The following is a 56,363-nucleotide window of genomic DNA, read 5'->3' as shown; positions in this document are numbered from 1 at the left end:
AGGAGGGCCGTGAACGCGGTCTGGACCGGGAAGCCGCCTATTACGACACCTTCGCCGGTGTCAGCAAGGTGGTCCTGGGCTCGGGTCTGACCATTGTTGGGGCGCTGGCCTGCTTGAAGTTCACCCGGCTGCCTTACTTCAGTTCGCTGGCGTTCCCGTGCGCGATCGGTCTGCTGGTGGTGGTGGCGGCCGGGGTCACGCTGACGCCCGCTCTCATCGCAGTCGCCAGTGGCTTCGGTCTTCTGGACCCCAAGCGCAAGTTCAACTACACCCGGTGGCGCCGCCTGGCGACGGCCATCGTGCGCTGGCCGGCGCCCATCCTCGCCATTTCCGTCATTCTTGCGATCGTTGGCGCCCTTGGTCTCGCCGGCTTCACCCCGCGCTACAACGACCTCTACTACCTGCCGCATAGCGCCGCCTCGGTCCAGGCCTACGACGCGGCCGACCGGCACTTCACCCAGGCCCGTCTCAACCCGGACCTGCTGATGATCGAATCGGACCACGATCTGCGCAATCCCCGAGACATGCTGGTGCTGGACAAGGTTGCCGGTGCCATCTTCCGGGTGCCGGGCATCGAACGGGTGCAGAGCATCACCCGACCGCTCGGCCCACCGATCGAAGACGGGTCAATTCCGTTCCAGCTCAGCGTGCAAACCGCGCCGATCCGTGACAACCTCAACTACCTGAGAGACCGCGTCGGCGACATCAAGAAGATCACGGGGTTCCTCGACACCCAGATCTCCCTGCTGGAACGCCAGTACGCGATCACCCAGAAGCTCGCCAACGCGACGGACGACAGCGCAAAAACCACGGCGGAGACCGCCGCCATCACCGACGAAATTCGCGACCACATCGCCGATTTCGACGACTTCTGGCGACCGATCCGCAGCTACTTCTACTGGGAGAGGCACTGCTACGACATCCCGATGTGCTGGTCGCTGCGTAGCCTGTTCGACGCCTTGGACGGGTTTGATCAGCTCGCCGAGAAGTTCCACGCCCTCACCGGCGATCTCACCAACACGGCCGCGGCCACGCGCGAATTGTTGGCGATCATTCCGGAGAACATCGCCGTGTCGAAGGCGATCCGGGATACGACGCTGACCATTTACAGCTCGTTCGACAGTCTGATCGACCAGTTCGACCGGCTCACCGACACCAATGCTGTGATGGGTAAGTCGTTCAACGACGCTCGGGTGGAGAGCCTGTTTTACCTGCCGCCGGAGATCTTCCAGAACTCCGATTTCCAGTTCGGGTTGAGCCTGATGGTGTCGCCCGACGGAAAGGCCGCGCGCTTCATCATCACTCACTCCCTGGACCCGGCAACCGCGGAAGGCATCAAGTCCGTCGAGCAAGAGCGCAACGCGGCCAAGGAGGCGCTGAAGCTCACCTCGCTGGAGAACGCCGACATCTACCTCGGCGGCACCGCCGCGACATTCAACGACATCGCCACCGGCGCCTGGTATGACCTGCTGATCGCCGCGGTGGCGTCGATCGTGCTGATCTTCATCATCATGGTGATCGTCACCCGCGCTCTGGTCGCGGCGGGCGTCATCGTCGGCACGATCGTGCTGTCGCTGGGAGCGGCGTTCGGATTCTCGACGCTGATCTGGCAGCATCTGGGCCACTTTCAGTTGCACTGGGTGGCAACGGAATTCGCGCTGATCGTGCTCTTGGCGGTGGGGTCTGATTACAACCTGATGCTGGTGTCGCGGATCGAGGAGGAGATCGGGGCCGGCCTGAACACCGGACTCATCCGCGGCGTCGGCGTGACGGGCCCGGTGGTGTCCGCGGCCGGTGTGGTGTTCGCCGTGACCATGGCCGCGATGCTCTCCAGCGATCTGCGGGCGATCGGTCAGTTCGGTACGACGATCGGTATCGGTCTGATGTTCGACACCTTCGTCGTTCGGACGCTGATCACGCCGTCGATCATGACGCTGATGGGCCGCTGGTTCTGGTGGCCGAAGCGGGTCCGGGTCCGCCCGGCCAGCCAGATGCTTCGGTCCGTCGGGCCGCGCCCGCTGGTTCGTGCGCTGCTGCACCAGCCGCGGCACGCGGCCGCGCCGGATCCGCAGACGTAACCGCCTAGCTTCCCGGGCATTTCGCGGCGGCCGCCTGCGGCCTGATTGTCACGCGCCGTTTACGACATTTGCTGGTACTCGACCGCCAGGCACGTTATTCTATCGCCGTTGAAAAATTATTCTATGGCTGTTGAAAATCGGGCCCACCCGCCGCGGAGAGGACTGCCGACATGGACTTTGCGTCGCTGCCTCCGGAGATCAACTCCGGGCTGATGTACTCCGGGCCCGGGGCGGGGCCGATGCTCGCGGCCGCGGCGGGTTGGGAAGCGTTGGCCGCGCAGCTGGAATCCACCGCGGCCGGCTACGCGACCGAGCTGGCGGGTCTGACCGGCCAGGCATGGTCCGGCCCGTCGTCGCTGCTGATGACGGCGGCGGCCACACCCTACGTGCAGTGGCTGTCCAGCGCCGCCGCGCAGGCCGCGCAGACCGGCGTGCAGGCCTACGCGGCGGCGGCCGCGTACGAGGCGGCGTTTGCGATGACCGTGCCGCCGCCGGTGATCGCTGCCAACCGGGCGCAATTGCTGGCGCTGATCGCGACCAACTTCTTCGGTCAGAACACCCCGGCGATCGCGGCCACCGAGGCTCAATACCTGCAGATGTGGGTCGAAGACGCCAGCGCGATGTACGGCTATTCCGCCGCCTGCGAGATCGCCAGCAGGCTGACCCCGTTCGACGAGCCGCCGCGGACCACGAACCCGGCCGGGCAGGGCGCCCAGGCCCAGACGCTGGCGGCGCAGGCCACCGGCAACGCCACCCGGCAGCTGGCTTCGGCCAATGCCACGATGCACACCGCCACCGCCGCCACGCCCGTCGCGCCAGGCGAAACGGTCACCGCCCCACCGGGCAGCACCATCGCCATCGGCACCAACACGGGCATGTACCTCAACAGCGGCTCGATCACCATCACGGGCTCCGGCACCAACCTCATCAGCTTCGGATCCGTTATCGTCAACCCCGGCAGCACAATTCACACGCTGATCGACTGTTCCGAGGGTGGTGTTCTGGTCCCTGGCGGCGTCGACGTCACCGCCGGGTCCAGCCCGCTCGTCCTGACCCCGGGATCGTTCCAGGAGGTCCTGGTCACCCTCGTCAACGGCTCCGCCACACTCCCCGTCGTCGGGGCGGAACAGGTCGCGGTCCAGACCATCGGCAACACGGCCACCGCCATCGCCGGCCCCGCGGGCGCGTCCATCACCAACGTCTTCGGCACCGTCAGCATCGCCACGGTCACGCCGATACCCAGCCCGACCGGCGCATTGGGGGCTCCGCTGGCCGCGCCGGGACTCGCGGGTACCGCCGGGATTGAGCCCCAGCTCGACGTGGATGGGCTATTGGATTGGGCCCAAACGCTTTCCGGCGCCGGATGAGGGACATGCCGACAGACCCAAACGCGCGGCCCGCATGGCCGTTTCACCCGGCGTGCGGGGTCGGTGCCCCGTCCGCCGGGATGGGTGACGCGGATTCACTCGGTCCGCTGTCGGTGCCCGCGGCCTGGACGACGAACGCCCCGGAGGCGAGGGCGGCTCCGCGTGCTCTACCGGACGCCCGCGTCGACGCCGCCCGGCCCGGGCGTACGTTTCGGCCGGCGTTGATGGCGACGATCACCGGGCACCCATCACCTCGTCGGCCACGCCCAGCGCCAGCGCCATGATCGACACCTGCGGGTTGACCTCCGGGCAGCTCGGCAGGATCGAGGCGTCGGCCACCCACACGCCGTCCACGCCGCGCAACCGCCCCGCCTCGTCGACCGGGCACAACTGATCGTCGGCGCCCGCGGCGGCCGTGCCGGTCGGGTGGAAGGCGGCCAGGTGCAGGCTTCGGGGATCGCTGCGCCGCAACGCATCCCGCAGGGCGGGCAGCGACGTCACCGTCATCGCGCCGGGCAGACCGGTGAGCACCTCGGTCGCGCCGGCGGCGAACAACAGCCGGCCCATCGCCTCGATCGCCACCACGAGCTTGCCGACGTCGGTGGGGGCGATGTTGTAGCGCACCAGCGTCTCACCGCGCACCGTGGACACCGACCCGACACCGCGGTCGGCCACCATGGCGCCGAACGTGGCCACCCGGGGCGCGGCGTCCAGCCAGCCGAGCAGCTCGGCGCCGTAGCCGGGATACACCATCGAGCCCATTCCGGGCGGGGTGGACGTGGCCTCGATCAGCACGCCGTGCGACTCGTGCAGCTCGTGTACCGCGGCGCTTTGCAGCACCCCGTGCCAGGCGACGACGTCGTCCTCGAAGCGCCCCGCGAGCATCGTCGCGGGATGCAGCGCCAGGTTGCGGCCGAGTCGCGGGTGCGAGCCGAAAGCGCTGCGCCGCAACAATCCCGGCGTCTCGGTGGCGCCGGCCGCCACGATGACGGTGTCGGCCAGGACGTCCAGTGCCGTGCCGTCGGGCCGGCGGGCCCGCACGCCGCGGGCGCGCCCGCGCCGGTGCAGCACCCGCTCGACGCGGGCCTCGGAGATGATCCGCGCGCCCGCCGCGCACGCCTGCGGCAGCGCGTTGAGGTGCACGCCGAACTTGGCGTTGCGCGGGCACCCGATCGCGCACTGGCAGCACCCTTCGCAGCCCGGTGCGTTGCGCGGAATGGGCGCCGCCCGCCAGCCCAGCGTGGCGGCGGCGTCCAGCAGCAGCCGGCCGTTGCGGCCCATGATCTCCAGCGGCACCGGGGCGACCTGCAGCGTGCGCTCGACGTCGTCGAGGCGCTCGCCCAGCCGGTCGGGATCGGCCAGGGTGAGCCCGAAGTCGTCGCGCCAGCGCCGCTGCACCGCCGGCGGCGGGCGGTAGCAGGTGCCGGAATTCACCACCGTGGTGCCGCCGACCGCCCGGCCGATGGGCAGCACCACCGACGGGCGCCCCAGGGCGACGGTGGCGCCGGCCCCGCGGTACAGCCCGGCATAGCGATCGATCGGATGGGTGGTCCGGAATTCCCCGACGGTCCAGCGGCGTCCCTCCTCGAGGACGACGACGTCCAGTCCGGCCCGCGCCAGGGAGCGGGCCACCATCGCGCCGCCGGCGCCGGACCCCACGATCACCGCGTCTGCGGTGACGACGGAGCGGCTCTCGGCCGACGAGGCGATGTTCAACGCCGAATCTGGCCGTGCCGTCCCGTGCTGGCTCGCGTGCGAAAGAAGCTCGGGCGCATAGGTTTCCGCGCCGTTGGCCAGCAACGCGATCGCCTTCAATGCCTCGACGGCCGCGCCGGCGTCCGGACTGAGCGCGGCGACCCGGCGCAGCACCTGCTCGCGTCGGTCGGGGCCGAGCCGCGACATCGACCGGCCGGTGGTGACGTAGCTGGCCGCGGCCAGCGTGAGCAGCCCGGCACGCGCCGCCACCCGTGACGTCGTCGGCAGCTGCCGCAGGTAGCGCTCGACGCGCTGCGTCAGCTCGGAGGCCGCCGGGCCGCCGAGTTCCTCGGGCAGCAGCGCGGTGCCGAACGAGCCGACCAGGCTCATATCAGCCGCGCGAGGCGGCGGCCCAGCTTGATGAAGAACGGGTAGGTGGCGAAGATGGCGCCCGCCGCAGCGTGCAGGGGCCACTCCGCCTTGGCGGTGTCCACGCGGAAAATGCCGCTGTTCCACATGAAGTCGCGGCCGTTGCGGGCGCGGAAGGGGCGCCACAGCACCCCGAGGCCGGGCACGTTGTTGTAGAGCCCGAATGACCCGCCGAAGAAGACGCCCAGGGTGGCGGCCTCCGCAACGTCGCGCTGGTCGGCGGGCAGCCGCCGCTCGATGAGCACGCCGGAGGCGAACAGCAGTGGTGGGTCGAGCAGAAAGCTCATGTCGGGATCCTTTCGTTGACATCCGGTGCCGCATCGCCGCGCAGGCCCACCTCGGCGTGCCCGGTGCCCAGTACCGACCATTGCCGGTCGTCGATCTCGATGTGGACGTCGGCTTGTTCGGTGTTCGTGCACACCGCCCTGCCGCCGTCGGGGTCGGTGTATTCCAGGCTCACGCACTTCTCCGCCGGCTGGTCGATCCGGATGAGCACCCGCCGACCGCCGATGCGTCCCTCCAGCTGCCAGTGCGCCACGCCGAGGGTGGTCCGCATCCGCAGTGACGGCAATGGACTTGCGGGCCAATCCCTTCCGTCGATGCGAAACCGGACGAACGCCAGCGGGGCCAGCCTGCGCAACCCCGGCTTGTGCGAGACGGCGCTGACCGCCTCCACCACATCGCCGTTGCCGAGGTCGGCGTGCACCCATCCCCAGCGCTTGGCGTTGCCGTGCCCGTAGATGTGGGCGACCCCGCCGCGCCACCCCTCGAGGCGCAAAGCGGTGTCGGCCACGGTGAGCGAGCCGGCGAAGTCGGCGGTGGGGGCGAGGACGACCTGGGCGCCCGGCAGCAGCTCGCGGTCCCAGGCCGCGCGGGGAAACGTCCACAGCGGTGCGCCCGTTTCGGCCCAGGACAGGTCCCAGGCGATTGAGCCGGCGCGCCCGGTCAGCTGTTTGTCGCCCACCCGCGCGCCCGCGGCGTCGAACCACCAGGGGCCGGACGGGGGCTGGGCGGGCGCGGGACCGAACCGCTCGGTGCGGGGCGGGCCGTCGGCGGGGAACCAGGTGGCCCAGCCGTGCGCGTAGGCGTCGCCCCGGAGCGGGGCGACCGTCTCGCAGTGCACCCACAGTCCGGCGCGGGTCCGGGGATCCGACAGCGTGGCGTACCAGACTTCCAGGCGGCCGGCCTTGCCGCGCCAGCGCGGCGCCGATGCCGATCGCGTGTCGTCGTCCATTGCTCACCTCCCGTGGGTTCGTCCACTATATTGGTTGAGCCAATGAACCAGTCAAGTCCGCTTCGTCCGGTGGATCGTCAGCGCGTCGACGAACAGGTCGCCGCGTCGATCGCCGATGCCATCCTCGACGGCGCGTTTCCGCCGGGCACGGCGTTGCCGCCCGAGCGCGAACTGGCCGAGCGGCTCGGCGTCAACCGCACGTCTCTGCGGCAGGGCCTGGCCAGGCTGCAACAGATGGGTCTGATCGAGGCCCGGCACGGCAGCGGCAACGTGGTCGCGGACCCGCAGGCGCTCACCCACCCCGCGGTGGTGGAGGCGCTGGTCCGCAAGCTAGGGCCCGAATTCCTGGTGGAGCTGTTCGAGATCCGGGCCGCCCTGGGCCCGCTGATCGGCCGCTCGGCCGCGCGGCACGGCGGCCCCGAGAACGCCGGGGCACTGCGCGACGCGCTGGCCGCGATGCGCGAGGCCGACGGTGCGCAGGCGCGCCAAGCCGCCGACCTGGCCTACTTCCGGGTGCTCATCCAGCAGAGCCGTAACCGGGCGCTGGTATTGCTGTATCGCTGGGTGGAGCACGCATTCGGCGGCCGGGAGCACGAGCTCACCGCCGCCTACGACGACGCCGCGCCCGTGGTGGCCGGGCTGAGCGCGATCACCGACGCGGTGCTGGCGGGCGACGAGGCGGGGGCCGCCGCGGCGGTCGAGGCGTACCTGCACGCCAGCGCGCAGCGAATGCTCTTGTCCTACAACAAGACTGGTGCTACTCGGCGAGCCGAGTCGCCGGATGCACCGCGATGAGCCCCAACTTGCCGCGGCGCTTGCACATCGCCGCCAGCTCCGCGTAGGCCTTGGCGCCGAGCAGCTCGGTGAGCTCGTCGGCCATGCTCTCCCACACCTGCTTGGCGCCGACGTGGGCGCCGGGGTCGCCGGTGCAGTACCAGTGCAGGTCGGCGCCGCCGGAACCCCAACCGCGGCGGTCGTATTCGGTGACCCAGGTCTTGAGTATCTCGGTCCCGTCGGGCCGGGTCACCCACTCCTGGCTGCGCCGGATCGGCAGCTGCCAGCAGACGTCGGGCTTCATGGTCAGCGGCGCGACGCCGAGCTTGAGGGCCTTGCTGTGCAGGGCGCATCCGACGCCGCCGGGGAAGCCGGGCCGGTTCAGGAAGATGCAGGCGTCCTTGTGTTTGCGCGTGCGGTACTGCGGCTGCCCGTCGTGCTCGTCGAGCTCCAGATACCCCTTGCGGCCCAAGCCCTTTTCGCGGAATTGCCAGTCCTCGTCGGTCAGCTGCTGCACGGCGTCGTCGAGCCGGGCGCGGTCGTCGTCGTCGGACAGGAACGCCCCGTGCGAGCAGCAGCCGTCGTCCGGGCGGCCCGCCACCGTGCCGTGGCAGGCGGGCGTGCCGAACACGCAAGTCCACCGCGACAGCAGCCAGGTGAGGTCGGCCGCGATCAGGTGCTCGGGGTTGTCCGGGTCATAGAACTCCACCCACTCACGGGCGAAGTCCAGTTCGACCTCGTGTCCCGGCTCAGGGTAGGAATTCGCCACGGCGTCCACGTTAGTCGACAAAACCGGCTCTTCGGCCCGCTGACACTCGGGGCCCGACGGATCAAGATCGGCAACGTCCCCAGCGGGCCGCAACGCGCGGCCCACCCGTATCCGACTAGGTTGTTTCCCGTGCGATTGGGCGTGCTCGACGTGGGCAGCAACACGGTTCACCTCTTGGTGGTTGATGCGCACCGTGGCGGGCATCCCACGCCCATGAGTTCGACGAAGGCCACGCTGCGATTGGCCGAGTCGATCGACAGCTCGGGCAAGATCACCAAGCGCGGCGCCGAGAAGCTGATCTCCACGATCGACGAGTTCGCCAAGATCGCGGACAGCTCCGGGTGCGCCGAGCTGATGGCGTTCGCCACCTCGGCGCTGCGCGACGCGGTGAACTCCGACGACGTGCTCGCCCGCGTCCGCAAGGAAACCGGCGTCGAGCTGGAGGCGCTCAGCGGGGTCGACGAGTCGCGGCTGACCTTCCTGGCGGTGCGCCGGTGGTACGGCTGGAGCGCGGGGCGGATCATCAACCTCGACATCGGCGGCGGCTCGCTCGAGATGTCCAGCGGCGTCGACGAGGAGCCCGAGGTGGCGCTGTCTTTGCCGCTGGGCGCCGGCCGGCTGACCCGCGAATGGCTACCCGACGACCCGCCCGGGCGGCGCAGGGTCGGGATGCTGCGGGACTGGCTGGACGCCGAGCTCGCCGAGGCCAGCGAGCAGGTGCTCGACGCCGGCGCGCCCGACCTGGCGGTGGCGACGTCGAAGACGTTTCGCTCGCTCGCGCGGCTGACGGGCGCGGCGCCGTCGGCTGCAGGACCGCGGGTGAAGAGGACGCTCACAGCAAACGGCCTCAGGCAACTCATATCTTTCATCTCTAGGATGACGACCGCTGACCGGGCAGAACTGGAAGGGGTGAGCGCCGAGCGCGCGCCACAGATCGTGGCGGGTGCGCTGGTGGCGGAGGCGAGTATGCGAGCGCTGTCGATCGAATCGGTGGATATCTGCCCGTGGGCGTTACGGGAAGGTCTCATCTTGCGCAAACTCGACAGCGAAGCCGACGGAACGCCCCTCATGAAGCGATCCGTGCGCGATGCTGGAGGGCAGGCAGGTGATCGGGACGGCAACCGATCGAGAGGCGACAAAGCATGACCGGACCACACTCCGAGACCGAGAGCCCCGGCACTCGGCCGATCTCGGTGGCCGAACTTCTGGCCAGGAACGGAACCATCGGCGCCCCCGCGGTCACGCGGCGCAGGCGCAGGCGGCGCGGCGATAGCGACGCGGTCACCGTCGCCGAGCTGACCGGTGAGATCCCGATCATCCGTGACGACGACGAGGACCCGCGCACGGCCGAACGGCCGGCCGCCGAGGAAACCGAGGCCGAGCAGCAAACCGAAGACAAGCCCGCGGCCGCGTACTGGTCGCAGCCCGAGCCGCGTTGGCCCAAGTCGCCGTCTCAGCCCAAGAAGGCCTCCGGCCCCGAGCGCAGCGCGTACCCGCGCCCGATGAGCCACGGCGAGGCGGGGGAGACCAACGGCATCGGGCAATCGGGCGCCGAGGACATGAATCCCGATCCGCTGGACCACTACACCGATCTGCCGGTGGACGTGATGGATTCGGAGGTCCGCGACGCCGAGCCCGCGCTGGAGGATTCCGCCTATGTGCGCTCCTACCTGCAGACCGAGGCCGACGAGGACGAAGAGGACGCGGAGGACCCGTTCGCCGCCGGTTTGTTGCCGCACGAGGAGCGCGACGAGGACCCCCCCGACGGCGCGACCGAGGGGGTGGCCACGGCGACCGACGCCCACGCGGGCCCGGGCAGGTTCGAGGCGTTGTGGCGCGGCAGCCTGGTCGTCTTCCAGTCGATCCTCGCCGTGGCCTTCGGCGCCGGCCTGTTCGTCGCCTTCGACGAGCTGTGGCGCTGGAACAGCATCGTGGCGCTGGTGCTCTCGGTGCTGGTGATCCTCGGCCTGGTCGTCGGCGTCCGGGTGGTGCGCAAGACCGAGGACATCGCGAGCACATTGATCGCGGTCGCGGTGGGGGCGCTGATCACCCTGGGCCCGTTGGCGCTGTCGTTGCAGTCGGGCTAGGCGGACCGGGGACCACACAGACCGTTGCGCCCAGCTATCAAAGTCGGACTCTCAACGGCTTCGGTGTACCCATTGCGGGCCGAGGCCGCGTTCGAGTACGCCGCGCGGCTCGGGTACGACGGCGTCGAGCTGATGGTGTGGGCCGAGTCGGTCAGCCAGGACATCGACGCCATCGAAAAGCTGTCCCGGCGCTATCGCGTCCCGGTGCTGTCCGTGCACGCGCCCTGCCTGCTGATCTCGCAGCGGGTCTGGGGCGCCAACCCGATCCCCAAGCTGGACCGCAGCGTGCGGGCCGCCGAACAACTCGGCGCGCAGACCGTCGTCGTGCATCCGCCTTTTCGCTGGCAGCGGCGCTACGCCGAGGGGTTCAGCGACCAGGTCGCCGAGCTGGAAGCCTCGAGTGACGTGCTGATCGCGGTGGAGAACATGTTCCCGTTCCGGGCGGACCGGTTCTTCGGCTCGGGCCAATCGCTGGAGCGGATGCGCAGGCGGGGCGGCGGCCCCGGCCCGGCGATCTCGGCGTTCGCACCCTCCTACGACCCGCTGGACGGCAACCACGCCCACTACACGCTGGACTTGTCCCACACCGCGACCGCGGGCAGCGACTCGCTGGACATGGCGCAGCGGATGGGCGGCGGATTGGTGCACCTGCACCTGTGCGACGGCAGCGGCCTGCCCGCCGACGAGCACCTGGTGCCCGGGCGCGGCACCCAGCCCACCGCCGAGGTGTGCCAGATGCTGGCCGGCAGCCACTTCGCCGGCCACGTCATCCTGGAAGTTTCCACGTCCAGCGCGCGTTCAGCCAATGAGCGCGAGAGCATGCTCGCCGAATCGCTGCAGTTCGCCCGCACGCACCTGCTGCGCTGACAGACCCAGGAGACCATGAACGCGTTATTCACCACCGCGATGGCATTGCGGGAGGTCGGCCCCGGCGTCTTCGAGGGCGAGCTCGACAAGCACTGGACCATCGGTCCCAAGGTGCACGGCGGCGCCATGCTGGCGCTCTGCGCCAATGCCGCCCGCACCGCCTGCGGTGGGCCGTCGAGCGAGTTCGAACCGGTTCAGCAGCCGGTCGCGGTGTCGGCGAGCTTCCTGTGGGCCCCGGATCCGGGGCCGATGCACCTGGTGACGTCGATCCGCAAGCGCGGCCGCCGCATCAGCGTCGTCGACGTCGAGCTCACCCAGGGTGATCGGACCGCCGTGCACGCCGTAGTCAACCTCGGCGAGCCCGAACACTTTCCGCCCGACGGTGACGCCAAGCCCCTGCTGTCGGCCAACCCGGTGGTGGACCTGATGGCGCCCGAGCCGCCCGACGACATCGCCCCGATCGGGCCGGGCCACCCGCTGGCCGGCCTGGTGCACCTCGGCGAGGGCTGCGACGTCCGACCGGTGCTGTCGACGCTGGGTCCGACGGCCGACGGGGGCCCGCCGGTGATCCAGATGTGGGCGCGCCCCCGCGACGTCGCCCCGGACGCCCTGTTCGCGCTGATGTGCGGGGATCTGTCGGCGCCGGTGACCTTCGCCGTGGAACGCACCGGCTGGGCGCCCACCGTCCAACTGACCGCCTTCCTGCGCGGGCTGCCCGCCGACGGGTGGCTGCGAATCATCGCGACCTGCACGGAGATCGGGCACGACTGGTTCGACGAGGACCACACCGTCGTCGACAGCCTGGGCCGCCTCGTGGTGCAAGCCCGTCAACTGGCGCTGGTCCCTGCCGCTGGTTAGACGCCGGTGTCTGCGATGCTGTCGGGCATGGCAAGAATCGCGATCATCGGTGGCGGCAGCATCGGGGAGGCACTGCTGTCGGGTCTGCTGCGCGCGGGCCGGCAGGTCAAAGACCTGGTGGTGGCCGAACGCGTGCCCGAGCGCGCCCAGTACCTGGCCGACACCTATTCGGTGTTGATCACCTCGGTGGCCGACGCGGCGGAGAACGCGTCCTTCGTGGTGGTCGCGGTGAAGCCCACCGACGTGGAGCCGGTGCTGGCGGAGCTGACCCGGGCGGCGGCGGCGTCCGAGAGCGACACCGCCGAGCAGGTGTTCGTCACCGTCGCGGCGGGCATCGGCATCTCGTATTTCGAATCGAAGCTGCCCGCCGGGACGCCGGTGGTCCGGGCGATGCCCAACGCGGCGGCGCTCGTCGGCGCGGGGGTGACCGCGCTGGCCACGGGCCGGTTCGTCACCGCCCCGCAACTCGAGGGGGTATCGGCCCTGTTCGACTCCGTCGGTGGCGTGCTGACCGTGCCCGAGGCCCAGATGGACGCCGTGACCGCGCTGTCGGGGTCAGGCCCGGCCTACTTCTTCTTGATGGTCGAGGCGCTGATCGACGCCGGGGTGGCCGCCGGGCTGAGCCGGGAGGTGGCCACCGACCTGACGGCGCAGACGATGGCCGGATCCGCGGCGATGCTGCTGGAACGGATGGACGCCGACAGGCGGCCGGGGGAGGGCGAGACCCCGGGGCTGCGCGTGGACGCCACGGCGACGCAGCTGCGGGCGACCATCACCTCACCCGGCGGCACGACCGCCGCGGGGCTGCGGGAACTGGAACGGGGCGGCCTGCGGACGGCCGTCGACGCGGCCGTTCAGGCCGCCAAAACGCGCTCTGAGCAGCTAAGAATTACATCGGAGTAATCCAAGAAATTTGAACTGATTGTCCCCCACCAGTACCAGTAACCCCATTAGTCCCGCTATTCTCCTCTTTGTATGCACGTGTGGGTGCCAGCGGAGGGGAAGCCGCTGGCATTGCGGGTGCCTGACACGATTGGGTTGCGATGACGTCTACGAACGGGCCATCGGCGCGCGATTCTGCTGGTAAGCGGGACACCGGTTCCGGCGAGGGCCAGCAGGGCAGGACACAATTCTTGACCGTCGCCGAAGTGGCCGCGTTGATGCGGGTCTCCAAGATGACGGTGTACCGGCTGGTGCACAACGGCGAGCTGCCCGCGGTCCGGGTCGGGCGGTCTTTCCGGGTACACGCCAAGGCGGTGCACGACATGCTGGAGACGTCTTACTTCGACGCGGGCTGACCCGAAACCGCACTTCGCTCTTCGCTCGGTGGTCGCCGACGCCGTTTGGTGTTCGGTGCGTCCCGCCGGGTAAAGTGTCCGGGTCAATCCTGCAAACAGGTCACGGGTCAGATAGCGGAGTTCATGGGTTCAGTAATCAAGAAGCGGCGCAAGCGCATGTCGAAGAAGAAGCACCGCAAGTTGTTGCGCCGCACTCGGGTGCAGCGCAGAAAACTCGGCAAGTAGGCCCGCCCGCGGCATCCGCTGCGGTCTCTGCCGAGTCGATAGGCTGTTTGGGTGGATCAGTCGAGTGGGGATGGCGCCGGAACCGGCGACACCGCGAGCAACACGGTGCACTACCCCAAGGTGGTGCTGGTCACCGGTGCGTGCCGGTTCCTGGGCGGCTACCTGACGGCCCGGCTCGCGCAGAACCCGATGATCAACGCGGTCATCGCCGTGGACGCGATCGCGCCCAGCAAGGACATGCTCCGCCGGATGGGGCGCGCGGAGTTCGTCCGCGCCGACATCCGTAACCCGTTCATCGCCAAAGTGATTCGCAACGGCGAGGTGGACACCGTGGTGCACGCGGCCGCGGCGTCGTACGCCCCGCGGTCCGGGGGCACCGCGGCGTTGAAGGAAATCAACGTGATGGGTGCGATGCAGCTGTTCGCCGCCTGTCAGAAGGCGCCCTCGGTGCGGCGCGTGGTGCTCAAGTCGACGTCTGAGGTGTATGGGTCCAGCGCGCACGATCCGGTGATGTTCACCGAGGACAGCACGAGCCGCCGGCCCTTGCGCGGCGGTTTCGCGAAGGACAGCCTGGACATCGAGGCCTATGCCCGCGGACTGGGCCGCCGTCGGCCCGATATCGCGGTGACGATCCTGCGGCTGGCCAACATGATCGGACCCGCTATGGACACCACGCTGTCGCGGTACCTGGCCGGGCCGTTGGTGCCGACGATGTTCGGCCGCGACGCGCGGCTGCAGTTGCTCCACGAGCAGGATGCGCTGGGCGCGCTGGATCGCGCGGCGATGGCCGGCAAGGCCGGCACGTTCAACATCGGCGCCGACGGCATCATCATGCTGTCGCAAGCGATCCGCCGGGCCGGCCGGATTCCGTTGCCAGTGCCCGGTTTTGGCGTGTGGGCGCTCGATTCGTTGAGACGGGCTAACCGTTACAACGAGATCAGCCGCGATCAGTTCGCCTACCTGAGTTACGGCCGCGTCATGGACACCACCCGGATGCGGACGGAGCTGGGCTATCAGCCGAAATGGACGACCGCCGAGGCCTTCGACGACTACGTTCGCGGCCGCGGCATGACTCCCATTATCGATCCGCATCGGGTACGCTCCTTGGAAGGTCGCGCCATATCCCTAGCTCAGCGCTGGGGCAGCCGAAATCCAATTCCGTGGGGTGGGGTCAGGTAGGAATCGTGGCGGGTGAAAGCAGAGCGAATGTTATTCCGCTGCATACGAATCGGGGTCGGGTAGCAGCACGCCGGAGAGCCGATCAGCGCGCGGAGTCCGCCCGCCAGCATCCCTCCTTGCTCTCGGATCCGAATGGTCGGGCGTCGGCCGAGCAGATCGCCGCCGTCGTTCGCGAGATCGATGAGCATCGGCGTGCGGCCGGCGCCGGCTCGTCGGAGGTGCCGCTCAACGACTTCGCCCAGCGCGTGGCCGCAGTGGCCGGGTTCATGCGCCAGCGGCTCACCGGCGACTACACCGTCGACGAGTTCGGTTTCGATCCGCACTTCAACAGCGCGATCGTGCGGCCGTTGCTGAGGTTCTTCTTCCGGTCGTGGTTCCGGGTGGAGGTCAGTGGTGTCGAAAACCTGCCCAGCGAGGGCGCCGCACTGGTGGTGGCCAATCACGCCGGGGTCTTGCCGTTCGACGGGTTGATGCTGTCGGTCGCCGTCCACGACGAGCACCCCGCGCAGCGCGACCTGCGGCTGCTCGCCGCCGACATGGTGTTCGACCTGCCCGTCGTGGGTGAAGCCGCCCGCAAGGCCGGCCACACCATGGCCTGCACCACGGACGCGCACCGGCTGCTCGCCGCCGGCGAACTGACCGCCGTGTTCCCCGAGGGCTACAAGGGGTTGGGTAAGCGCTTCGAGGACCGTTACCGGTTGCAGCGGTTCGGCCGCGGCGGATTCGTCACCGCGGCGCTGCGCACCAAGGCGCCGATCATCCCGTGCTCGATCATCGGCTCGGAAGAGATCTACCCGATGCTGACCGACGTGAAGCTGCTGGCGCGGCTCTTCGGGCTGCCCTACTTCCCGATCACGCCGCTGTTCCCGCTGGCCGGGCCGGCGGGCCTGGTGCCGCTGCCGTCGAAGTGGCGCATCGCGTTCGGCGAGCCGATCTACACCAACGACTACGCCGCGTCCGACGCCGAGGACCCGATGGTCACCTTCGAGTTGACCGATCAGGTGCGCGAGACCATCCAGCAGACGCTGTACCGGTTGCTCGCCGGCCGTCGCAACATCTTCTTCGGCTGACGCTTTTCGTTTACCGGCCCCGCCCGGTTCGCTATCCGGCTTGGTGCCGACGCGAAAACGCCCCGGAGCCAATGGCTTCCGGGGCGTTTTTCGGGCGAATTACTTGACCATCGTGAACTGGCAGACGTTGGTGTAGCCGTCGCGGAACAGGTCCGAGCAGCCGCGCAAGTACTTCAGGTAGATGTCGTAGGTCTCCTGCCCCTTCAGCGCGATCGCCTCTTCCTTGTGCGCCTCGAGCGCGTCGCCCCAGGCGGTCAGCGTCGGGACGTAGTTCTTGCCGATGAAGTGGTGGCGCTCGATCTTGAAACCGGCGTCGGTCGCGTACTTGTCGACCAGGTCGACCTGAGGCAGCTTCCCGCCCGGGTAGATCTCCTTGAGGATGAAGCTGATGAACCGCAGCAGGGTCATGTTCACCTGCAAGCCCATCTTCTTGCCCTCTTCGGCGGACGGCACCACGATCGAGTGCAGCAGCATGCGGCCGTCGTCGGGCAGCAGGTCGTAGTACTTCTTGAAGAAGGTGGCGTACCGCTCGTACCCGGCGTCACCGGCGCCGTCGGCGAAGTGCTCGAACGCACCCAGCGACACGATGCGGTCGATCGGTACGTCGCCAGGGAATTCCTCCCAGCCCTGGATCCGCACCTCTTTGCGGCGGGGGCTGTCCATCTTGTCGAACTCGGCCACGCAGTGGGCGTACTGGTTTTCGCTGAGCGTCAGGCCGATGACGTTGACGTCGTACTCGGCCACCGCGTGCCGCATCGTCGAACCCCACCCGGAGCCGATGTCGAGCAGTGTCATGCCTGGCTCGAGGTTGAGCTTGTCCAGCGCGAGCTTGCGCTTGGCGTACTGCGCCTCTTCCAGCGTCTTGGTCAGGTTCTGGGGGTCCGGATTCTCGTCGAAATAGCCGCAGCTGTAGGTCATCGACGGGTCGAGCCAGAGCTTGAAGAACTCGTTCGATTTGTCGTAGTGCGACCGGACCTTCTCGACCGGCGGCTTCAGTTGCGTGCTACCGCTTTCCCCCTGTGACGTCATTGATTCGAACCTACTTTCCCGCTGATATGGACTTTCCCGCTGATATGGACGCGACTGCCGCGACGGTTGCTTCGTGGTCGGCATCGTTGTTTGCGGCTTCCCCCAGCATCGTGACTGTACTGGTGATGACCGGTTTGCCCTCGGCGTCCGTGACCTCGCTACGGATCTCGGTGATCACGGCGCCATGGGACTCAATGACCGAGTCTAGATAGGTGTCGAAGTAAAGCCTATCCCCTGCGACGATCGGCCGGTGGAACTTGAATTTCTGGTCGCGGTGCATGACCCGCGCGATGTTGATCGGAATGCTGAACTTGGTGAAGATCTCCAGCTGCACGCGCCGGCCCGCGATGGCGAGGAACGTGGGCGGGGCCACCAGCGCGTCGTATCCGGCCGCGGCGGCGTCGGCCTCGTTGAAGTGCGTCGGATGGTCGTTGTTGATGGCGAGGGCGAACTCCCGGATCTTCTCGCGGCCGACGAGGAAGTAATCCGGCGCCCGGTAATGGCTGCCGATGAGCCCTTCGGCTCCCTTGGGGATTGTCATAGCGCTGTCGCTCTCCGCTCGAATAGGTCTCAGCGGCGCAGCCTATCAGCGCGATTGCCGCCGGGAAGCCACCGCGGCCAGTGCACCACCGGCCGCACCGAGCGCCAACGCCGACGGGACCCCGATCCGGGCGGCCTTGCGGGCGGTGCGAAAGTCCCGGATCTCCCAACCGCGTTCGCGGGCCAGTGTGCGCAGGCGTGCGTCCGGGTTGATCGCGACGGCGGTGCCCACCAACGAGAGCATGGGCACGTCGTTGAAGCTGTCGGAGTAGGCCGTGCAGCGTTTGAGGTTCAGGCCCTCCCGGATCGCCAGCGACCGCACGGCGTGCGCCTTTCCGGTCCCGTGCAGGATGTCGCCGACGAGCCGGCCGGTGAACACCCCGTCGACGGACTCCGCGACGGTGCCCAGGGCGCCGGTCAGGCCGAGCCGCCGCGCGATGGTCGCCGCGAGTTCGTAAGGGGTGGCGGTGATCAGCCACACCTGCTGGCCCGCGTCGAGGTGCATCTGCGTCAGCTCGCGAGTGCCCGGCCAGATTTTGTCCGCGATGATCTCGTCGTAGATCTCCTCGCCCAGCGTCACCAGCTGTTCGACCGAGCGGCCCTCGATGAAGGCGAGCGCTTTGCGACGGCCGGCGGCGACGTCGTTGCTGTTCTCCTTGCCGAGGACCTGGAATTTGGCCTGGGCATAGATGAAACCGAGCACATCGCGATAGGTGAAGTAGTTGCGCGCGGCCAGCCCGCGGCCGAAGTGCACCGCCGAGGAGCCCTGCACCAGGGTGTTGTCGACGTCGAAGAAGGCGGCCGCGGTCAGGTCGATCGGCGGCTGGGGCCGGTCCTCGTCGGTGGCGGCCTTTTCGGCTTGCAGGTCCTCCAGCGCACGGGCCGCGCTGGCGTCGGCGGCCAGCGACTCCAGGTCAGCGCGACTGACGTCTCCGTCGACGGGGTCAGAGGAAGTCATCGCCAAACCTCCTAGATCGCTGTGTTGCCTGGCGACCCAGTGGGTCCCGGTATCCAACCCTATCCGGCGGTTGTGCCGCGGGGCGTCGGCTATGCCGCGCTGTCGAGTGTGAAGCTAGCCGCACACTCGGCGCCGAGCGTGAAGCTAGCTGCACACTCGACAATGTCCGCTCGCATCTGTGGTGTAGGCGGAGTCGACTTCCTGAGAGCTTTGCTCGCGTTGATCGTCGAGTGTTGGCGTGGCCTCCGCCAACAGCATTGCCATGGTGCCGCCGCCCGCGGCGGTCTCGGTGGCCATGAAGCTCGTGCCCGCGCTGCAGGCCAGCGCCGCCGTCAACGCCGAAATCACCGATCCCATGGACTCGCCGGTGGCCAGCACCGTGGCACCGGCGCGGTCTAGCGCAGTCGCGTCACACGCCAGCGGCGCCATCTGGTCACGACCACATGCCGAGATTCGTCGACATCGCCCCGGTGTAGTTGCCGTGCGCGGTCGCGGCAACCTTCTTCAACTGCGCCAGCGCCTCGCGCATCATCGCCTCGCCGCGCACCCAGTGCTGATGCGACTCGGCGTGCGCGGCCGCGGCCTCACCCGTCCACGTGGTGTGCAAACGCGTTACGCGGGAATCGATTTCGGTGATCATGTCCTCGGCGTAGCGCTGAAAGTCGGCCATCCGCTGCACCGAGTCGGCCAACGCCTGCGGATCCACCCGAAACGCCTCAGCCACCGCGCACCGCTCGCTCCGCCGCGGCGGACCCGGCCTCGTTGGCCTGATAGCCCTCGCCGGCCTCACCCACGAGGCGCGCCAACATCGACAGCCCCAGCTGAACCTCGCGAGCGCCCCGATGCCAGAGTTCCCACGCGGAGGAATACGCCGTCCCGGACGCGCCTTGCCAGCCGCCCAGCATCTGCCCCACCTGATCGTCCAGCTGAGCGAGGCGGCTCGAAAGGTTCTCTGCCGCGCCGGCGGTGGAAACGGCGTGACTCTGCATCACCGCCGGGTCAACTCGCAGGGCCATGACCGGAAAGTAACGCCGGCCAGATGTCCCCACAAGTCACCGGTGCCAGACTGATGGCCATGACCGACGCCCCCCGACGGCCGCAGGTGGAACTGCTGACTCGCGACGGCTGCACCCTCTGCGTGCGGGTGCACGACCGGCTCGAGGAACTGGCGTCCGAGCTGGGCTTCGACCTGTCGACGACCGACGTCGACGCCGCCGCGGCCGCCGGCAACCCGGCGCTGCGGGCCGAATTCGGTGACCGGCTGCCCGTGATCCTGCTCGACGGCCGCGAGCACAGCTACTGGGACCTCGACGAGCCGCGGCTGCGCGCGGATCTGGGGAGATGAGGACCACCGGGCAATTATTTGGTAGCCCACCTGATAAACGATTACCTTGGAAACCAGTTCAGTTACTGGAGGAAGCAAGGGAGCTGGCCAGGTGATGCTGCCGTGAGCGTCTTGCTCTTCGGGGTTTCGCACCGCAGTGCGCCGGTCTCCGTCCTGGAACAACTCAGCATCGACGAATCCGATCAGGGCAAGATCGTCGACCGAGTGTTGCAGTCGCCGCTGGTGACCGAGGCGATGGTGCTGTCGACATGCAACCGGGTCGAGGTCTATGCAGTGGTGGACGCGTTCCACGGCGGGTTGGCGGCCATTGGGCAGGTGCTGTCGGATCACTCCGGAATGTCGATGGGGGACCTGACCAAATACGCGTACGTCCGGTACAGCGAGGCCGCCGTCGAGCACCTGTTCGCGGTGGCCAGCGGGCTGGACTCCGCCGTGGTGGGTGAGCAGCAGGTGCTCGGCCAGGTGCGCCGCGCGTATGCCACCGCGGAAGGCAATCGGACCGTCGGGCGGGTGCTGCACGAGCTGGCCCAACGGGCGCTGTCGGTGGGCAAGCGGGTGCATTCCGAGACCGCGATCGATGCGGCCGGCGCCTCGGTGGTGTCGGTCGCCCTCGACATGGCCGAGCGCCGGCTGGGCGGCCTGGAGGGCAAGACCGCCGCGCTGGTCGGCGCCGGCGCGATGGGCGCCCTGGCCGCGGCCCACCTGACCCGCTCCGGTGTCCGGCGGGTGCACGTCCTGAATCGGTCGTTGTCCCGGGGGCAGCGGCTGGCCCGCAAGATCCGCGAATCCGGTGTGCAGGCCGACGCGATGGCCCTCGACCGGCTGGCCGACGCGGTCGCCGACGCCGACGTCGTGGTCAGCTGCACCGGCGCGGTGAGCCCGGTGATCACACTGGCCGACGTGCACCACGCGCTGGCCGCCGCCCGCCGCGACGAGTCGACGCGTCCGCTGGTGATCTGCGACCTGGGCATGCCGCGCGACGTGGATCCGGCGGTCGCCGGCCTGCCCGGTGTGTGGGTCGTCGACGTGGACCGCGTGCAGCACGAGCCGTCGGCGCACGCCGCCGCGTCCGACGTGCACGCCGCGCGCCACATCGTGGCCGCCGAAGTGGCCGCCTACCTGGCCGGCCAGCGGATGGCCGAGGTCACCCCGACGGTGACCGCGCTGCGCCAGCGCGCCGCCGACGTGGTGGAGGCGGAGCTGCTGCGCCTGGACAACCGGCTGCCCGGCCTTCAGAGCGCCCACCGCGAGGAGGTGGCGCGCACCGTGCGGCGGGTGGTGGACAAGCTGCTGCACGCGCCGACCGTGCGGATCAAACAACTCGCCAGCGCCCCCGGCGGCGATAGCTACGCCGAAGCGCTGCGCGAACTCTTCGAACTCGACCAGACCGCCGTCGACGCCGTCGCTGCGGGCGAATTGCCCGTCATAGCAACGGGATTCGACGCCGGAACGCAAGAACCCACCGCCGAGTAGCCGATTGGCGAATGTGATCCGGATAGGCACCCGGGGCAGTCTGTTGGCCACCACCCAGGCCGGCGTCGTCAGGGACGCCCTGATCGCCAACGGTCACCCCGCGGAGTTGGTGATCATCACCACCGCCGGCGACCGCTCGTCGGCGCCCATCGAAACCCTGGGCGTCGGCGCCTTCACCACCGCACTGCGCGAGGCCATGGACGACGGCCGGGTGGACGCCGCGGTGCACTCGCACAAGGATTTGCCCACGGCGGACGACCCGCGGTTCACGATCGCGGCGATACCGCCCCGCAACGACCCCCGCGACGTGGTGGTGGCCCGCGACGGGCTGGTGCTCGGGGAGTTGCCGCCGGGTTCGCTGGTGGGCACGTCGTCCCCGCGCAGGGCCGCGCAGCTTAGGGCATTGGGTCTCGGTTTGGAAATCCGCCCCCTACGAGGCAACCTAGATACCAGGTTGAACAGGGTAAGCAATGGTGATCTCGACGCGATCGTGGTGGCTCGGGCCGGACTGGCCCGGCTCGGTCGCCTCGACGATGTCACCGAGACGTTAGAGCCGGTGCAGATGTTGCCAGCACCGGCTCAGGGCGCGCTCGCCGTCGAATGCCGCGCGGGTGATGAATTGGCGGCGGTGCTGGCGGAGTTGGACGACGCCGACACGCGCGCGTCGGTCACCGCGGAGCGAGCCCTGCTGGCCGAACTGGAGGCGGGTTGCTCCGCACCGGTGGGCGCGATCGCCGAGGTGGTCGAGTCCATCGATGAGGACGGCCGCGTCTTCGAAGAGCTGTCGCTGCGCGGTTGCGTGGCGGCGCTGGACGGGTCCGACGTGATACGCGCGTCCGGCATCGGCACCGCCGACCGGGCGCGCGAGCTGGGGGTATCGGTCGCCGCGGAGTTGTTCGAACTCGGCGCCCGAGAGCTGATGGCCGAAGCGCGGCAGGACCCGAACCGAGGAAATTAATTGCGAGTGACGTGGGAGCGACAATGACGACGCGAGGGCGTAAGCCGAGACCCGGCCGCATCACGTACGTGGGTTCCGGACCCGGCGATCCGGGTCTGTTGACCACCCGGGCCGCGACGGTATTGGCGAACGCCGCCCTGGTGTTCACCGACCCCGACGTGCCGGAGCCGGTGCTGGCGCTGATCGGCAAGGACCTACCACCCGTCTCCGGCCCGGCGCCGGCCGAGGCCGCCGCCGGCAACGGTGACGCGCCCACCGGCGGAGCGGAGCAGCCCGCGGTGATATCGGCCGGTCCGGATGTCCGCCCGGCGCTCGGCGAGCCGACCGAGGTGGCCAAGACGCTGACCGCCGAGGCCCGTGCCGGCGCCGACGTGGTGCGGCTGGTGGCCGGCGACCCGCTGACGGTCGACGCGGTGATCACCGAGGTGAACGCCGTCGCGCGGAGCCACCTGCACATCGAGATCGTGCCCGGCCTGGCGCCGACCGGCGCCGTGCCCAGCTACGCGGGTCTGCCGCTGGGCTCGTCGCACACGGTCGCCGACGTGCGCGACCCGAACGTGGATTGGGACGCTCTGGCCGCCGCGCCCGGCCCGCTGATCCTGCAGGCCACCACGTCGCATCTGGCCGACGCGGCGCGCACCCTGATCGAGCACGAGCTCTCCGAGAGCACCCCGTGCGTGGTGACCGCGCACGGCACCACCTGCCAGCAGCGGTCGATCGAGACCACGCTGGGCGGTCTGACCGACTCGGCCGTCCTGGGCGGGACGGACCCGGCGGGCCCGTTGACCGGGCCGCTGGTGGTGACCATCGGCAAGACGGTGGCCAGCCGGGCGAAGCTGAACTGGTGGGAGAGCCGGGCGCTGTACGGCTGGACGGTGCTGGTGCCGCGCACCAAGGACCAGGCCGGCGAGATGAGCGAGCGGCTGACGTCCTACGGCGCGCTGCCGATCGAGGTGCCGACCATCGCCGTCGAGCCGCCCCGCAGCCCCGCCCAGATGGAGCGGGCCGTCAAGGGTCTGGTCGACGGCCGCTTCCAGTGGGTGGTGTTCACCTCCACCAATGCGGTGCGCGCGGTGTGGGAGAAGTTCGGCGAGTTCGGTCTGGACGCGCGGGCGTTCTCGGGCGTCAAGATCGCCTGTGTCGGCGAGTCGACGGCCGACCGGGTCCGGGCGTTCGGCATCAGCCCCGAGCTGGTGCCTGCGGGCGAACAGTCCTCACTCGGCCTGCTGGACGACTTCCCGGACTACGACAGCATTTTCGACCCGGTGAACCGGGTGCTGCTGCCGCGGGCCGACATCGCCACCGAGACGCTGGCCGAGGGACTGCGCGAGCGCGGCTGGGAGATCGAGGATGTCACCGCCTACCGGACGGTGCGGGCCGCGCCGCCGCCGGCGGAGACGCGGGAGATGATCAAGACCGGCGGCTTCGACGCGGTGTGCTTCACCTCCAGCTCCACCGTGCGCAACCTGGTCGGCATCGCCGGCAAGCCGCACGCGCGGACGATCATCGCCTGCATCGGTCCCAAGACGGCCGAGACCGCCGCGGAATTCGGGCTGCGGGTGGACGTGCAGCCCGAGACGGCCGCCGTCGGCCCGCTGGTCGATGCCCTGGCCGAGCACGCCGCCCGGTTGCGCGCCGAGGGCGCGCTGCCACCGCCGCGTAAGAAGAGCCGCAGGCGCTAGTGGGCCGCCACCAGAGGAGCTAGCCCATGGCCTACCCGCGGCAGCGTCCGCGCCGGCTCCGCTCCACCCCCGCGATGCGTCGCCTGGTGGCGCAAACATCTTTGGAGCCAAGGCATTTGGTGCTGCCGATGTTCGTCGCCGACGGTATCGACGAACCACGGCCGATCGCGTCGATGCCGGGCGTGGTGCAACACACCCGCGACTCGCTGCGCAGCGCGGCGGCCGACGCCGTCGCAGCCGGGGTGGGCGGGCTGATGCTGTTCGGGGTGCCCCGGGACGAAGACAAGGATGCGACGGGGTCGGCGGGCACCGATCCCGACGGCATCCTCAACCTCGCCCTGCGCGACCTGGCCAAGGATCTCGGCGATGCGACGGTGTTGATGGCCGACACCTGCCTGGACGAATTCACCGACCACGGCCACTGCGGCGTCCTGGACGCCAGGGGCCGGGTGGACAACGACGCCACGTTGGCTCGCTACGTGAAACTTGCTGTGGCGCAGGCGGAATCGGGCGCGCACGTGGTGGGCCCGAGCGGGATGATGGACGGCCAGGTGGCCGCGATACGCGACGGCCTGGACGCCGCGGGCCACACCGACGTGGTCATCCTCGCCTACGCCGCGAAGTTCGCCTCGGCGTTCTACGGCCCGTTCCGCGAGGCGGTCAGCTCCAGCCTGTCCGGCGACCGGCGCACCTATCAGCAGGAGTCGGGCAACTTCCGCGAAGCGCTGCGCGAGATCCGGCTGGACCTCGACGAGGGCGCGGACATCCTGATGGTCAAGCCCGCGCTGGGTTACCTCGACGTGGTGGCCGCCGCGGCGGAGGTGTCGCCGGTGCCGGTGGCGGCCTACCAGGTCTCGGGGGAGTACGCCATGATTTGCGCTGCGGCCGCCAACAATTGGATCGACGAGCGGGTCGCGGCTCTCGAGTCATTGACGAGCATTCGCCGGGCCGGAGCCGATATTGTGCTGACCTACTGGGCCGCCGACGTGGCGGGTTGGCTTTCGTGAGATGGGGCTTGCTGTGAATTCCGAGTCGACGGCCGCGGAACGCAAGCCGCTGTTCTACGAACCGGGCGCCAGCTGGATCTGGGTGCTGTGGGGCCCGGTGGCCGCGGGCGCGATGATCCTGATCGAAATCTGGAGCGGTGCGCCCGTGTCGTTCCTGATCCCGCTGATCTTCTTGGTCCTGGTATCGGGGTTCGTCGGGTTGCAGGTGAAGGCGGCCCGGATCCACGTCTCGGTCGAACTCACCGAGGACGCCCTGCGCCAGGGCACCGAAACCATCCTGGTGCGCGAGATCCTCAAGGTGTACCCGGAACCGGAGAACCACGAAGCCTCCGGCAAGGAGTTGGCGCGGTGGCAGTCGGCGCGGGCCCTCGGCGAATTGGTCGGGGTGCCGCGCGGCCGCATCGGCATCGGCCTGAAGCTGACCGGCGCGCGCTACGCGCAGGCGTGGGCGCGCCGGCACCGTGAGCTCCGCGCGGCCCTGACCCCGTTGGTCCAGGAGCGGGTCGAGCCTGCCGACGTGACCGACTTCGACCGTGACGACGACGCCGGGTCCGCGCAGTGAGCGCCCGCTACCGGAGCAACAGGGCGTTGGTCGAACTCGCCCTGGCCTGCGCGGCGCTGATCGGCGCGGGAGTCAGCTGGGCGCGGTCGCACCACACCGTGGCGGTGGCGCCGATCGCGGACGGGCAGCCGTTCACCACGTCGACGGTGTATGACCCGCAGCTGCTCTTGCTGGCCCTGCTGCTGCTGACCAGCGCAGGGGTGCTGGCGGTGGTGGGAATCTCCAGGCAGCGCCGTGAGCGGCGCGCTAAGACATCCTGACCAGCGGCAACGCCATGCGACGGCGGCTGGCGATCGCGTCGGCCAGGTCGTGCAGCGCCTCGGGCACCGAGTAATTGCCGGAGAACCCGCCGTCAGCCACCAGTTCGGCGACCGCCGGGCTTGCCACCAAGGTCCACTGCACCCCCTCGGCGCGGCACGCGTCATCGAAGGTTTCCAGAAGTGAAATGCCCGCCGTAGCAAATTCGCTTACGTCGCCCATGTCGAGCACCACGCGGTCCTCTCCGAGGATGAAACGCCGAATGTGCTCGCCGACCTGATCCGCATTGCAGGCGCTTATTTCCCCCCGGATCGTCACCACGGTCGCCAATTGGCGGCGGTGAGCCCGAACCCATGCGCCGCCGCACTGGAAGATGCCGTTCTGATCCCGTGTCAGGACATCGGCGATCGTCATGGGCACCCCTCACTCTCCGTGGCGCTCGCTATGGCTTTGACGCTAAACCGCAAGCTTAAGGAGGGTGAAAGCCGCATCTAACGTTTTGTTAAGAAGCGATTTTCGCCGCCATTCCGCGCCGATACGAGCAAAGTTGGTCCGGGGCCGATTCGCCGCGAAAGTCCGCGTGCCACACCACAACCGTCCGGGCGTCACGGCGGTTGCGCTGCTAGGCTGCCAGGGCTACCGGTTGCGAGGCGGGGACTTGTGACAGCGCGAGGTCGCCCGGTCAGCCGAGCTACCAGGCGAACGTGAAGTCCAGGCGGAAAGAGCATCGTGCGCGGCGCAGAGATCAGGGGAGAGATCAAGGCCCTGACGGGACTTCGCATCGTCGCCGCGCTCTGGGTAGTGCTCTTCCACTTCCGGCCGATGCTGGGCGACGTGGGGCCCGACTTCCGCGACGCCCTCGCGCCCGTGCTCAACTGCGGCGCCCAGGGCGTCGACCTTTTCTTCATCCTCAGCGGGTTCGTGCTGACCTGGAACTACCTGGACCGGATGGGCCGGTCGTGGTCGACGCGCGCCACCCTGCACTTCCTGTGGCTGCGGCTGGCCCGGGTGTGGCCGGTGTACCTGGTCACCCTGCACCTCGCCGCCCTGTGGGTGATCTTCACGCTGCACGTCGGCCATGTGCCGTCGCCCGACGCCGGTCAGCTCACCGCGATCAGCTACGTCCGCCAGATCCTGCTGGTGCAGCTGTGGTTCGTCCCGTTCTTCGACGACTCCAGCTGGGACGGGCCGGCCTGGTCGATCAGCGCCGAATGGCTGGCGTACCTGCTCTTCGGCCTCCTGGTGCTGGTCATCCTGCGGATGAAGCAGGCCACGCGGGCGCGCAGCCTGATGGTGCTCGCGTTCGCGGCGGCGCTGCCGCCCGTGGTCATGTTGCTGGCGAGCGGCCACTTCTACACCCCGTGGAGCTGGCTGCCGCGGATCGTCACGCAATTCGTCGCCGGCGCGCTGGCGTGCGCCGCGGTGCGCAGGCTGCGGCTGACCGATCGCGGCCGCCGCGTCGCCGGGTACCTGTCCCTGTTTCTCCTGGCCGCCATGGTGGGCGTCCTGTATTGGTTTGACGCGCACCCGATCTCCGGCGTCGTGGAGAACGACAGCGGCGGCGTGGTCGACATCCTGTTCATTCCGTTGGTGATCACGCTGGCGATCGGCGTCGGGAGCCTGCCGAGGGCGCTCTCAACGCGGTTGATGGTGTACGGCGGGCAGATCTCGTTCTGCCTGTACATGGTTCACGAGCTGGTGCACACCGCCTGGGGCTGGTCCGTCGAGCAATTCGAGCTGAGGCCACAGGACAATCCGTGGAAGTGGAACGTCATCGGCCTGCTCGCGATCGCCGTGTTGATCTCGATCGCGATGTATCACTTCGTCGAAGAGCCCGCGCGTCGTTGGATGCGCAAGATGGTGGATGTCAAAGCCGTCACCGCGAGAAGCGAACCCGAAGAGGCCGCGGGTGGCAAGGTCCATCCGATCGACCGTTCGCTGGAAAAGGTTTCAGCCCGCGCCGTGTGAGGGTTGTCTTAGCGCCCCGCCGCGAATCGCGGGCGATAATCGATGGAACGCAGTGGCACATGACGATGCCGTTGACGGGGGAGGGAGGTAGTAGTGAGTCGTCTGGCCACCTTCGTCATCGGTTTGACCTTTCTGGTCGGCGTCGGCATCGCCTATCCCGCCCAGGTGCGCACCTACGACACGCTGACCCTGGATTTCCGGTTGAACCATCTGGCGGTCGTCGGGGATTCCTACACCACCGGCACCGGCGAGGGCGGGTTGGGCTCGAGGTCGTGGCCCGCCCGCGCGTGGGACGGGCTCGCCGCGCGGGGCGAGCGGATCTCGGCCGACGTGGCGGCCGAGGGCCGGGCCGGTTACGGCATGCCGGGTGACCACGGCAGCGTGTTCGAGGACCTGACCTCCCGGGCCGTGCAGGCCGACGATGTCCTGGTGGTTTTTTTCGGCTCGCGCAACGACGAGCCGATCGATCCGGGTGTGATCGGTCAAAAAGCCCGCAGCACATTCGATTTGGCCCGGCGTCTGGCGCCGTCCGCGCGGTTTCTGGTGATCGGGCCGCCGTGGCCGACGGCAGACGTGCCCCTCCCGATCCTGCTGATTCGCGACGCGCTCGCCGCGGCGGCCGGGTCCGCGGGGGCGACGTGGGTGGACCCGATCGCCGAACACTGGTTCGTCGGCAGGCCCGACCTGATCGGCGCGGACGGCGTGCACCCGAACGACGCCGGGCACCAATACATGGCGGACAAGATCGCGCCGCTCATCCGGACCCAGCTGTCGGCCTAGGTGTGGCGGGCGGCTTCCTGAGCGAGCTGCACCCGCGACGACACGGCGAGTTTGGCGTAGACGTGCGTCAGATGAGATTGGACGGTGCGCGCGGAGATGAACATTCGCGCGGCGATGTCCTTGTTGGGCAGCCCTTCGCTGACGAGGCGAACCACGTCGATCTCGGTCGGCGTCAATGACTCCCAACCGCTGGCCGGTCGCCCGCGCGCGCCGCGACCCCGCTGCGCGTAACCGATGGCCTCCGCGGTGGACAGGGCACGCCCCGCTGACCACGCGGCTTCAAAGTCGTCCTGCCCCAGGGTTTCCCGAACCGTTGACAGCGCCGCGTCGTAAGCCGGTTGAAAAGCCTTGAAGCGCACCGAGCCATGGCGTTGCCGCATGCCATTTGCCGCACCGAAAAGCCGGGCCGCGTGCTCGGGGTTGGAGTCGGCGGCCAGCGCCGCGAGACCCTCCAGGGCGTCCGGAAGTAACACGTGTCCGCCGGTGCGCTCGGCGACCGCGACGGCGTCGTGCAGATCGGTTTCGGCCTGCTGCGGCTCGCCCTGGGCGACGGCGACCCGGGCGCGCGACGTCAGCGCCAGCATCCGTTGCGATCCCGGCGCGACCGCGACGGTGTCGTCCGCCCAGCGTCGGGCGGCGGCCAGGTCGCCACAGCCCAGCGCCGCGTCGGCAATGGGCACCGTGCACCGGTTGAGAAGTTCCTTCAACGGATACGTGGACCGCCAGGCCGCGTCGCAGGCCTGTCTGGCCGCCGCGGCGTCACCGGCGGCCAGTTCGGCGATGGCCAGGAACGTATAGGCCGAGTCCTCGTGGAAACCGCCCAGCGCGGCGCCGATTTCCAGGGCGGTGTGCGCTGCGGTGCGCGCCGCAACGGCATCGCCGATCGACGCGAGCGCTTGCGCGCAGATGATCTGACCGAAGACCTCCATGGGGCGGTCCCCGGCCGCTCGCGCCTCCTCGACCAGCGAACGCGACATCTCGAGGCCCTCGGTCAGCCTGCCTCGCATTGCCAGCGTGCTGCCGAGGAACGTACGACTGTAACGGGACGCGAAGCTGTCGCCGAGCGCGTCGCCGAGGTCTCGTCCCTCCTCGCCCGCCGCCTGCGCGGCGATGATGTCACCCCCGACGGCACACGTGAAACTTTGGTAGGCGCGCAGCTGCGCCAGCGCGGCGAGGTCACCCGATGTGCGTGCGAGATCCGCCGCCTCGGTGAAGTACGGTTCGGCCAACGTGGGGTTGCCCACCGCCAACATGCCGCAGGTCATCAAGCTGTGCACGACGAGCGCCTCGTCGCCGAGCTGGCGCGCGGTAGCCAGGGCCTGTTGCGCGCGCTGCAGGCTGAACGGGACCGAGGACCAGACCCCGAGCAGCCCGGCGTCGGCGACCCCCCGCACCCAGACCTGGGGCGCGACGTCCGCGTCGCGGTACCGCTCGTCGCTGAAGATGGCATCGAACCCCGTCACGCCCTCGCGAAACCGGCCACGCGTCAGCCAGACCCGCTGCAGCGCCGACACCAGCCGCAGCGCCGGGTCGAACTCCCCGGCGTCGCAACTCCAGGCGTGGGCCGCCCGCAGGTTGGCCATCTCGAGTTCGGCCCAGGGGACCAGCGGGGAGCCGTCACCACGCATCCGCGATTCCAGCTCCGCCGCGGCGGCGGTGTAGTGGTCGCGGTGGCGAATGCGCACGGCCTCGGCTTCACCCGACTCGGCCAGCTTTTCCAGGCCGTACTGCCGGACGGTCTCCAGCAGCCGGTAGCGCATCATGCCGTCGATTTCCTCGGTGACGATCAGCGACTTGTCGACCAGGAGCCCGAGCAGGTCGATGAGCTGAAAGTGCTCGACCCCGGCGTCGGCGCCCACGGCGTGCGCGGCATCCAGGTCGAACCCTCCCATGAACACCGCCAGCCGGCGGAACAGTATGCGTTCCGGCTCGGTGAGCATGGCGTGGGACCAGTCGATGGATGCGCGCAGCGTCTGCTGGCGGCGGACCGCGGTGCGCGCGCCCCCGGCCAGCAGGCGGAAGTTGTGGTGCAACCCGTCGACGATCTGGGTCAGCGACAGCGTGCGGGTCCGCGCGGCGGCCAGCTCGATCGCCAGCGGCATGCCGTCCAGGCGCTGACAGATCTCAGCGATCGCGGACGAATTGTCTTCGGTGAGTTGAAAATCCGGTCTCGTGCGGCGGGCACGATCGGCGAACAACTCGAGGGCCTCGCCGTCGACCGTCAGCGACGGCACCCGCCAGGTCAGTTCCCCGGCCATGCCGATCGGTTCCCTGCTGGTCGCCAACACGGTGACGCCCGGCCCGGCATCGAGCAGGGCGACGATCAGCTCGGCACTCGCATCCAGCAGGTGTTCGCAATTGTCCAGCAGCAGTAGCATTTTGCGGTCCCGGACGAATTTCGCCACCGTTTCCATCGTGGAGCGGCCCGGCTGATCGGCAAGGCCCAGGGTGCGCGCCACGGTGACGGGCACGACGAGGGGGTTGGTGACCGGGGCGAGATCGACAAACCAGGCCCCGCCGGGGAACTCGTCGGACACCCGCGCCGCGACCTGCACCGCCAACCGTGTCTTTCCGACGCCGCCCGCGCCGGTCAGGGTGACCACCCTGTTGTCCCGCAGGATCTGTCCGACGTCGCTGATCTGGTCGCCACGGCCGACGAAGCTGGTCAATTGGACCGGAAGATGAGACGCCGCAACGGCGTTCGTGGTGCGTAACGGCGGGAATTCCGCACGCAGGCCGGGATGGTTGAGTTGCACGACGCGCTCGGGGCGCGGCAGATCCCGCAACGGGTACACGCCCAGGTCTATCAGCCAGGCGTCGGCCGGTAGCCGGTCGACGACCAGCGGTTCGGTGGCCCCGGACAGCACCGTCTGCCCGCCGTGGGCGAGGTCGCGCAGCCGCGCCGTCCGGTTGATCGTGGGCCCGGCGTAGTTGCCGGCATCGCGCAGCTGGACCTCGCCGGTGTGCACGCCTATTCGGATCCGGATCGGCGGGAGTACGGACAGTTGGATCTGCAGGGCGCAAGCGACGGCGTCGCTGGCGCGGGCGAAGGCGATCACGAAGCTGTCGCCCTCGCCCTGCTCGACCGGCCGCACCCCGCCGTGGGCGGCGACCAGGCCGTTGACGGTCTGGTTCAGTTGCTCGAGGGCCGCCGTCATGGTGTCGGACTGGGTTTCCCACAGCCGGGTCGAGCCTTCGACGTCGGCAAGCAGCAACGTCACCGTCCCAGTGGGCAGCTCGCTCAAGCTCTGCTCGCTCCAGTCCAGCAGCGGCATGTCCGCCGACGAATCGATGTCGATCATGTTAGCCAGCATGCGGCCGCGGTGAGCGGCAAAACATCAGCAAAAGCGCGCAGAGTCCGGGCGCGGCCACGCGGATTTACGACTGGGGTTCAGTCCTCGGCGTGGCGCTCGTAGTCCCATCGCTCCAGGCGGGCTTGCAAATTCAGCAAGCCGAACCCGGCGACTGGAGCGGCGGCCGCAATGCAGGCCAGCAGCAGCGGAGTCATCCCCTACAACCTCCCAAAACCCTTCGCTGATATGACGTTCGTCAACCACCAGAAGTTCATTTCCGCTCACCCACCCGCCAGGGCCCGGTCCGCGAGCGCGCCCATCACCGGCGCCAGCAACTGCGCGTACTCGGTCGTCACGTGGTTGTCGTCGCGGAACACCAGGGTGTTGCCGACGATCATCGGGCAGCGCTCGGGGGTGCAGAACAGGTCGGTGAGATCCGCGTACTGGCCGCCGCCGGCCGTGGTTGCCGCACGCTCGGCGGCGATGCCGTCGTCGTTGACCGCGGCGGACCGCGTCGGCGCGCAGGCGCCGGCGTCGTCGAGGTGCGCGGAAAGGCAGGCGGGCAGCGACGAATGGGGATCCGGGGCGGGCCCGAGGATCAACACCGCAGCGCCGGTGCCGCGCAATTGCGTGACGGTGCGGCCCAGGGTGTCGATCCACGCCGGGTCGTAGGAGGTGAAACCGAAGTCCGCGGCGTAGCGCCGGCTCATGTCCACCACCACCAGGCGCGGATGTTCGGCGGCCACCCGGGCCACGACCTGGCCGCGCCACTGTTCGCACTCGGTGTACTCGCGGCCCAGGTACGGGCTGACGATGTGCAGGTCCTGGATGGGGCAGGTCACCTTGGCCAGCGTCTCCAACCGCCAGTGGCGCTGCTCGGCGACCTGCGCAAAGGCCGGGTCCCACATGGCGGCGTGTGAGTCGCCGATCAGGGTGACCGTCGTCGGCGACGCGAGATCGCCCGTCGCGCACTCGTTTTGCCCGACCTCGCGCCAGGAGCGCACGCACCCGTTGACGAAGACCGCGGCCTTGTCGGCGGACGCCTTGGCGAGCGGGGGATCGAGATTGGCGGGCACGGCTTTCAGGTTCGCCGACGCGGCGACCGCCGCGCGCGCCTGAGCGAACGCCGCTCGGACCGCCGCCTCTTGTGCGCTGACGGTGGGGGCGGCGCTGGGCGGAACCGCGACGATGTTGGCCCGCGGGGCGGCCGCCCCATGACCGACGGGCACCGGCACCGCGTTCAGCAACAGCACGCAGGCGCAGGCCGCGACCGCGCTGGCGGCCCCGGCGACGGCGAGGCTGGTCCTCGCCGACCGGCGCAGGGCGGCGGCGAACCGGCCCGGGTTTTCGACCAGGTGCAAGGTGATGATGGCGAGCCCGGCGGACACCGCCGTCGCGGTCAGCCGGGCGGGCAGGCCGGCGGGCTCACCCAGCAGTGCGGGCATCAGCAACAGCACCGGCCAGTGCCACAGGTACCAGGAATAGGAGATCCGGCCGATCGCGCGCATCGCAGGCCGGCACAGCAGCCGGCCGGCCCCCAGGCCGCGGCTGACGCTGCCGCCGCCGATGACGAGCGCGGTGCCCAGCACGGGCAGCAGCGCGGCGGTGCCGGGGTAGGGGGTGTGCGCGTCCAATTGCGTGCAGGTGAGCAGGATCAGCGCCAGGCCGCCCCAGCCGGCGATCGACGCGGTGCGCAGTGACAGGTGGTGCCACTGCTGAATCGACAGGGCCAGCAGGCCACCCGCCGCCAGTTCCCAGGCGCGGGTCGGCAGGGAGAAGAACGCCCAGGACGGCGACGTGCGGCTGCACAGCACGGCCGCCGTCAGCGACGCCGCCCCCACCAGGCCCAGGACCACCGCATACGGTGTGGCGCCCCGCAGCGCCGGAAGGCGCCGCGCCAGCCAGGCGGTGCCGATGATCAGCACCGGCCACACCAGATAGAACTGTTCCTCCACGCCGAGCGACCAGTAGTGCTGGAAGGGCGATTCCAGGTGCGGGGTCAGGTAATCGGTGCCCTGGGTGGCGAACCGGTAGTTGCCGACGTAGAGGGCGCTGGCGATGCCGTCGAGGAACACGCTGCGCGCTTGCAGCGGCGGCAGCACGACGGCCGCGCCGAGGGCGGTGAGGACGCCGACGACCGCGGCGGCCGGCAGCAGGCGACGAGCCCGCGCGCCGTAGAAGCGGTCCAGCGCAACGGTGTTGGTGGAGGACGCCTCCCGGAACAACAGGCCGGTGATGAGGTAGCCGGAGATGACGAAGAACACGTCCACGCCGATGTATCCGCCGCTGACGCCAGGGATGCCCGCGTGATAGAGCACCACCGCGATGACCGCGACCGCCCGCAGTCCCTCGATGTCGGGTCGAAATCCGGTCCGCTTCACCGCCCGCTCCACTTGGCGGGTGGTGAGTTCGCTGGGCCGGACGCTCATGGGGTCTCCGCTAGGTCGCCATCCAGGCGAGCTCGCCGGGCAACATGAGACGCCACCAGGTCATGTCGTGTCCGCCGACCGTGAAGCTGACTACCGGTGGCGTTTTGAGTTGGCTGACGAATTGGCGGGTGGCGGGATAGAAGCGGTCGAAGGTGCCGCAGTCCACCCGTAGCGGAATCTGCGACAGCGCAGGCACGCCCAGCACGCTGTTCTGCGTCCAGTCGTCGTTGCTGTCGAACGCCTTGGGGGCGCTGTCGGCGAACGAGCTGTACAGCGCCGGGCTGATCGCGCAGATCCCCGCGGTCCGCGCCGGCCCCAGCTTGGCGCCCAGGTGCAGCGCCCCGTAGCCCCCCATCGACCAGCCCATGAAGCCCACCCGGGAGGTGTCGAAACCCATCGTGGACAGCATCGGCAACAGCTCGTCGAGCACCATTGCGCCGGCGTCGGTGCCGTCGGCCCGTTTGTGCCAATAGGAATCGCTGCCGCCGTCGACGCCCACCACCGCGAACGGCGGCTTGCCCTCCTTGACCAGTTGGGCCAGGCCTTGCTCGACACCGCAGTCGAGCATCATGTTCGCGTCGCCGTCCTTGCCGTGCAGGGCGATCACGGGGCGCAGTGTCCCGGTATGGCCGGGTGGCAGGGCGATCACGTAGTTCGTCTTCACGCCGCCGCGGGCGGCGGAGACGAACGAACCGGTGAGCTTGGTCGGCAGGTTGCTGCTCGCCGCGGACGGCTCGAACGGGGCCGGAGCCTGCGGCAGCGTCGCGGCCTGCGGCCTGACCGGATCGAGCAGGCCACTCAAGGCGAACACGCCGGCGGCTCCCAGGCCGGCGCTGGCTCCCATCCGCAGCACCGCCCGGCGGGTCAGGTCAGGCATGATCGCAATAATGCCGCCCTGACCGGTGATTACCTGCCGAGCCACGCCGAAATGGAAGCATTGTGTGATCTGGCGTGACCTATCGGTCTCCAACCGGTTACCTGCGGTGCACCCATTCGCCGCCTCGGGCGGCGCGAGGCGGCCGAGTTGCGGCGTCGTGATACGGCCATCATCATGGCGCCGGCCGGGGTGCCAATGCGGGGCCGTTGCGACCGTAAACCATTGCGCCGCAACGGAAGAGCGGCCGATCGCGGCGACGGCGCGGGCGGGCGAATGGACCACGAGCAGCGCGCGCTCGGACCGGGGCGACCGCCGCCGACCGGGGATGCAATCTCGACGTTTTCAACCCTCGCGGCCCGGACGCAAGTTTCGCAGGATGGAGCTTTCGTGCTTCCCGTCGTGGATTGAAAGAGGATTGAGGATGAGTCTGGCGTTCCACTGGTTTCTGCCGACCTACGGTGATTCCCGGAACCTGGTGGCGGGCGGACACGGCACGCCGATGTCCGGCGACCGGCCCGCCACGTTGCGCTATCTGCACCAGATCTGCGCGGCCGCCGAGGACAACGGCTTCGAGGCCGTGCTCACCCCCACCGGATTGTGGTGCGAGGACGCGTGGTTGACGACGGCGATGCTGGTCGAGGCCACCGAAACCCTGAAGTTTCTGGTGGCCTTCCGGCCCGGGTTGCTGAGCCCCACGCTGGCCGCCCAGATGGCCGGGACCTTCCAGCGCCACTCGGGTGGCCGGCTGCTGCTCAACGTCGTCACCGGCGGCGAACCCCACGAGCAACGGGCCTACGGGGACTTCCTGGGCAAAGAAGCCCGGTATGCGCGCACCGCCGAATTCTTGGACGTGGTGCGCCGGCTGTGGACGTCGAAGACGCCGGTGACCTTTGCCGGAGAGCACATTCACGTCGAGGGTGCGCAGCTGAACAACCCGCCCGACCCGGTGCCCGCGGTGTTCTTCGGCGGATCGTCGGCGTCGGCCGGGCCGGTCGCGGCCCAGCATGCCGACGTGTATCTCACCTGGGGCGAACCGGTCAAGGCGGTCGGCCAGAAGCTGGACTGGGTGCGTGGCCTGGCCGTCGATGCCGGCCGAATCTTGCAGTACGGGTTGCGGATTCACGTCATCAGCCGCGATACGTCCGAGCAGGCGTGGGCCGAGGCCGACCGGTTGCTGGCCGCCGTCGACCCGGCCGACGTCGAGCGGGTGCAGGCCAGCCTGGCGCGCAGCGAGTCGGAGGGTCAGCGCCGCATGCTGGACCTGCACGGCGGCAGCAGCAACCGGCTGCTGGTCGGCCCCAACCTGTGGGCGGGGGTGGGACTGGTCCGCGGCGGCGCGGGCACCGCGCTGGTCGGGTCGCACGCCGAGGTCGCCGAGCGGCTGGCCGAATACGCCAAGCTCGGCATCAACCACTTCATCCTGTCCGGGTATCCGCACCTGGAAGAGGCCTACTGGTTCGGCGAGGGCGTGCTGCCGTTGCTGGAGCGGATGGGCCTGTGGCACCACCCGAACCGTCAAGCCCACCCGGTCTCGGCGACGCCGTTCGCGGTCGCCTCGGCCCACTAAGGCCATGGCGGCTACCTTGCCGGCGCCCGCGACCGGCGTGCCCCTCGGCGCGACCGCCGGCGCGGTCGACGAGTCCGGCGCGCAGCAACGCCGGCGCCTGCGCGTCGTCGTCGCGGCCAGCCTGTTGGGCACGACCGTGGAGTGGTACGACTTCTTCCTCTACGCGACCGCGGCGGGCCTGGTGTTCAACAAGGTCTTCTTCCCCAGCGAGAGCTCGCTGGTCGGCACGCTGCTGGCGTTCGCCACCTTCGCCGTCGGGTTCGTCATGCGGCCGGTCGGCGGGCTGGTGTTCGGCCACATCGGCGACCGGATCGGTCGCAAGCGCAGCCTGGCGCTGACCATGCTGATCATGGGCGTCGCCACCGCGCTGATCGGGGTGTTGCCCACCGCCGCCCAGATCGGGGTGTGGGCGCCCCTGCTGTTGTTGGCGCTGCGGATCCTGCAGGGGTTCGCCCTCGGCGGCGAGTGGGCGGGCGCGGTGCTGTTGGCGGTGGAGCACAGTCCCGCCGGCCGCCGCGGCCGGTTCGGGGCGATTCCGCAAATCGGACTGGCGCTCGGATTGGCTCTGGGCACAGGCATATTCGCGTTCCTGCAGATCGCCCTGGGACCGGCCCGATTCCTCGCCTACGGCTGGCGCATCGGTTTTCTGCTCAGCCTGGTGCTCGTCGTGATCGGCGTCGTGGTGCGGCTCCGGGTGGAGGAGACACCCGCCTTCCGGGAGCTGCGCGACCTCGAGGCCACCGCCACCGTGCCGATCCGCGAGATCGTGCGCGAACCCCGGTCCCGGCGAAACACCGTGCTGGGCTTGCTGTCTCGCTGGGCGGAGGGCTCGGCGTTCAACACCTGGGGCGTGTTCGCCATCAGCTACGCCACCGGCGCGCTGGGGTTCAATCGGGTGTCGGTGCTGGTGGTGGTGACCATCGCGGCCCTGCTGATGGCGGTGCTGCTGCCCGTGTCCGGGGCGCTGACCGACCGGTTCGGCGCCCGCCGGGTGTATCTGGCCGGGGTGGCCTGCTACGGCATCGCGGCGTTTCCCGCCTTCGCGCTGTTCGGCACGAGGAACCTGGTCTGGTTCGGGGTGGCGCTGATCATCGTGTTCGGTGTGGTGCACGCCCTGTTCTACGGGGCGCAGGGCACGCTGTATTCGTCGCTGTATCCCACCAGCACCCGTTACACCGGTTTGTCGTTCGTCTATCAGTTCTCGGGCATCTACGCCTCCGGGGTGACCCCGATGATCATGACCGCGCTGATCGCGGCCCTCGGTGGCGCGCCGTGGCTGGCGTGTGGGTACCTGGTGGCGACGGCCGTCATCAGCGTGCTCGCCACGGCGGCGATCCGGGAGCAAGACCTGCACCTCTGAGCCCTCCGCGCAGTAGTCTCGTTCGCAGTCGGCAGCCGCGAGGAAGCGAGAAGAGATGACTGACGCGAACGTCGCCGGTTTCGAACCGCTGTACGACGAGGCCGAGCACGCCGGCCGGCGGATCCCGTGGGACATCGGCGGCCCGCAGCCGGCGGTGCAGCAGCTGGTGGCCTACGGCGGGATCCGCGGCGAGGTGCTCGATCCCGGCACCGGTCCCGGCCACCATGCCATTCACTTTGCGGCGCAAGGGTATTCGGCGACCGGCATCGACGACTCACCCTCGGCCATCGAGCAAGCCAAACGCAACGCGGAGCGGGCCGGCGTCCAGGTCGATTTCCAGGTGGCCGACGCCACCAAGCTGGAGGGGTTCGAGGGCCGCTTCGACACGGTGGTGGACAGCGCCTTTTATCACGTGTTCCTCAACGACGGGGTCGTCCAGACGCGGTACGCCCAGGCGCTGCACCGCGCCACCAAACCCGGAGCCCGGCTGTACATGTTCGAGTTCAGCCCCCACAACGTCAACGGCCTGCAGTGGACGGCCATCCCCGCCGATAACTTCGAGCGGGTGTTCGGTGCCAACGGATGGCGCATCGACTACCTGGGCGGCACGACGTATCAGGCCCGCTTCCTGAAGGAGACGTTCGACGCCATGAAGGAGTTCGCCTCCGAGCAGCAGGGCGAGATCCTGCAGCGGATGCGGCCGCTGGTGCACCGGCTGGGCGTCATCGACCCCCTTCTGGAGGACCACCGGGTGCACCTCCCGGTGTGGTCCGTGGTGGCCACCCGGTTGGACTGACCGCGGTTCACCGGGCGGGGGCGAGGAGCGATGGCCGGCACTCCGCAACTGCGCCAAGGGTTGTCGCAGCGCCAGCTCAGCATGATCGCCCTCGGTGGGGTGATCGGCGCCGGCCTGTTCGTCGGCTCCGGCGTGGTGATCAAGGACACCGGCCCCGCGGCGTTCCTGACATACGCGCTGTGCGGCCTGCTGATCGTCCTGGTGATGCGCATGCTGGGGGAGATGGCCGCGGCGAACCCGTCGACCGGATCGTTCGCCGATTACGCGGGCAGGGCGCTGGGCGGCTGGGCGGGCTTTTCGGTCGCCTGGCTGTACTGGTACTTCTGGGTGATCGTGGTCGGCTTCGAGGCGGTCGCCGGCGGGAAGGTCCTCAACTACTGGTTTCACGCCCCGCTGTGGCTGCTGTCGCTGGGCCTGATGATCTTGATGACCGCGACCAACCTGTTCTCCGTGTCGTCCTTCGGTGAATTCGAATTCTGGTTCGCCGGAATCAAAGTCGCGACCATCGTGGTCTTTCTCGGCATCGGCGCCGCGTTCGTCCTGGGCCTGGTGCCCGGCCATCCCGGCGGCCTGGGCAACCTCACCGCGCACGGCGGATTCTTTCCCAAGGGCGTGGGGGCCGTCTTCGCCGCGATCGTGGTGGTGATCTTTTCCATGGTGGGCGCCGAGATCGTCACCGTGGCCGCCGCCGAAAGCCGGGACCCCGAGCTCGCGGTGCAGAAGGCGACCAGGTCGGTGGTGGCGCGGATCGGCGTCTTCTTCGTCGGCTCGGTCTTTCTGCTGGTGGCGATATTGCCCTGGGACTCAGTGGAACTCGGTGCCTCGCCCTATGTGGCCGCGCTGCACCACCTGGGATTGCGCGGCGCCGACCAGGTGATGAACGCGGTGGTGCTCACGGCGGTGCTGTCCTGCCTGAACTCGGGGCTCTACACGGCGTCGCGCATGCTGTTCGTGCTCGCCGACCGCGGTGAGGCCCCGGCGCGATTGGTCAGGCTCAGCGGGCGGGGGGTTCCGCACATCGCGATCCTGTGCTCCTCGGCGGTCGGATTCGGTTGCGTCGTCATGGCGCGCGTCGCGCCCAACACCGTGTTCCTCTTCCTGCTCAACTCGTCGGGCGCCGTCATCCTGTTCGTCTACTGGCTGATCGCGCTGTCGCAGATCATCCTGCGCCGCCGCACCCCCGCCGCAAAGCTGCGGGTGAAGATGTGGTTCTTTCCGGTACTTTCCATCCTCACCCTCGCCGGAATCACCGCCGTGCTGGTGCAGATGGCGTTCGACCGCTCGGCGCGCAGCCAGCTCTGGCTCAGCCTGCTGTCGTGGGCCGTCGTGGTCGGGCTGTACGTCGTTGCCCGGGTCCGTAGCCGAATCGGTACTCGCCGCGCGATCGCCGCTGACGACTGACGTTCACACGCGGCGGGGTATCCGCATGTGCTCCTCGGCGCGATGCCATGTCAGTGTCGGGACGAATCGCTCGTCGGCCCAACTCGCCGACTGCACCCGCAGCCGTCCCCGCCAGTTCCTCATGATTTCGGCGTGCACGGGCCAACGGATGAATCGGCGTAAATCGCTTCCGTTGTTCCAGACCGATAGCGATCCACCGCGCCACTCGGCGGGTTTGCCCCACAGCCACAGCCCGACGGCGCCTTGCATAATCGGCCAACTTTCCGCCAGCTTCACACCTAGCTCGGCGACCTGCTGCCAATCCTTCTCCGATTCGGCGTGAAAGTCGGTGTAGCTCACCACGACCGGCAACCGGGTTGAGTCGCAGGGGCCCGGCAGCCAGTCGGTGCTGATGAGTCCGGCCCCTGGTGTGATCGGCGGCTGGCCGGCCGCCCCGTCGGTCGCTGGACGTCCATCGTCACCACGGACGGCGTCGGATCGGGTTGTGGTCATGGCGAGCTCCTATGTCGAATGGCGGTCGCGACGAGTGCGTAACGGTGCGATCGGCGGGCGCGGGTACGGGGAACACGTTAAATAATAAGCGAATGTAGATGATATGACGACGCTTATAATCTGGCAAACTCTATCATCACGACATGGGCCGAAAGTCGAACCGTCCAGATCTCGCGGCGATGCTCGTGCCGCTGGCCCGCCAAGCCGTAGCCGCCGAGCGGCCGGTGCTGGCGGCGCACGGCCTGTCGATGTGGGGTTACGTCATACTCGGCGCGCTTGACGGGTCGCCGATTCGCACGCAAGCGGCGCTCGCCGAGGCGGTCGGCGCCGACAAGACGCGCATCATTCCCACGCTCGACGAGCTGCAGGAGCACGGCTACATCGAACGCTCACCCGATCCCGACGACCGTCGCGCGCGCCTGCTTGCGATCACCGACGCCGGACGCTCGATCAGAAGTGCCGCGCAGCGCGACATTCGAGAAGCCGAGGAGCGCTGGCTTGGGCAGCTGTCCTCCAGCGACCGATCCGCTTTTCTGCGCGTGCTCAGCCAACTGGCGTCCGGTTGACCATGTCGAGCGCACGCCGTGCGGGTGTCGATTTGACCGACCTGGATCAGCCGCTTGCCCGGACGCCGGAGCCACGCGGGCGTGCGGGCAGCCACCTCACTCGGTCTTGGTCAGCAGCACCGCGTCCTCGAACGGCAGCCGCGCGAAAATCGGCCGCGCTCCGGGGCTGACGTGGGTCGCCGCTTCGGCCTTGCTGACGACCCGCGGGTCCGCGATGCCGAAGCTCTTGCCGTTGCGGCGCATCCGCCCGCCGCCCGCGGCTGTCAGGTTTTTCAGCCAGTCCCGGTCCGGGCCGTAGGTCAGCAGGATCGCGATCCCGGGCTTGCCGTCGACCTCCGCGCTGAAGACATTCACCGGGGTGCGGTACGGCTTGCCCGAGCGGCGGCCGACGTGTTCCACGATCGCGAAAGGCGGCAGCCAGCCGGCCCACAGCCGCTGCATCGGGTTGGTGACGCGACGGTTGAACCGGGCGAGACTCTGTGGCATCTGCATACCGCCATCCAACTCGCGGCAACCGCCCGGCATCAACCCAACTTTTCACACCGAACGGGTCTAGTGTCTGAACATGGGTGATTCGCCGGGTAACGAGGCGGCCCAGCGCGCCGACGAGCTCAAGCGCAGGGGTGAAGCCCTGGCTGCGCGCAAACCCATCACGCTCGAAGACGTCGAGCTCGCGACCGACCGCGCCAGGCACGCCCACGAGCGGGATCACGAGGCGCACCGCCGCGACCGGGACCGGCACTACGAGGCCGCCGTCGCCCACGAGCGCGCCGCCGAGGTGCACGAGCGGGCGGCCGACGAGCGCCTCGGGGACGTCGAGGCGCACCGGCGGGCGGCGGAAAAAGAGCGCGAAGCCGCCCGCCATCATTTCCAGGCCGCCCAGCAAGCCGGATCGCAGGGCGACGCCTGACCCGTCCTGCTACACCCTGTAGTTGTACCGGCCGCAGGGGCTGGGACACTGGTTGTCATGGGAAGCAGTGACCGGGCGACCGCGCACGCCGCGATGACGACGGCGTCGGCCCGGCTGTTCGCCGACGCCTGCGCCGTCATCCCCGGCGGGGTGAACTCCCCGGTGCGGGCGTTCACCGCGGTGGGCGGGACCCCGCGCTTCATCACCGAGGCCAACGGGTACTGGCTCACCGACGCCGACGGCAATCGCTACGTCGACCTGGTCTGCTCGTGGGGCCCGATGATCCTGGGGCACGCGCACCCCGCCGTCGTCGACGCCGTCACCCGGGCCGCCGCGTCCGGCCTGTCGTTCGGCGCCCCCACCCCGGCGGAGAGCCAGCTGGCCGCCGAGATCATCGGCCGGGTGGCGCCCGTGGAGCGGATCCGGCTGGTCAACTCCGGCACCGAGGCGACGATGAGCGCGATCCGGCTGGCCCGCGGGTTCACCGGCAGGCCCAAGATCGTCAAGTTCTCCGGCTGCTACCACGGCCACGCCGACGCGCTGCTCGCCGACGCGGGATCAGGCGTGGCGACGTTGGGGCTGCCGTCCTCGCCCGGGGTCACCGGCGCAGCGGCCGCCGACACGATCGTGTTGCCCTACAACGACGTTGACGCGGTGCGGCAGGCCTTCGCGGAGCTCGGCGACCAGATCGCCGCGGTGATCACCGAGGCCAGCCCCGGCAACATGGGCGTCGTCCCGCCCGCGGCCGGCTACAACGCCGCGCTGCGCGCGATCACCGCCGAGCACGGCGCGCTGCTGATCGTCGACGAGGTGATGACCGGCTTCCGGGTGAGCCGAAGCGGTTGGTACGGAATCGATCCGGTCGACGCCGACCTGTTCACCTTCGGCAAGGTGATGAGCGGCGGGCTGCCCGCGGCGGCGTTCGGCGGCCGCACCGAGGTGATGGAGCGGCTGGCGCCGCTGGGTCCGGTGTATCAGGCCGGGACGCTGTCCGGTAACCCGGTGGCGGTGGCCGCCGGCCTGGCGACGCTGCGCGCCGCCGACGCGGCCGTCTACGCCGCGCTGGACGCCAACGCCGACCGGCTGGCCGCCCTGCTCTCCGAGTCATTGACCAATGCGTCTGTGCCGCATCAGCTTTCACGGGCCGGCAACATGCTCAGCGTGTTCTTCACCGACGCGCCGGTGACCGACTTCGCCTCCGCGCGGGCCAGCCAGACCTGGCGCTATCCGCCGTTCTTCCACGCCCTGCTGGATGCGGGCGTCTACCCGCCCTGCAGCGCCTTCGAGGCCTGGTTCGTCTCGGCGGCGCTGGACGACGCGGCGTTCGACCGGATCGCCGAAGCCCTGCCCATCGCGGCCGAAGCGGCCGCCCAGGAGGACAAGCCCTGATGGCCGATCAAACGCGAGTCCACGTGGTGCGCCACGGCGAGGTGCACAACCCGAGCGGCGTCCTCTACGGACGGCTGCCCGGATTCCACCTGTCCGACAAGGGTCGCGAGCAAGCGGCCGCGGTCGCCGACGCGCTGGCCGGCCGGGACATCGTCGCGGTGGTCGCCTCCCCGCTGCAGCGGGCCCAGGAAACCGCAGCGCCGATCGCCGCCAAGCACGACGTGGCCGTGGACACCGACCACGACCTGATCGAATCGGCGAACTTCTTCGAGGGCCGCCGCGTCGGCCCGGGTGACGGCGCCTGGCGCGACCCGCGGTTCTGGTGGCAGCTGCGCAACCCCTTCACCCCGTCGTGGGGTGAGCCGTACGCCGAGATCGCCGCGCGGATGACGACCGCGGTGGACAAGGCCCGCGCGCGTGCGGCCGGCCGCGAGGTGGTGTGCGTCAGCCACCAGCTGCCCGTGTGGACGCTGCGGCTGCACCTCACCGGCAGGCGGCTGTGGCACGACCCGCGCAGGCGGGAGTGCGGGCTGTGCTCGATCACCACCCTGGTGTACGAGGGCGACCGGCTGGCCGACGTCGAGTATCGGGAGCCGGCGGCGCTTTGATCGCATGGCGACTGGCGATGGCGGGGGCCGTGGTGACGACCCTCGTTGCGGGCTGCTCGTCCGGTCGTGACGCGGTGGCCCAGGGCGGCACCTTCGAATTCGTCTCGCCGGGCGGGAAGACCGACATCTACTACGACCCGCCGTCGGCCCGCGGCCGCCCCGGCCCGCTGACCGGCCCCGACCTGGCCGACCCCGCCCACCCGCTGTCGCTGAACGACCCGATCTTCGCCGGCCGGGTCGTCGTCATCAACATCTGGGGCCAGTGGTGCGGCCCCTGCCGCGCCGAGGTCGGCCAGCTGCAGCAGGTCTACGACGCCACCCGCGACGCCGGGGTGTCGTTCCTGGGTATCGACGTGCGCGACAGCAACCGGCAGGCCGCGCTGGACTTCGTCAACGACCGCCACGTGACGTACCCCTCGATCTACGACCCCGCGATGCGCACCCTGATCGCGTTCGGCGGCAAGTACCCCACCACAGTGATCCCTTCCACGCTCGTCCTGGACCGCCAGCACCGGGTCGCGGCGGTGTTCCTGCGCGAACTGCTGGCGGCCGACCTGCAACCCGTGGTGCAGAAGCTGGCCCGCGAGTGACCGGATTCACCCAGATCGCCGCCGCCGGACCGCTCCTGGTGGCCCTCGGCGTGTGCCTGCTGGCGGGGCTGGTGTCCTTCGCCTCCCCGTGCGTGGTGCCGCTGGTGCCCGGCTACCTGTCCTACCTGGCCGCCGTCGTGGGCGTCGACGAGCAGCCCCTGCCCGGCCAGGTCAAAGCGCCGCCGTCGGCGCGGTGGCGGGTCGCGGGCTCGGCGGCGCTGTTCGTCGCCGGATTCACCACGATCTTCGTGCTGGGCACGGTCGCGGTCCTCGGGATGACGACCACGCTGATCACCAACCAGCTGCTGCTGCAGCGGGTCGGGGGCGTGCTGACGATCGTGATGGGGCTCGCCTTCGTCGGCCTGATCCCGGCACTGCAACGCCAGGCCCGGTTCAGCCCGCGCCAGCTGACGACCGTCGCCGGGGCGCCGCTGCTGGGCGCGGTCTTCGCGTTGGGCTGGACGCCGTGCCTGGGGCCGACGCTGGCCGGCGTGATCACCGTGGCCTCGGCCACCGACGGCGCGAGCGTGGCCCGCGGGATCGTCCTGGTGATCGCGTACTGCCTGGGGCTGGGCATACCGTTCGTGCTGCTGGCGTTCGGCTCGGCCGGCGCCGTGGGCGCCCTGGGCTGGCTGCGGCGCCACACCCGGGCCATCCAGGTTTTCGGCGGCGCGCTGCTGATCGCCGTCGGTGTCCTGCTGGTCAGCGGGGTGTGGAACGACTTCGTCTCCTGGCTGCGCGACGCGTTCGTGTCCGACGTGAGGCTGCCGATCTGATGGCGAGACTCCTTGCCTGGGGGCGCAACACCTGGCGCGCGTTGACCTCGATGGGCACCGCGCTGGTGCTGCTGTTCCTGCTCGCGCTGGGGGCGATACCCGGGGCGCTGCTGCCGCAGCGCAGCCTCAACGCCGGCAAGGTCGACGACTACCTGAAGGCCCACCCGGTCATCGGGCCGTGGCTGGATCGGCTGCAGGCGTTCAACGTTTTCTCCAGCTTCTGGTTCACGGCCGTCTACGTGCTGCTGTTCGTGTCGCTGGTCGGCTGCCTGACGCCGCGGATGATCGAGCACGCCCGCAGCCTGCGCGCCACCCCCGTGGCCGCCCCGCGCAACCTCGCCCGCCTGCCCAAGCACGCCAGCGCGCAGCTGCCGGCCGACCCCGACGAGCTGAACGCCCTGGCGAACAACATCACCGGCCGGCTGCGCGGCTGGCGCACCGCCATCCGACACCCCGACGACGACGAGGCCGGCCTGGTCGAGGTGTCCGCCGAGAAGGGCTACCTGCGCGAATTCGGCAACATCGTCTTCCACTTCTCGTTGCTGGGCCTGCTGGTCGCGGTGGCCGTCGGGAAGCTTTTCGGCTACGAGGGCAACGTCATCGTCATCGCCGACTCCGGCCCGGGCTTCTGCTCGGCCTCGCCGGCCGCGTTCGACTCGTTCCGCGCCGGCAACACCGTCGACGGCACGTCGCTGAATCCGATCTGCATCCGGGTCAACGACTTCCAGGCGCACTACCTGCCGTCGGGGCAGGCCACCTCGTTCGCCGCCGACATCGACTACCAATCGGGCGGCGATCTCACGGCGAACACCTGGCGGCCCTACCGCCTGGAGGTCAACCACCCGCTGCGAATCGGCGGCGACCGGGTGTACCTGCAGGGCCACGGCTACGCGCCCACCTTCACCGTGAGGTTCCCGGACGGGCAGACGCGCACGTCGACCGTGCAATGGCGGCCGGACAACCCGCAGACGCTGCTCTCGTCGGGGGTGGTGCGCATCGACCCGCCCGCCGGCAGCTATCCCAACGCCGCCGACCGCCGCCAGCACGAGATCGCGATCCAGGGCCTGCTGGCGCCGACCGAGCAGCTCGACGGCACCCTGTTGTCGTCGCGTTTCCCGGCCCTGAACGCCCCGGCGGTGGCCGTCGACATCTACCGCGGCGACACCGGGCTGGACACCGGCCGGCCGCAGTCGCTGTTCACGCTGGATCCGCGACTGATCCAGCAGGGCCGGCTGACCAAGGAGAAGCGGGTCAACCTGCGGGCCGGACAGGAGGTCCGGATCGAGGCGGGCCCGGCGGCCGGCACCGTCGTCCGCTTCGACGGCGCCGTGCCGTTCGTCAACCTGCAGGTCTCCCACGACCCAGGGCAGATCTGGGTGCTCGTTTTCGCCATCACGATGATGGCCGGCCTGCTGGTGTCGCTGCTGGTGCGCCGCCGCCGGGTGTGGGTCAGGCTCACTCCGGGGACCGGTACGGTGAACGTCGAGTTGGGCGGGCTGGCCCGCACCGACAACTCCGGGTGGGGCGACGAGTTCGAGCGGTTGACCGAGCGGGTGCTGGACGGCCTGGGTCGGCCCGACGTCGCGGAGGCGGTCAAGCCCCCCGCGTCCAGAAGGAGTTCTGAGGTGGACGTCAAATGAACACACTGCACGTCAACGTCGGGCTGGCACGCTACTCCGACTGGGCGTTCACGTCGGCGCTGGTGGCGCTCGTCATCGCGTTGCTGCTGCTGGCCTTCGAGCTGGCGTACGCAGGCGGCCGCCGTGTCGACCGGCGCGAGCGGGTGTTGGCCGGCGCGGTCGCCTCGGACAGCGTCACCCCCGGCATCGTCGAGGACGTCCCCGGGCGGCCGCTGGACGAGCGCGTCGGGCGGGCCGGGCTGGCCGTGGTCTACCTCGGCATCGGACTGCTGTTCGCCTGCATCGTGCTGCGCGGCCTGGCCACCGTGCGGGTGCCGTGGGGCAACATGTACGAGTTCATCAACCTGACCTGCATGTGCGGGCTGCTCGCCGGGGCGTTCGTGTTGCGCCGCCCGCAATACCGCCCGCTGTGGGTCTTCCTGCTGGTGCCGGTGCTGATCCTGCTCACGGTGTCCGGGCGCTGGCTCTACACCAACGCCGCCCCGGTGATGCCCGCGCTGCAGTCCTACTGGCTGCCCATCCACGTCTCGGTGGTCAGCCTGGGCTCCGGGGTGTTCATGGTCGCCGGCATCGCCAGCATCCTGTTCCTGTTGCGCACCTCACGGCTTGGGGAGCCGGGCGCCGAGGGCACCCTGGCCCGGATCGTGCGGCGCTTCCCCGACGCGCAGACGCTGGACCGCGTCGCCTACCGGACCACGATCTTCGCGTTCCCGGTCTTCGGGTTCGGGGTCATCTTCGGCGCGATCTGGGCGGAAGAGGCGTGGGGGCGGTATTGGGGCTGGGACCCCAAGGAGACCGTGTCCTTCGTCGCCTGGGTGATCTACGCCGCCTACCTGCACGCCAGGTCGACGGCGGGGTGGCGGGACAGGAAGGCGGCCTGGATCAACGTCGCGGGGTTCGTGGCCATGGTCTTCAATCTGTTCTTCGTTAACCTGGTGACCGTGGGCCTGCATTCGTATGCGGGCGTGGGGTGACCGCCAGCGACCGACCCAAGTAACGCAACAAGGGGGAGTGCACGTGTCCGACCATCCGATGACGGGCGTGGGGGCGCCCGAGGAACCGACCACGCAAATGCCTCCGCCGGGGCCGGCTGCCTCGCCCGTGAACGCCGACGAACCGCCCGCCGACGGCGGCGATGCGCCGACCCGCGCCTTCGCCGGGTTCCGCACCGAACGGCGGCCCGAGCGGCGGGAGGCGGCGCCGCCGACCACGCCCCGGCCCGCGGGTATGCCGCCCTGGGATTCCACCCCGGTGACCGGAATCCCGCGGGTCGACCCGACGGCGTACGGCGCCTACTACAACGGCCCGGCCGCCGCGCCGCCCCCGCAAGCCCCGCCGCGGCCGGAGCCGCTGCCGCACACGCCGTACCCCGAGCTGTCCACCGGGATGTTGCTGCGGCCGGTCAAGCCGCCGCCGTCGGAGGGCTGGCGCCGGCTGCTCTACGAGGTGTCCGGCCACCTGATCAACCTCGGTGAGAGCCCGCGGGCCGCCCGCTACAACAACCTGGTGGCGCAGGTGAACCGGCCACTGCGCGGCTGCTACCGGATCGCGATGGTGTCGCTGAAGGGCGGCGTCGGCAAGACGACGATCGCCGCGACGGTGGGCGCCACCTTCGCCTCCATCCGGGGTGACCGGGTGGTCGCGGTCGACGCCAACCCCGACCGCGGCACGCTGAGCCAGAAGATCCCGCTGGAGACCGCGGCGACGGTGCGTCAGCTGCTGCACGACGCCGGGAGCATCGAGCGATACAGCGATGTCCGCCGCTACACCTCGAAGGGGCCGAGCGGCCTGGAGGTGCTGGCCTCGGAAACCGACCCGTCGGTCTCGGAGGCGTTCAGCGCCGAGGACTACAGCCGCGTCCTGGACGTCCTGGAGCGGTTCTACGGACTGGTCCTCACCGACTGCGGGCCGGGGCTGCTGCATTCGGTGATGTCCTCGGTGCTGGAGAAGGCCGACGTTCTGGTCGTGGTCAGCTCCGGATCCATCGACGGGGCGCGCAGCGCGTCCGCGACGCTGGACTGGTTGGACGCACACGGCCACGAGGAGATGGTGCGCAACTCGATCGCGGTCATCAACGGGGTGCGGTCACGCACGGGCAAGGTCGACATGAACAAGGTGGTCGACCACTTCGCCCGCCGCTGCCGCGCGGTCCAGGTGGTGCCGTTCGACCCGCACCTCGAAGAGGGCGCCGAGATCGAGCTGGACCGGCTGAAGAGGTCGACGCGCGAGGCGCTCACCGAACTGGCGGCCATCGTCGCCGATGGGTTTCCGGGGGATCAGCGCAACCCCGGGATCGCGTAGCGCCTCAGCGGGGGTTGTTGTCGTCGTGGCCCAACCGCCGCAAGAATTCCGGATCGTCGTCGGGTCCGATCACGCGCGTCTTCGGCCGGTTGATTTGCGACCGCGCCGCACGCCAGCCAACGTAGATCAGCGTCCCCAAAATCAGGACGAGCAGCAGGTAGAGCACTCAACACCTCCTCGAACGAATATACCCGCGCCGTAGGCTCTCCCCTGTGTCAGAAGCAGCCAGCGACAACGCCCCAGGCGACGGCCAGGGCCGGGCGCCGGGCGCACGCCGCCGGGCCGTCATCGACGTTCTGCTCTACGCCGCGGCGCGCCTGCTGCTGGCGGTGATGCTCGCCGCCGTGATCTACGGGGTGGCGCGCTTGATGGGGGTCAGCCAGTTCCCGGTCGTGGTCGCAGCGTTGTTCGCGCTGATCATCGCGATGCCGCTGGGTATTTGGCTGTTCGGCCCGTTGCGCCGTCGCGCCACCGCGTCGCTGGCGGTGGCCGGCGAGCGCCGGCGCCGCGAGCGTGAACAATTGCGGGCCCGGCTGCACGGGGAGCCCGCGCCCGACGAGCGCGCTGCCGATCAGTAGTTGGGCATCCGCACGACCTGCGCGGCATAACTGAGGCCCGCGCCGTAACCGATCAGCAGGGCCAGGTCGCCGGGCTTGGCGGCCCCGGTCTCCAGCAGCTCGGCCATCGCCAGGGGGATCGACGCCGCCGAGGTGTTCCCGGTGTGCTCGATGTCGTTGGCGACGACGGCGTCCGGCCGCAATTCCAGGCTCTTGGCCAGGACCTCGTTGATGCGGCTGTTGGCCTGATGGGGCACGAACACGTCGATCTCGTCGGGCCGGATGCCCGCCGCGTCCATCGCCTGCCGGCCGACCTTGCCCATCTCGAACGCCGCCCACCGGAACACCGCGCTGCCCTCCAGCCGCAGGAACGGGCGGGGGCCGGTGGGGGCGTCCATGTAGTCGATCCAATCGATGTCCTGCCGGATCGCCAGGGCCTGTTCGCCGTCGCTGCCCCAGATGGTGGGCCCGATGCCCTGGTCGGGCGTCTCGCCCACCACCACGCCCGCCGCGCCGTCGGCGAAGATGAAGCAGTTGGTGCGGTCCTGCATGTCCACCGTGGGGGACAGCTTCTCCGACCCGAGGACGAGCACCTTGGCGGCGGTCCCGCCGCGGATCATGTCGGCCGCGACGCCGAGCGCGTAGCCGAAGCCGGCGCAGCCGGCCGAGACGTCGAACGCGGGCACGCCCGTGGCGCCCAACGCCGCGGCGACGGCCGGGGCGCACGCCGGGGTCTGCAGGAAATGGGTGCTGGTGGCGACGATGACGCAGTCGATGTCGGACGGCGTCAGCCCCGCGGTCGCGATCGCCTGCCGCCCGGCCTCGGTGGCCATGGACGCGGCGGATTCGTCGCGGGCGGCGAACCGGCGGGTCTTGATCCCGGTGCGGGTGAAGATCCACTCATCGGACGATTCGATGTTCTCGCATATCTCGTCGTTGGTGACCACCCGTTCGGGGCGGTACGCCCCGACGCTGAGCAATCCGATGTCTTCCGGTCCTCTGGTCGCGGCGATCTGCTTCACTGCTGTCCCCGATCGGTGTCGTCTATGAACGGCCGTTGATCGCCGGCCGACCACCCATTGTTATCCGATCCGTCGCCGACGCGGGCAGTACCGACACATCCGGGGATTCAGCCGGCCAGCGCCAGGGCCGCCGCCACCGCGATCGCCCAGGCCACCATGGCCAGCCCGGTGTCCCGCAGCACGGGAATCAGCTCCGGACCGCCGCGCCCCGACCGCACCGGGCCCGCCGCGCGCAGCGCCAGGGGCGTGGACACGAATCCCACTGCGCACCACGGCGTCGCGGCCATCAGCACCAGGGTCAGCAGCCCCGCGGTCGCCAGCAGCCCCTGGTAGAGGATGCGGGTGTGGGTATCGCCCAGCCGCACCGCCAGGGTGATCTTTCCCGATTGCGCGTCGGTCGGAATGTCGCGCAGGTTGTTGGCCACCAGCACCGACGACGACAGCGCCCCGATCGAGACCGCCAGCGCCAGCCCCACCCAGTCCACCCGCAGCGCCTGGGTGTACTCGGTGCCGAGCACGGCCACCAGCCCGAAGAACACGAACACCGCGACCTCGCCGAAACCCGCGTAGCCGTAGGGTTTCGAGCCGCCCGTGTACAGCCACGCGCCGGCGATGCACACCGCGCCCACGGCGATCAGCCACGGCGCGCTGACGAGCGCGAGGGCCAGGCCGGCGGCCGCCCCGAGCGTCAGGCTCGCCACCGCCGCGGCGAGCACCGATCGCGGGGTGGCCAGCCGCGAGCCCACCAGGCGCATCGGGCCGGCCCGGTCGTCGTCCGTGCCGCGGATGCCGTCGGAGTAGTCGTTGGCGTAGTTGACGCCGACGGTCAGCGAGACCGCGACGGCCAGCGCCAGCAGCGCCTTCCACCACACCGCCGATCCCAGCCACGCCGCCGCGCCGGTGCCCGCGACCACCGGCGCCACCGCGTTGGGCAGCGTCCGCGGCCGCGCACCGGAGATCCATTGCCCGAAATTGGCCACGAGGACATCCTGCCAGCACCCCGCCCCCGCCCCCGCGCCCACGATCCGGTGCGGGCCATGCACCAGAATGGGCGGATGCTCGGAGTCATCGGCGGCAGCGGCTTTTACACGTTCTTCGAGTCCGACACCCGCGTCGTCGACGTCGACACCCCGTACGGGCCGCCGAGCGCGCCGCTCACCGTCGGCGCCGTCGGCGGACACGAGGTCGCGTTCCTGCCCCGGCACGGGACCAGCCACCAGTTCTCGGCGCACACCGTGCCGTATCGGGCCAACATGTGGGCGCTGCGCAAGCTCGGGGTGCGACGAATCTTCGCGCCCTGCGCCGTCGGCAGCCTCGAGCCCGACAACGGTCCGGGCGCGGTCGTGGTGCCCGATCAGCTGGTCGATCGCACCAGCGGCCGCCCCGACACCTACTTCGATTCCGGCGGCATCCACGTCGACTTCGCCGACCCGTACTGCCCCAGCCTGCGCGCCGCTGTGACCGGCCTGCCGGGCGTGGTCGACGGCGGCACGATGGTGGTGATTCAGGGGCCGCGGTTCTCCACGCGCGCAGAGAGCCGATGGTTCGCCTCGGCCGGGTTCGCCTTGGTGAACATGACGGGTTACCCGGAGGCAGTGCTGGCTCGGGAACTCGAAATGTGCTATGCGACAATCGCTTTGGTCACCGACCTGGATGCCGGGGTGGCGCCGGGTGAGCGCGTGACCGCCGTCGAGGTGTTCGCCGAATTCGAGAAGAACATCGGGGGATTCAAGGAGCTGGTGCGCCAGGCGATCGGCCGGGTGGCGAGCGAACGCAATTGCACGCACTGCCTGCCGCACACCGGGGTCACGCTGCCCGTCGAGTTGCCATGAGGGTGTTGCTCACCGGTGCGGCCGGTTTCATCGGGTCGCGGGTGGCCGCGGCGCTGCGGGCGGCGGGCCACGACGTGGTCGGCGTCGACGTGTTGCTGCCCGCGGCGCACGGCCCGAATCCGGTGCTGCCGCAGGGATGTCACCGCGTCGACGTCCGCGATGCCGACGCCCTGGCGCCCCTGCTGGACGGGGTGGACCTGGTTTGTCATCAGGCGGCGATGGTCGGGGCGGGCGTGGACGCAGCCGATGCCCCCGCCTACGGCGGCCACAACGATTTCGCCACGACGGTGCTGCTGGCGCAGATGTTCGCCGCGGGGGTGCGCCGCCTGGTGCTGGCCTCGTCGATGGTGGTGTACGGGCAGGGCCGCTACCACTGCGGGCGGCATGGGGACATCGACCCGCTGCCGCGGCGGCGCGAAGACCTCGAAGCCGGGATCTTCGAACACCGCTGCCCGATCGGCGGCGAGGAGCTGCAGTGGCGCCTCGTCGCCGAGGAAGCGGCGCTGCGGCCGCGCAGCCTGTACGCGGCCAGCAAGACCGCGCAGGAGCACTACGCCCTGGCGTGGTCGGAGTCGACGGGCGGGTCGGTGGTGGCGCTGCGCTACCACAACGTCTACGGCCCCGGCATGCCGCGCGACACGCCGTATTCCGGGGTGGCGGCGATCTTCCGGTCGTCACTCGAAAAAGGCGAACCACCAAGGGTTTTCGAGGACGGCGGTCAGATGCGGGACTTCGTCCACGTCGACGACGTCGCCGCCGCCAACCTCGCGGCCACCCAGCACACGGACGGATTCACCGCGGTCAACGTCTGTTCGGGGCGGCCGGTCTCGATCCTTGAGGTGGCCGGCGCGCTGTGCGATGCGCGCGCCGGTTCACCGGCGCCGGTGATCACCGGCCAGTACCGCAGCGGCGACGTGCGCCACATCGTCGCCGACCCGGCCCGGGCGGCCGAGGTGCTGGGTTTCCGGGCGCGCGTCGGCCCGGCCGAGGGCCTGCGGGAGTTCGCGTTCGCCCCGCTGCGCTGAGCCCCTCAGGGCTGTGGCGGGCGGTAGATCTTGGGTTTCTGAAGGGGTATCTGCCGCGTCGCGGAATCGTCGCCCCGGAAGATCCGGGGGCCGGTGCTGATCCGGGCGGTCGCCGCGGCCGACGGTGTGGCGGCCTGGCCCACCGGCACGCGCGCCCGGGGTCCGGTGGGAGCGCCGCCCGCCGGGGCGGCGGCCTTGCGGGCGATGCGGCGGCGGCGCAGGCGCCGGCCGCGGAGCTGCCCGGTGACGATGGCCGCCCCCAGGATGCACAGCGCAAGGCCGCACAGGGCCACGTCGAACGTGCTGGTGATCTGCTGGGCGAGGTTGTTCCCGTAGACCGGGTGTTGCGCCGGGGAGGTCGGTGAGTCCGCGAATCGCGGTGCCAGCACCACGCCCACCACCACCCGCGCGACGCTCAGTGTGGCGACCAGCCCGCACAGCGACGAGATCAGTCGCGCGGAGCGGGTGGCGTCGGCCAGGTTGATGCGCAGCCAGATCGCCAGCAGCGCGGTGGCCAGATCGAACCCGGCCAGCACCACGCTGTCGTAACGCGAGAAGGGGTAGTTCAGGCTCACGGAGACGAAGAGATCGGTCAGCCGCATCACCATCGAACCCAGGCCCCATACGGCGATGAGCAGCAAGCCATTTCGGGCCGCCGCCCGCCAGGCGCTCTCCTCGGCCCCGGTGGTGTTCCGATGACCGAAGAGGGTCCGCGGCGCGAACACGGCCCCGGCCGCGGCCCACGCCAGGTAGCCCTCGAAGCCGACCCCGGCGGTCGAGGTGTTCTGCGCGATGCCGTGGAACGCGTCGATGTCCCGCCCCAGCGGCAGGCTCCACACCAGGACGCCGGCGACCGCCGTCGAGGCGCCGAGCGCGACCGTGGCCAGCCGGGCGGATCTGGTGCCGCGCAGCAACCACCTGGCGGCGACCAGCACGGCGACCAGGGCCACCACGCCGTACACCACCGCCGTCACGATGACCGCGACGTTCTGCTTGCCGAACGCGGCGGCGCCTCCGGTGTTCTGCAGCGCGTACCGCACCCGCCAATACAGGTTGAAGCCAAAACTGAGCACCGCCAACGCCATCGACGCATAACCGATGAGCCGGGCCGCCCTCAGCCAGCCGGCGTACTCATCGCCCTCGGGCACCGGTCCCGAGCGGGCGCCGTTGGCGACCGCTTGCGCGCTCAGCAGCGACCCGGCGATGCCCACCCACGCCCCGGGCCCCACGCCGCCCGGCACGTTCACCGTGCCGCCGAACCGGACGGTCTCGAACGCGTCGAACCCGACGAACGCCAGCACCAGAAGCGCGTAGGGGATGTTGAGCGCCAGGCGAAGCCGGCCCGCCCTGGCGGGGTTGAACCGCGCGCCCGACGTCCTCCAGGAACCGGCTACCGCGACGGCGACGAGGGAGAGCACCGTCACCGCCAGCAGCGCGGCGAACAGGACCGGCTTGCTGCCCGGAATCCCCACGCCGAAATACAGATTCCACGGCAGGAAGAGGGCGATGACGAGCAGCGCGACGGCGGTCAGGTCGCCGGCCCAGCGGCGGCGGGTCGGATCGGGCGTTGCGGCCGCGGCGTTCGGGCCCGGCCGGACGATGCGGGTGGTCTCCTGCGCCTGTCGTTGAATGGGGCCGGTGGGCGCGTCGTCGCTGCTCTGGCTCACCATGCCCCCCGCAAATCAACGACGATCGCCTGCTGCGCAGCTTCGGTTGCGCGGCGGGCGAATACCCTGCCGGGGCGGCCGCACTGCTCGCTTGCGAACATAATCTCCGTTCGGACGCCGTGGCAGATTCCCCGGCGACCGTCCTGTGGTTCGAGAAGCTGGTTACGCTGCGCTATAGGCAAACCTTGTCGCCCGAATAACGGATACTGCCAACGGTATCGCAAGTGTAATGATGCCGGGACATTGCTGGTCGTGGGGTGGCCAGCCGAAGGAGAACCGGGATGGACGTCGTGTTGGGGGTCGCGGTCACGGGCCCCGTCGCCCGCTTGGCGCTTGTCGGGCCGGGCGCCGACGTGATCGACCAATCCGTCGTCGACCTGGAGGACAACCCGGTCGGCAAACTCACCGAGACGGTGGTCGGCACCAATCGGCTGCTGGCGGACGAGAACCACCGGCTGGTGGGCACCCGGCTGTGCTGGAACGACGATCCGCTGGCCGGGCAGCTGCGGCAGGCGCTGGAGAACTCCGGCGTCCCCAACGTCGCCGTGCTCTCCGAGTCACAGGCGGTGGCCGCCCTGATGCGCGCGGCCGGGCGCCCCGGCGCCGCGCTGGTGATGAACGACGCGACGGCGACGCTGTCGGTGCCGGGCTCCGCCGAGGACCAGGACGCACCGCCGACCGTGCTGGCCCAGCAGCCGCTGGCCGGCGGTGACGCCACCGCCACCTTCGACACGATGATGGCCCAACTCGGGAACCGGCCGGACGCCCCGGGCGA

At 69.8% G+C, this 56,363-nt stretch carries 57 protein-coding genes and 2 pseudogenes (1 of these 59 running past the window's edge); 39 read left to right on the top strand and 20 right to left on the bottom strand.

The window, feature by feature from the left end; genetic code table 11:
* From A5691_RS26575 to A5691_RS29250, 3 genes are all read left to right on the top strand, one after another.
* Positions 1-2,078 carry the 3' portion of an RND family transporter gene (locus tag A5691_RS26575; protein WP_067888999.1) on the top strand. 859 nt of this gene lie to the left of the window's left edge, so the window shows 2,078 of its 2,937 coding nt (coding positions 860-2,937); its start codon lies beyond the left edge, outside the window; the stop codon is at positions 2,076-2,078.
* Between the two features lie 170 nt (positions 2,079-2,248).
* Complete coding sequence (locus tag A5691_RS29030) at positions 2,249-3,445, top strand: PPE family protein (RefSeq protein WP_068018072.1); 1,197 nt, start codon at positions 2,249-2,251, stop codon at positions 3,443-3,445.
* Entirely contained in the window at positions 3,442-3,729 is a 288-nt protein-coding gene (locus tag A5691_RS29250) for a hypothetical protein (RefSeq protein ID WP_082950513.1), read from the top strand. Before A5691_RS29030 ends, A5691_RS29250 begins: the two co-directional genes overlap by 4 nt.
* On the opposite strand, the gene A5691_RS26565 is transcribed toward A5691_RS29250, so the two are convergent.
* The 3 genes from A5691_RS26565 to A5691_RS26555 are packed head-to-tail and all read right to left on the bottom strand — an operon-like array spanning position 3,680 to position 6,803.
* Positions 3,680-5,530 carry a GMC family oxidoreductase gene (locus tag A5691_RS26565; RefSeq protein WP_067781609.1) on the bottom strand — a complete coding sequence of 617 codons (1,851 nt, stop codon included), beginning with the start codon at positions 5,528-5,530 and terminating at the stop codon, positions 3,680-3,682. The two genes, A5691_RS29250 and A5691_RS26565, sit on opposite strands and share 50 nt — an antisense overlap.
* Positions 5,527-5,856 carry a hypothetical protein gene (locus tag A5691_RS26560; protein ID WP_067757671.1) on the bottom strand — a complete coding sequence of 110 codons (330 nt, stop codon included), beginning with the start codon at positions 5,854-5,856 and terminating at the stop codon, positions 5,527-5,529. The genes A5691_RS26565 and A5691_RS26560 overlap by 4 nt, the downstream gene beginning before the upstream one ends.
* Positions 5,853-6,803, bottom strand: coding sequence for a hypothetical protein (locus A5691_RS26555; protein ID WP_068018075.1), 951 nt, complete (start codon positions 6,801-6,803; stop codon positions 5,853-5,855). The genes A5691_RS26560 and A5691_RS26555 overlap by 4 nt, the downstream gene beginning before the upstream one ends.
* A 42-nt stretch (positions 6,804-6,845) precedes the next feature.
* Here A5691_RS26555 and A5691_RS26550 point away from each other — a divergent pair, with 42 nt between their 5' ends.
* Positions 6,846-7,598 carry a FadR/GntR family transcriptional regulator gene (locus tag A5691_RS26550; protein ID WP_068018079.1) on the top strand — a complete coding sequence of 251 codons (753 nt, stop codon included), beginning with the start codon at positions 6,846-6,848 and terminating at the stop codon, positions 7,596-7,598.
* On the opposite strand, the gene A5691_RS26545 is transcribed toward A5691_RS26550, so the two are convergent.
* Positions 7,561-8,355, bottom strand: coding sequence for a hypothetical protein (locus A5691_RS26545; RefSeq protein WP_067757682.1), 795 nt, complete (start codon positions 8,353-8,355; stop codon positions 7,561-7,563). The genes A5691_RS26550 and A5691_RS26545 overlap by 38 nt on opposite strands.
* A 120-nt stretch (positions 8,356-8,475) precedes the next feature.
* On the opposite strand from A5691_RS26545, the gene A5691_RS26540 reads away from it, so the two are divergent.
* From A5691_RS26540 to A5691_RS26505, 9 genes are all read left to right on the top strand, one after another.
* Positions 8,476-9,492 (top strand): Ppx/GppA phosphatase family protein, encoded by a 1,017-nt coding sequence (locus tag A5691_RS26540; protein ID WP_067306251.1) that lies wholly within the window; start codon positions 8,476-8,478, stop codon positions 9,490-9,492.
* Entirely contained in the window at positions 9,489-10,433 is a 945-nt protein-coding gene (locus A5691_RS26535; protein ID WP_068018082.1) for a hypothetical protein, read from the top strand. Before A5691_RS26540 ends, A5691_RS26535 begins: the two co-directional genes overlap by 4 nt.
* A gap of 24 nt (positions 10,434-10,457) precedes the next feature.
* Entirely contained in the window at positions 10,458-11,300 is an 843-nt protein-coding gene (locus A5691_RS26530; protein ID WP_067757688.1) for a sugar phosphate isomerase/epimerase, read from the top strand.
* A gap of 15 nt (positions 11,301-11,315) precedes the next feature.
* Positions 11,316-12,158 carry a thioesterase family protein gene (locus A5691_RS26525; RefSeq protein ID WP_067757691.1) on the top strand — a complete coding sequence of 281 codons (843 nt, stop codon included), beginning with the start codon at positions 11,316-11,318 and terminating at the stop codon, positions 12,156-12,158.
* A 27-nt stretch (positions 12,159-12,185) separates the two neighbouring features.
* A complete protein-coding gene (proC, locus tag A5691_RS26520; RefSeq protein WP_197694439.1) occupies positions 12,186-13,061 on the top strand; it encodes a pyrroline-5-carboxylate reductase in 876 nt (291 codons plus the stop codon).
* Positions 13,062-13,201: 140 nt separating this feature from the next.
* Complete coding sequence (locus A5691_RS26515) at positions 13,202-13,456, top strand: cell division/environmental response transcriptional regulator (protein ID WP_046185670.1); 255 nt, start codon at positions 13,202-13,204, stop codon at positions 13,454-13,456.
* A 123-nt stretch (positions 13,457-13,579) separates the two neighbouring features.
* A complete protein-coding gene (locus A5691_RS27695; protein ID WP_003402602.1) occupies positions 13,580-13,681 on the top strand; it encodes a 30S ribosomal protein bS22 in 102 nt (33 codons plus the stop codon).
* Positions 13,682-13,732: 51 nt separating this feature from the next.
* Positions 13,733-14,860 (top strand): SDR family oxidoreductase, encoded by a 1,128-nt coding sequence (locus tag A5691_RS26510; protein WP_067757697.1) that lies wholly within the window; start codon positions 13,733-13,735, stop codon positions 14,858-14,860.
* A complete protein-coding gene (locus tag A5691_RS26505) occupies positions 14,842-15,930 on the top strand; it encodes a lysophospholipid acyltransferase family protein (protein ID WP_197694440.1) in 1,089 nt (362 codons plus the stop codon). Before A5691_RS26510 ends, A5691_RS26505 begins: the two co-directional genes overlap by 19 nt.
* Before the next feature lie 99 nt (positions 15,931-16,029).
* Here the strand turns inward: A5691_RS26505 and A5691_RS26500 are convergent, their stop codons facing one another.
* The 6 genes from A5691_RS26500 to A5691_RS26475 all read right to left on the bottom strand — a co-directional run bounded on the left by A5691_RS26500 (position 16,030) and on the right by A5691_RS26475 (position 19,473).
* On the bottom strand, positions 16,030-16,959 hold the full coding sequence (locus A5691_RS26500) for a cyclopropane mycolic acid synthase family methyltransferase (protein ID WP_067757703.1): 930 nt from the start codon (positions 16,957-16,959) through the stop codon (positions 16,030-16,032).
* A 10-nt stretch (positions 16,960-16,969) separates the two neighbouring features.
* On the bottom strand, positions 16,970-17,500 hold the full coding sequence (locus tag A5691_RS26495; protein WP_067757706.1) for a MaoC family dehydratase N-terminal domain-containing protein: 531 nt from the start codon (positions 17,498-17,500) through the stop codon (positions 16,970-16,972).
* 45 nt (positions 17,501-17,545) lie between these two features.
* Positions 17,546-18,457, bottom strand: coding sequence for an HAD family phosphatase (locus tag A5691_RS26490; protein WP_067757709.1), 912 nt, complete (start codon positions 18,455-18,457; stop codon positions 17,546-17,548).
* Between the two features lie 144 nt (positions 18,458-18,601).
* Positions 18,602-18,886, bottom strand: coding sequence for a hypothetical protein (locus A5691_RS29025; protein ID WP_067757712.1), 285 nt, complete (start codon positions 18,884-18,886; stop codon positions 18,602-18,604).
* A 4-nt stretch (positions 18,887-18,890) separates the two neighbouring features.
* The gene (locus A5691_RS26480) at positions 18,891-19,181 is read right to left on the bottom strand and encodes a WXG100 family type VII secretion target (protein WP_068018091.1); all 291 of its coding nucleotides are present in this window, start codon (positions 19,179-19,181) and stop codon (positions 18,891-18,893) included.
* Positions 19,174-19,473, bottom strand: coding sequence for a WXG100 family type VII secretion target (locus A5691_RS26475; RefSeq protein WP_068018093.1), 300 nt, complete (start codon positions 19,471-19,473; stop codon positions 19,174-19,176). The genes A5691_RS26480 and A5691_RS26475 overlap by 8 nt, the downstream gene beginning before the upstream one ends.
* Positions 19,474-19,532: 59 nt before the next feature.
* Between A5691_RS26475 and A5691_RS26470 the strand changes: the two are divergent.
* The 7 genes and pseudogenes from A5691_RS26470 (at position 19,533) to A5691_RS26440 (ending at position 25,744) form a co-directional block, all read left to right on the top strand.
* Positions 19,533-19,897 (top strand): annotated as a pseudogene (locus A5691_RS26470) (glutaredoxin family protein).
* A 7-nt stretch (positions 19,898-19,904) separates the two neighbouring features.
* The gene (locus A5691_RS26465) at positions 19,905-21,275 is read left to right on the top strand and encodes a glutamyl-tRNA reductase (RefSeq protein WP_067889020.1); all 1,371 of its coding nucleotides are present in this window, start codon (positions 19,905-19,907) and stop codon (positions 21,273-21,275) included.
* 13 nt (positions 21,276-21,288) lie between these two features.
* Positions 21,289-22,233: a hydroxymethylbilane synthase gene (gene hemC / locus A5691_RS26460; protein ID WP_068018098.1), complete on the top strand. Its 945-nt coding sequence runs from the start codon at positions 21,289-21,291 to the stop codon at positions 22,231-22,233.
* A gap of 23 nt (positions 22,234-22,256) precedes the next feature.
* Positions 22,257-23,915 carry a uroporphyrinogen-III synthase gene (locus tag A5691_RS26455; RefSeq protein ID WP_068018096.1) on the top strand — a complete coding sequence of 553 codons (1,659 nt, stop codon included), beginning with the start codon at positions 22,257-22,259 and terminating at the stop codon, positions 23,913-23,915.
* Positions 23,916-23,941: 26 nt separating this feature from the next.
* Positions 23,942-24,922 (top strand): porphobilinogen synthase, encoded by a 981-nt coding sequence (gene hemB / locus A5691_RS26450; protein ID WP_082950512.1) that lies wholly within the window; start codon positions 23,942-23,944, stop codon positions 24,920-24,922.
* A 49-nt stretch (positions 24,923-24,971) separates the two neighbouring features.
* Positions 24,972-25,484 (top strand): DUF3093 domain-containing protein, encoded by a 513-nt coding sequence (locus A5691_RS26445; RefSeq protein ID WP_082950516.1) that lies wholly within the window; start codon positions 24,972-24,974, stop codon positions 25,482-25,484.
* The gene (locus A5691_RS26440) at positions 25,481-25,744 is read left to right on the top strand and encodes a hypothetical protein (protein ID WP_067756004.1); all 264 of its coding nucleotides are present in this window, start codon (positions 25,481-25,483) and stop codon (positions 25,742-25,744) included. The genes A5691_RS26445 and A5691_RS26440 overlap by 4 nt, the downstream gene beginning before the upstream one ends.
* On the opposite strand, the gene A5691_RS26435 is transcribed toward A5691_RS26440, so the two are convergent.
* The gene (locus A5691_RS26435) at positions 25,731-26,156 is read right to left on the bottom strand and encodes an STAS domain-containing protein (RefSeq protein ID WP_067756028.1); all 426 of its coding nucleotides are present in this window, start codon (positions 26,154-26,156) and stop codon (positions 25,731-25,733) included. The two genes, A5691_RS26440 and A5691_RS26435, sit on opposite strands and share 14 nt — an antisense overlap.
* 315 nt (positions 26,157-26,471) lie before the next feature.
* Between A5691_RS26435 and A5691_RS26430 the strand changes: the two genes are divergently transcribed.
* Together A5691_RS26430 and A5691_RS26425 are read left to right on the top strand one after the other, a co-directional pair.
* Positions 26,472-27,710 carry an acyltransferase gene (locus A5691_RS26430; protein ID WP_067756007.1) on the top strand — a complete coding sequence of 413 codons (1,239 nt, stop codon included), beginning with the start codon at positions 26,472-26,474 and terminating at the stop codon, positions 27,708-27,710.
* 93 nt (positions 27,711-27,803) lie between these two features.
* Entirely contained in the window at positions 27,804-28,490 is a 687-nt protein-coding gene (locus A5691_RS26425) for a GDSL lipase (RefSeq protein WP_067756009.1), read from the top strand.
* On the opposite strand, the gene A5691_RS26420 is transcribed toward A5691_RS26425, so the two are convergent.
* The 3 genes from A5691_RS26420 to A5691_RS26410 all read right to left on the bottom strand — a co-directional run bounded on the left by A5691_RS26420 (position 28,487) and on the right by A5691_RS26410 (position 35,098).
* On the bottom strand, positions 28,487-31,804 hold the full coding sequence (locus tag A5691_RS26420) for a LuxR C-terminal-related transcriptional regulator (protein WP_082950511.1): 3,318 nt from the start codon (positions 31,802-31,804) through the stop codon (positions 28,487-28,489). The genes A5691_RS26425 and A5691_RS26420 overlap by 4 nt on opposite strands.
* A 260-nt stretch (positions 31,805-32,064) precedes the next feature.
* Entirely contained in the window at positions 32,065-34,176 is a 2,112-nt protein-coding gene (locus A5691_RS26415; RefSeq protein WP_197505003.1) for an acyltransferase family protein, read from the bottom strand.
* Between the two features lie 46 nt (positions 34,177-34,222).
* Positions 34,223-35,098 (bottom strand): esterase family protein, encoded by an 876-nt coding sequence (locus A5691_RS26410; RefSeq protein ID WP_197499192.1) that lies wholly within the window; start codon positions 35,096-35,098, stop codon positions 34,223-34,225.
* A 412-nt stretch (positions 35,099-35,510) separates the two neighbouring features.
* Between A5691_RS26410 and A5691_RS26405 the strand changes: the two genes are divergently transcribed.
* The 4 genes from A5691_RS26405 to A5691_RS26390 are packed head-to-tail and all read left to right on the top strand — an operon-like array spanning position 35,511 to position 40,213.
* A complete protein-coding gene (locus A5691_RS26405; protein WP_067756015.1) occupies positions 35,511-36,656 on the top strand; it encodes an LLM class flavin-dependent oxidoreductase in 1,146 nt (381 codons plus the stop codon).
* 4 nt (positions 36,657-36,660) lie between these two features.
* A complete protein-coding gene (locus A5691_RS26400; protein WP_067784279.1) occupies positions 36,661-38,016 on the top strand; it encodes an MFS transporter in 1,356 nt (451 codons plus the stop codon).
* 55 nt (positions 38,017-38,071) lie between these two features.
* Positions 38,072-38,812, top strand: a complete 741-nt coding sequence (locus A5691_RS26395; protein ID WP_156669888.1) for a class I SAM-dependent methyltransferase — start codon at positions 38,072-38,074, stop codon at positions 38,810-38,812.
* 30 nt (positions 38,813-38,842) lie between these two features.
* A complete protein-coding gene (locus A5691_RS26390) occupies positions 38,843-40,213 on the top strand; it encodes an amino acid permease (RefSeq protein WP_067748307.1) in 1,371 nt (456 codons plus the stop codon).
* A gap of 3 nt (positions 40,214-40,216) precedes the next feature.
* Here the strand turns inward: A5691_RS26390 and A5691_RS26385 are convergent, their stop codons facing one another.
* A complete protein-coding gene (locus A5691_RS26385) occupies positions 40,217-40,705 on the bottom strand; it encodes a hypothetical protein (RefSeq protein ID WP_067748310.1) in 489 nt (162 codons plus the stop codon).
* A gap of 143 nt (positions 40,706-40,848) precedes the next feature.
* Between A5691_RS26385 and A5691_RS26380 the strand changes: the two genes are divergently transcribed.
* Entirely contained in the window at positions 40,849-41,271 is a 423-nt protein-coding gene (locus A5691_RS26380) for a MarR family winged helix-turn-helix transcriptional regulator (RefSeq protein WP_067748312.1), read from the top strand.
* Between the two features lie 96 nt (positions 41,272-41,367).
* On the opposite strand, the gene A5691_RS26375 is transcribed toward A5691_RS26380, so the two are convergent.
* Positions 41,368-41,763 carry a nitroreductase family deazaflavin-dependent oxidoreductase gene (locus A5691_RS26375; protein ID WP_067748314.1) on the bottom strand — a complete coding sequence of 132 codons (396 nt, stop codon included), beginning with the start codon at positions 41,761-41,763 and terminating at the stop codon, positions 41,368-41,370.
* A 73-nt stretch (positions 41,764-41,836) separates the two neighbouring features.
* On the opposite strand from A5691_RS26375, the gene A5691_RS26370 reads away from it, so the two are divergent.
* Genes A5691_RS26370 through A5691_RS26335 form a run of 8 tightly spaced genes read left to right on the top strand, consistent with a single transcriptional unit; the run spans position 41,837 to position 49,485 of the window.
* Positions 41,837-42,181, top strand: coding sequence for a hypothetical protein (locus tag A5691_RS26370; protein ID WP_067748316.1), 345 nt, complete (start codon positions 41,837-41,839; stop codon positions 42,179-42,181).
* 57 nt (positions 42,182-42,238) lie between these two features.
* Complete coding sequence (gene hemL, locus A5691_RS26365; RefSeq protein ID WP_067748318.1) at positions 42,239-43,570, top strand: glutamate-1-semialdehyde 2,1-aminomutase; 1,332 nt, start codon at positions 42,239-42,241, stop codon at positions 43,568-43,570.
* A complete protein-coding gene (locus A5691_RS26360) occupies positions 43,570-44,178 on the top strand; it encodes a histidine phosphatase family protein (protein WP_067748321.1) in 609 nt (202 codons plus the stop codon). Before hemL ends, A5691_RS26360 begins: the two co-directional genes overlap by 1 nt.
* Before the next feature lie 17 nt (positions 44,179-44,195).
* Positions 44,196-44,768 carry a TlpA disulfide reductase family protein gene (locus A5691_RS26355; RefSeq protein ID WP_067748323.1) on the top strand — a complete coding sequence of 191 codons (573 nt, stop codon included), beginning with the start codon at positions 44,196-44,198 and terminating at the stop codon, positions 44,766-44,768.
* A complete protein-coding gene (locus A5691_RS26350) occupies positions 44,765-45,544 on the top strand; it encodes a cytochrome c biogenesis CcdA family protein (RefSeq protein WP_067268699.1) in 780 nt (259 codons plus the stop codon). Before A5691_RS26355 ends, A5691_RS26350 begins: the two co-directional genes overlap by 4 nt.
* The gene (locus A5691_RS26345; RefSeq protein ID WP_067748325.1) at positions 45,544-47,184 is read left to right on the top strand and encodes a cytochrome c biogenesis protein ResB; all 1,641 of its coding nucleotides are present in this window, start codon (positions 45,544-45,546) and stop codon (positions 47,182-47,184) included. Before A5691_RS26350 ends, A5691_RS26345 begins: the two co-directional genes overlap by 1 nt.
* Entirely contained in the window at positions 47,181-48,158 is a 978-nt protein-coding gene (gene ccsB, locus A5691_RS26340; RefSeq protein WP_068266852.1) for a c-type cytochrome biogenesis protein CcsB, read from the top strand. Before A5691_RS26345 ends, ccsB begins: the two co-directional genes overlap by 4 nt.
* A 37-nt stretch (positions 48,159-48,195) precedes the next feature.
* Positions 48,196-49,485, top strand: a complete 1,290-nt coding sequence (locus A5691_RS26335) for a MinD/ParA family protein (RefSeq protein ID WP_369827135.1) — start codon at positions 48,196-48,198, stop codon at positions 49,483-49,485.
* Positions 49,486-49,489: 4 nt separating this feature from the next.
* On the opposite strand, the gene A5691_RS28205 is transcribed toward A5691_RS26335, so the two are convergent.
* Entirely contained in the window at positions 49,490-49,651 is a 162-nt protein-coding gene (locus tag A5691_RS28205) for a hypothetical protein (protein WP_156670027.1), read from the bottom strand.
* A 121-nt stretch (positions 49,652-49,772) separates the two neighbouring features.
* Between A5691_RS28205 and A5691_RS26330 the strand changes: the two genes are divergently transcribed.
* The gene (locus tag A5691_RS26330) at positions 49,773-50,063 is read left to right on the top strand and encodes a DUF4229 domain-containing protein (RefSeq protein ID WP_067751817.1); all 291 of its coding nucleotides are present in this window, start codon (positions 49,773-49,775) and stop codon (positions 50,061-50,063) included.
* Here the strand turns inward: A5691_RS26330 and fabH are convergent.
* Both fabH and A5691_RS26320 read right to left on the bottom strand, forming a co-directional pair.
* Entirely contained in the window at positions 50,057-51,064 is a 1,008-nt protein-coding gene (fabH, locus tag A5691_RS26325; RefSeq protein WP_067889580.1) for a beta-ketoacyl-ACP synthase III, read from the bottom strand. The two genes, A5691_RS26330 and fabH, sit on opposite strands and share 7 nt — an antisense overlap.
* Positions 51,065-51,171: 107 nt before the next feature.
* Complete coding sequence (locus A5691_RS26320; protein ID WP_067889586.1) at positions 51,172-52,044, bottom strand: 1,4-dihydroxy-2-naphthoate polyprenyltransferase; 873 nt, start codon at positions 52,042-52,044, stop codon at positions 51,172-51,174.
* Positions 52,045-52,119: 75 nt separating this feature from the next.
* On the opposite strand from A5691_RS26320, the gene A5691_RS26315 reads away from it, so the two are divergent.
* Together A5691_RS26315 and A5691_RS26310 are read left to right on the top strand one after the other, a co-directional pair.
* Positions 52,120-52,896, top strand: coding sequence for an S-methyl-5'-thioadenosine phosphorylase (locus A5691_RS26315; RefSeq protein WP_067779319.1), 777 nt, complete (start codon positions 52,120-52,122; stop codon positions 52,894-52,896).
* Complete coding sequence (locus A5691_RS26310; protein WP_067889577.1) at positions 52,893-53,921, top strand: NAD(P)-dependent oxidoreductase; 1,029 nt, start codon at positions 52,893-52,895, stop codon at positions 53,919-53,921. Before A5691_RS26315 ends, A5691_RS26310 begins: the two co-directional genes overlap by 4 nt.
* 5 nt (positions 53,922-53,926) lie before the next feature.
* On the opposite strand, the gene A5691_RS26305 is transcribed toward A5691_RS26310, so the two are convergent.
* Positions 53,927-55,591, bottom strand: a complete 1,665-nt coding sequence (locus tag A5691_RS26305) for a hypothetical protein (RefSeq protein WP_068266849.1) — start codon at positions 55,589-55,591, stop codon at positions 53,927-53,929.
* A 278-nt stretch (positions 55,592-55,869) separates the two neighbouring features.
* Between A5691_RS26305 and A5691_RS26300 the strand changes: the two are divergent.
* Positions 55,870-56,363: pseudogene (locus A5691_RS26300) on the top strand (hypothetical protein); the annotation flags it as partial.

This window comes from Mycobacterium sp. E183 (assembly GCF_001667735.1).
GTDB lineage: Bacteria > Actinomycetota > Actinomycetes > Mycobacteriales > Mycobacteriaceae > Mycobacterium.
The sequence above is the reverse complement of the archived record's forward strand: the minus strand, read 5'-3'. Positions and strand labels throughout refer to the sequence as shown.

Coding starts and splice junctions, on each gene's coding strand:
- A5691_RS29030 (WP_068018072.1), top strand. CDS start 2,249: ATGGACTTTGCGTCGCTGCCTCCGGAGATCAACTCCGGGCTGATGTAC.
- A5691_RS29250 (WP_082950513.1), top strand. CDS start 3,442: ATGAGGGACATGCCGACAGACCCAAACGCGCGGCCCGCATGGCCGTTT.
- A5691_RS26565 (WP_067781609.1), bottom strand. CDS start 5,530: ATGAGCCTGGTCGGCTCGTTCGGCACCGCGCTGCTGCCCGAGGAACTC.
- A5691_RS26560 (WP_067757671.1), bottom strand. CDS start 5,856: ATGAGCTTTCTGCTCGACCCACCACTGCTGTTCGCCTCCGGCGTGCTC.
- A5691_RS26555 (WP_068018075.1), bottom strand. CDS start 6,803: ATGGACGACGACACGCGATCGGCATCGGCGCCGCGCTGGCGCGGCAAG.
- A5691_RS26550 (WP_068018079.1), top strand. CDS start 6,846: ATGAACCAGTCAAGTCCGCTTCGTCCGGTGGATCGTCAGCGCGTCGAC.
- A5691_RS26535 (WP_068018082.1), top strand. CDS start 9,489: ATGACCGGACCACACTCCGAGACCGAGAGCCCCGGCACTCGGCCGATC.
- A5691_RS26525 (WP_067757691.1), top strand. CDS start 11,316: ATGAACGCGTTATTCACCACCGCGATGGCATTGCGGGAGGTCGGCCCC.
- proC (WP_197694439.1), top strand. CDS start 12,186: ATGGCAAGAATCGCGATCATCGGTGGCGGCAGCATCGGGGAGGCACTG.
- A5691_RS26515 (WP_046185670.1), top strand. CDS start 13,202: ATGACGTCTACGAACGGGCCATCGGCGCGCGATTCTGCTGGTAAGCGG.
- A5691_RS27695 (WP_003402602.1), top strand. CDS start 13,580: ATGGGTTCAGTAATCAAGAAGCGGCGCAAGCGCATGTCGAAGAAGAAG.
- A5691_RS26500 (WP_067757703.1), bottom strand. CDS start 16,959: ATGACGTCACAGGGGGAAAGCGGTAGCACGCAACTGAAGCCGCCGGTC.
- A5691_RS26495 (WP_067757706.1), bottom strand. CDS start 17,500: ATGACAATCCCCAAGGGAGCCGAAGGGCTCATCGGCAGCCATTACCGG.
- A5691_RS26490 (WP_067757709.1), bottom strand. CDS start 18,457: ATGACTTCCTCTGACCCCGTCGACGGAGACGTCAGTCGCGCTGACCTG.
- A5691_RS29025 (WP_067757712.1), bottom strand. CDS start 18,886: ATGGCGCCGCTGGCGTGTGACGCGACTGCGCTAGACCGCGCCGGTGCC.
- A5691_RS26475 (WP_068018093.1), bottom strand. CDS start 19,473: ATGGCCCTGCGAGTTGACCCGGCGGTGATGCAGAGTCACGCCGTTTCC.
- A5691_RS26455 (WP_068018096.1), top strand. CDS start 22,257: ATGACGACGCGAGGGCGTAAGCCGAGACCCGGCCGCATCACGTACGTG.
- hemB (WP_082950512.1), top strand. CDS start 23,942: ATGGCCTACCCGCGGCAGCGTCCGCGCCGGCTCCGCTCCACCCCCGCG.
- A5691_RS26435 (WP_067756028.1), bottom strand. CDS start 26,156: ATGACGATCGCCGATGTCCTGACACGGGATCAGAACGGCATCTTCCAG.
- A5691_RS26420 (WP_082950511.1), bottom strand. CDS start 31,804: ATGCTGGCTAACATGATCGACATCGATTCGTCGGCGGACATGCCGCTG.
- A5691_RS26405 (WP_067756015.1), top strand. CDS start 35,511: ATGAGTCTGGCGTTCCACTGGTTTCTGCCGACCTACGGTGATTCCCGG.
- A5691_RS26400 (WP_067784279.1), top strand. CDS start 36,661: ATGGCGGCTACCTTGCCGGCGCCCGCGACCGGCGTGCCCCTCGGCGCG.
- A5691_RS26395 (WP_156669888.1), top strand. CDS start 38,072: ATGACTGACGCGAACGTCGCCGGTTTCGAACCGCTGTACGACGAGGCC.
- A5691_RS26390 (WP_067748307.1), top strand. CDS start 38,843: ATGGCCGGCACTCCGCAACTGCGCCAAGGGTTGTCGCAGCGCCAGCTC.
- A5691_RS26385 (WP_067748310.1), bottom strand. CDS start 40,705: ATGACCACAACCCGATCCGACGCCGTCCGTGGTGACGATGGACGTCCA.
- A5691_RS26380 (WP_067748312.1), top strand. CDS start 40,849: ATGGGCCGAAAGTCGAACCGTCCAGATCTCGCGGCGATGCTCGTGCCG.
- A5691_RS26375 (WP_067748314.1), bottom strand. CDS start 41,763: ATGCAGATGCCACAGAGTCTCGCCCGGTTCAACCGTCGCGTCACCAAC.
- A5691_RS26370 (WP_067748316.1), top strand. CDS start 41,837: ATGGGTGATTCGCCGGGTAACGAGGCGGCCCAGCGCGCCGACGAGCTC.
- hemL (WP_067748318.1), top strand. CDS start 42,239: ATGGGAAGCAGTGACCGGGCGACCGCGCACGCCGCGATGACGACGGCG.
- A5691_RS26360 (WP_067748321.1), top strand. CDS start 43,570: ATGGCCGATCAAACGCGAGTCCACGTGGTGCGCCACGGCGAGGTGCAC.
- A5691_RS26355 (WP_067748323.1), top strand. CDS start 44,196: ATGGCGGGGGCCGTGGTGACGACCCTCGTTGCGGGCTGCTCGTCCGGT.
- A5691_RS26345 (WP_067748325.1), top strand. CDS start 45,544: ATGGCGAGACTCCTTGCCTGGGGGCGCAACACCTGGCGCGCGTTGACC.
- ccsB (WP_068266852.1), top strand. CDS start 47,181: ATGAACACACTGCACGTCAACGTCGGGCTGGCACGCTACTCCGACTGG.
- A5691_RS26315 (WP_067779319.1), top strand. CDS start 52,120: ATGCTCGGAGTCATCGGCGGCAGCGGCTTTTACACGTTCTTCGAGTCC.
- A5691_RS26310 (WP_067889577.1), top strand. CDS start 52,893: ATGAGGGTGTTGCTCACCGGTGCGGCCGGTTTCATCGGGTCGCGGGTG.
- A5691_RS26305 (WP_068266849.1), bottom strand. CDS start 55,591: ATGGTGAGCCAGAGCAGCGACGACGCGCCCACCGGCCCCATTCAACGA.